We start from the raw sequence: 57671 nt of genomic DNA, 5'->3' as shown, positions 1-57671 counted from the left end.
CACCTTCAGGCAAAGCCCCTACAACGCTGGCTAACTTTGCCGCAGCCAAAGGGCCTGCTACGCCAAGCAAGAGCAGCTCGGCACTGGCATCTCTGGCCTTGGTTTTTGAGCGCATCACAAACATGGCTAAACGCTTTTGGATGGCGGCTTGCAACTCTGCGGCCACTTGCAGGCAGTAATCATCCCCACGACGAAACACTAAGAAGCTCGCCAGCATCCGGCCCTTAGGCGTGGAATAACTAGAGTACTGAGCCGCGTTATCCCCTAAGGCACGCACATCGCTAGAAAGCTGACCTTGCAAAAAGGGCTGTGTTTCTTCGCCGCTAAATGCAATCACACCAAAGGCATCCAGCGGGCTCATCACAGCGCCTTGCTCTAAATCGGCGCTAGCTGCATCGAGTGGTGTATGCGCCAAAAGATCAGTCCAAGCCATGATATGCCCCGCGTATGCTAGAAAAACCGCCATTATATAGAACATTGGTGGCGGCACGGCATGCATCAGGCGGGGCAAGGGCGGAGTTAAGCCAACCGCATAAGAAGTCAATCACCTAGAGCGGGTGCATCTTGTTGCAAAGCTTTGTTATGGCAACGATTTAAGTTGATGCGCATGCCTACTCTGTTGTGGGTCTTGCTGCATCTCCAGAGCTGAGTGCTGGGCGGCTTAGATCACCCCCGATGCGAATATGGTTAGAAATCGCCAAAACGCCACTTTGTAAACGCGCCGAAACACCGCCATCTAAACGTCCTGCCTTAGCAATGTTCACCGCGCCCTGTGCACTAAATTTACCCGCGTCTAGCGCTAAGTTTTTTAGCTGTAAGCTGCTATCTTTAAATATCATTTTACCTTTAAGCGTATCAAAACGTGTTTGCCCACCACGCCCAGACGCTGGGCTGCCTGACCTTAATTGTGTAATTAAATCTAGATTATGCAGTGCACCATCACGCAATAAAAAATCAAAATCCACCATAGGATGCGCAAACAGTTTTAAATAATCTTTAGCGCGATAATTAAACAGCCCTTCTCCATCCATACGCCCAGAAACAAAAGTCGTTGTACTGAATACTTTGCTAAAAGGTTCAGTATGTACTCCCTTTACACTGACCTGCCCCGCCAGCACCCAATCATCCGCCCACGTCAACATGGCCTTACCGCTTAAAACACCGCCATAAGATTCACCACGGATATCATCAATCAACAGACCAGCAGATGATCCTTCGCCACTCATATAAAGCTTTTCAAATACCACGGGATAGCCCAAAGGGATTTCCCAACCTGAGGCTTGCACCGTCAGCCGGATATTTTCCCCACTTGGCTTGATATGCATTTCAAGATGCCCCTGCTTATCGGCTAATCGCAAATCAGCAAACGCCCCATTGTCAGCAAACTTCATCAGCCCATCAATCGGGCCTAATTCATTTTGATCCCACACCACGCTTGATTTTGTGAGCAACACATCGCCCAACGTAATGCGGCCTTGCTCTAAGGTCGCAAATCGTTTTGGTAAGGAAAAAGCAAAGGATGGAGACAAACGCACCCCATCAACTTCAACATTTTTCAAACTTTTTCCGTAATGAAATAAATTAAAAACACTCAAAGGCACACGAATTTGCTCAATAGAGCCTGCCCCGCCATCCATTTTTATACCCTTTAGGCTAAAAAATGGCAGTGGTTGATAAGCAAATTCGATGTTTTCTAGCTGAACTTGCGCCTGTAGTAGTGCAGAAAGGCGTTTTTCTAGCTGTGGTTTATAGCTATTTAATGGAATAAGCAAAGGCAGAGAAACAATTAAAACAAACAAAAAAAGCAAACAAATCAACATCATTCTTATTTTTTTCATATTACCATCTCGAATATATTACACATTGTGTTGACAGAAAGGACTTCGGATTCTACTATACGGGCCTTCATCGATTCCCTGATAGCTCAGTTGGTAGAGCGACGGACTGTTAATCCGCAGGTCCCTGGTTCGAGTCCAGGTCGGGGAGCCAAACTATTTTACGATAGTAAGCTCCGATGAGGTAGAGAAGTTTATTCCCTGATAGCTCAGTTGGTAGAGCGACGGACTGTTAATCCGCAGGTCCCTGGTTCGAGTCCAGGTCGGGGAGCCAAGATTCAAAGTGTTGTAAGACAGCACTTATTACTGAAAAACATTTAGTTAATCAGTAAACCAATACCAAGTTTTATTCCCTGATAGCTCAGTTGGTAGAGCGACGGACTGTTAATCCGCAGGTCCCTGGTTCGAGTCCAGGTCGGGGAGCCAAATTAAAAAACCACAGCCTAGGCTGTGGTTTTTTTTGCTCATTACCTTAGTAACAGCGGCAAACCACACCGCCCTCATGTTACTTTGGCAAATAGCCATCAAAACGCGTACTTTCGCCGCCAAACACAAAATCAGGTTTTACCCCTGCCATGCAAGGCGCAATCCGTGGCCGCTTTACAATCACGCGTTTTTTGGCCAAGGCCCTTGCTGGCGACAACAAATCATTCGCATCAAGATCATCCCCAATCACGGTTTGAAACGCCGCCATTTCTTTTTTAGATTTAGCCCGCTTAGTGGGGTCGGGGAACATCGGGTCTAAAAAAACCACATCAAACTCTGGCGCTTGCTCTGGCGGGTTAAATAAATAAACAGGTAACTCCCTTGCCAGCAGCTTAGCTAATTGCTGATGCCCATCCCCAAAGATCAAACGCATTCTGGCAATGATGGGCGCAGTAGCGGCATCGGCCTTAGCACGGCGTAAGCCATCAGCCAGCAAAGCCACCGCCACAGGCGAGCGCTCAACCAAGGTAACGGTACAGCCTAAAGACGCTAGCACAAAGGCGTCCCGCCCCAATCCTGCCGTCGCATCGAGTACTCTGGGCATATACTCGCCCTTAATCCCCACCGCCTTGGCAACGGGCTGGCCACGGCCACCGCCAAACTGCCGCCGATGCAGCGCAGCACCACCCACAAAATCAACCGCCACCGTGCCTTTTTCACCAAGGGTAACCAGCTCAAGGCGTTCGTTCTGCCAACAAAGATAATGTAATGTGTCTGCCGCTAGCGCATCCCAAAGCGGCAGGCCCAAGGCGCTGAGCTCTTCACAAACGGCAGCTGGGGCATTAAGGGTGAGTAAACCAATCATACCCAGCCCCCAAACATCGTTACGGGGCGGTATGGGTGCTGCGGCTTACGCGTCGCTGGGTCTTGGCGATAAAATAAATTGAGTTGTTGATACACGTCGGGATAACTCTCAAGCAATAAATGGGGCGCAGTAAAGAACACTTCACTGCACACAGCCAGACATTCTGCCGGATTTTCTGCAGCATAGAGATCAATTGTGCTTTCTTCCCCCATTTGCGCCCGCCTACTGAGCTGCAAATAAGCTTGAGAAAACACTTTTTTCCAACGCGCATAGTTCATCCCCTGATGCAGAGGCGGGCAGCCATTGGCGCTACCGGAGCGCATATCCAGCTTATGCGCCATTTCATGAATAACCACATTGCTGCTTGGATGATACGGCGCTTCAATCACGTCTTGCATCGATAGCAATACCGAGCCTTTATGCCGCGCTTGCCCCGATAACACCCGCATTTCCTGATGCACAAGGCCAATCGAATCTGTATATAGATCTCGGCTGATAAAGCGCCCAGGATAGAGCACCACTTCTTGCCAATCATCATAGGCATCAAAGCCTAGATTCATCACCGGCAAGGCGGCTTGCACCGCGATCAGCAAACGCAGCTCATCGTTAATCTCCAGCCCATGCACGGGTGTAATGGTTTTAGTATGCAAAAACCAAGCGGTGTGATTCCTGAGCTGTGCTAGCTCGGCGGCGCTTAAACCGCGCAGCAAGGGCAGCGCCAGCATGCTTTGCCATAGCGAGTCTTTAATCGGCTGGCTGGATAAATACTGCCGCCTGCGGCGCTGGCGCAAAAAATCAAACATGGGCGAATTCCAGCGGAAGATATACCAAGAGATGGGCATGCTTCAGCACAAATCAAGGATTTTGCCGAATGGTTTTAGCCAAGTTTCAGGTAGACTTGCAGCCCCAACCTGATTGATCAAAGCATAATGACGTTTAAAGGGACTTTGCTGTTTGGCCTTGCCGCAGCCTGCTTACTTGCCATCAACGCCAGACCAGCGCCAAGCGAAATGCGCTTCGCCTTAGCCAAGCAGCCTAAAATAGCCGCTAGTACGCCACAAATAGAAGTGCAACGCCTGCGTGCACCTGTAGCTGCTGCACATAGCGCCAGCATCATCGGGCTGAGTAACGGTGAGCGCATCGCATTTTGGTTTGGCGGCTCACGAGAAGGCGCTACCGACGTCAGCATTTGGGCTTCACGCTATCAAAACGGCAAATGGATTAAGCCTTGGATTGTGGCCACGCCTGCACAAAGCTCAAAAGATCAATTACGCTACATTAAAAAAGTGGGCAACCCTGTGCCTGTGCTCGATAGCCAAGGGCGTTTGCAGCTATTTTATGTATCGGTATCGATGGGCGGCTGGGCCACTAGCACGCTCAACCGCATGATATCGATCGACAACGGCCAAAACTGGGGCCCTGCCAGCAAAATCGTAACCAGCCCTTTCTTTAATTTATCCACACTGGTGCGCACCCACGCCGTGCAGCTTGAAGACGGCGGTTTTTTGCTGCCGGTGTATCACGAGCTAGCGCGCAAATTTGGCGAGCTACTGCAGTTTGATAAACAGGGGCAATTGCTACGCAAAATTCGTATGAATGCCGAAGGCGAAAACCTGCAACCCGCCGTGATCGCCCACAGCCCAACCGATGCCTTTGCTCTATTAAGAAACAGCGGCCCAAGCCGCAAACTGATGCTGCAACAAAGCCATGATGGCGGTGCGCATTGGAGCCCAATTCAACAGCTCAATACCCAAAATCCTGACTCCGCCATTGCTGTAGAGCGCATGCCAGATGGCCCGCTTATTATGGCGCATAACCCACGCAGCGACGGGCGCAGCGAGCTGGCGCTGAGTGTTTCGCAAGATGGCAAAAATTGGAAAAAAATCAAAGTGATCGAAAACACCCCAGGCATGGAATTCTCCTACCCTACCCTGCTGGTTAACGACGAAATCATGGATCTAGTCTACACATGGGAGCGCTCTGAAATCCGCCATGTGCGCTTTAACCGCGCTTGGCTAGATGGAGCACAACCATGATCGCCGCAATCAGTGGATTACTACTCTGGGCGCTAAGTGGTGCTGCCTTAATCGCCGCTGGCTGGAAGAAAAACCGCCTACTGATCAGCAGCGGCCTGATCGTTCTGCTTGGCTCGCCTTGGCTGCTTGGCTTATTCAGCGCCCCCAGCCTTGCCATGCTCGGCCTTGCCGCTGGCCTGCTGCTGAAACAAAAATTGCGCCCGCTGCTGGCTGTTTGGCTACTACTAAGCGGCCTAGCGCTCTACGCCTCTGCACTCGGCTTTATCGCCTACGATATTTACGCTCTGGGCTACGCCCCGCAAGCCATCTTAATCTGGTGCGCCATCTCGCTAGGCATCGCATGGCAGCAAGGCCACCGCGCCCTCGCCTACGCTTGGCTCGCCGCCCTAGCCCTTTACCCGCTAGGCATTCTAGAAAGCCGCAATCTATGGGATGCCATGTTAGACCCTATTGCAATGCTAGTTGGAGGCGTCAGCTTGTTGCGGTGGCTATGGGCTAAAAGAGGCTAATTAAAGAGTGAGCGGCTAAAAAAACGAGTGACTCCCCTAAGAAGCCGACTTCAGCCGCATGTTTGGCAACCCACGCATGGACGCAGCATTAGGCTCAGCCAACGACAGCGCACCCTTTTTTGGCTTAACAGAAACTAGCATGAAACTGGAAGGCTTAAATAAGCACTACCGCCTGATCAACAGCTACAGAAAACTACATGCGGCGCGGGAGAAGGCTACGGGGAAATCTGGCCAAGCATAGTTTTTCCTGATTATGTCTCTTGCTCAATCTCATTATAAATATCGTAGGGCGGGTGAAACCCGCGTATTTATTCAATATGGTTCGCGGGTTTCACCCGCCCTACGCATTCAAAAACCAAGCCCAGCACTCAAGAAATTTATCTACAAAGAGTTCATTGAGCAAGAGACATAATCAGGTAGTTTTTTAAACAAATGCCACCCACACCGTGGGTGACAGCATCTAGCTAAGTGGATTGATTGGGCTACGTCCTGCTTACGCCCATTCCGCACTCAATGCTTCTGCCTGTTGCAACACCGTTTGAATCGCATCTTCCTGAAAATCAGGTGGATACCCGTATTTACGCAGGATACGCTTCACCATGATGCGTAATTTGGCGCGGACGCTTTCCCTTTGCGACCAATCCACGCTGATATTTTTTCGCAAATTGGTCGTAAGCTCATGAGCAATGCGTTTGAGGGTTTCATCCGGCAGTTCACGCACCGCCGATTCATTATTGGCTAGCGCATCATAAAACTTCACTTCGTCCTCAGACAAGCCCAAGGCCTCACCGCGCCCAGCAGCCTCCCTGAACTTTTTAGCCATGGCGACCAATTCTTCCATCACTTGAGCGGTTTCAATGCTGCGGTTTTGATAGCGTTTAACCACATCAGTCAGCAGCTCAGAGAACTTCTTCTGCTGAACCACGTTGCTGGCAAATTTGGATTTGATTTCCCCTTCCAGCAAGCGCTCCAGCAATTCTACGGCCAGGTTTTTCTCTGGCAGATTGCGCACTTCAGCCAGGAAGTCGTCATCTAGCAGGCCAATATTCGGTTTTTCCAAACCCACCGCATCAAAGATATCGACTACTTCATCCGAGGCCACCGCCTGCCCGATAATCTGGCGAATAGCCAGTTCTCTATCATCATTGCTGAGTTTTTTTGCGCTGAGATCCCGCTTAATCAGCAGCACTTTCACGGCTTGCAGAAAAGCAACTTCTTCACGGACGGCTTTGGCTTCATCCATAGTGCCGCACAGGCTAAATGCTTTACTCATCGCCAGCGCGTTATCGGCAAAGCGCTTTTTACCGTCTGCTAATCCCAGCACATGATTAGCTGCGCCTGCCAACAGGCGATGAATACCGAGATTGCAGCCCTCTCCCCTTACCCTCTCCCGAGGAGCGAGGGGGATGTTTAGCGCCTGCGGTGCAGGACGTTGATTGAACTGGCTGTAATCAAAGCCATGCAACATGCCTTGCAAAATATTGATTTTCTCTTCGAGTACCGCCCACGCTTCAGCCGTATCTACCGTCGGTTTACCGCGCCCATTGCTGGCGGTGTATTCCTTGAGTGCCGCTTTCAGCTCGTTAGCGATGCCGATGTAATCAACGACCAAGCCGCCTTGCTTATCGTGAAATACCCGATTCACTCGGGCAATGGCTTGCATCAGATTGTGCCCTTTCATGGGCTTATCGATATACAGGGTATGCACGCAGGGCGCATCAAAGCCGGTGAGCCACATATCGCGCACAATCACTAATTGCAACGGGTCTGCTGGGTCTTTGAAGCGTTTTTCCAGCCGCTTTTTGACTTGCTTTGGGTAAATGTGAGGCCGGAGCAAAGCCTTGTCACTCGCCGAGCCGGTCATCACAATTTTGATCACGCCCAACTCTGGGTCATCGTTATGCCAACCCGGGCGCAGCTTGATTAACTCATTATATAAATGCACGCAAATCTCGCGGCTCATCGCCACGACCATGGCTTTGCCCGACTGGCTTTGCTGCCGTGTCTCAAAGTGATTGACCAAATCAGCCGCCACACTGGCAATACGCGGCTCCGCGCCGACAATCCGCTCCAATGCTGCCCATTTAGATTTAAGTTTGCCCTGCTCGCTTTCTTCTTCATCCTCAGCCAGCTCATCGACATCATCGTCAATCTGAGCCATTTCATCGACTTTAAGACTTAACTTGGCCAGCCGCGATTCATAATAAATCGCCACCGTTGCGCCATCTTCTTTGGCCTGCTGCATATCGTAGATGTGGATGTATTCACCAAATACCGAACGCGTATCTCTATCCTCGCTAGACACCGGCGTGCCGGTGAAGGCCACAAAAGTGGCATTGGGCAGCGCATCTCGCAGATGCTGGGCGTAGCCAACTTGATAGCTGCTTTCCAAATATTGTGGGCTGGCCTCTTTTACCCCCTCTCCCTTCGGGAGAGGGCTGGGGTGAGGGCGGCGCTGTTTAAGTTTTGCCTCAAAACCATACTGCGTGCGGTGAGCCTCATCCGCAATCACCACAATATTGTGCCGGTCTGATAATAGGGGGAAAACATCTTCATCCTCCCCCGGCGCAAACTTCTGGATCGTCGCAAATACAATCCCGCCCGAAGGACGATTACTCAATTTGGCGCGTAAGTCTTGCCGAGTACTCACTTGCACCGGCTGCTCACGCAGCAAATCCTGCGCTAAAGAAAACACACCAAACAGCTGGCCATCCAGATCATTTCGATCAGTAATCACCACAATGGTCGGGTTTTCCATCGCAGCTTCCCGCATCACTCGCGCAGCAAAGCAGGTCATGGTAATACTCTTGCCGCTGCCCTGCGTATGCCAAACCACGCCACCTTTGCCTTTTTGTCCACCGATCATATCTGGGCGAGAGGCCGTCACCACGCGTTCAATCGCAGTACGCACCGCGTGAAACTGGTGATAACCAGCAATCTTTTTGACCAGCGTGCCATCGTCTTCAAACAGCACAAAAAAGCGCAAATAATCCAGCAGATAGGCAGGCGAAAGAATGCCGCGAATCAGCGTTTCTAATTCATTAAATTGCCCTAATGGATCAAGGCTAATGCCATCAATGGTGCGCCATTGCATATAGCGCTCAGCATTGGCGGATAAAGATCCCATCCGCGCTTCTGTACCGTCCGAAATCACTAGGATTTCGTTGTACTGAAACACATCCGGAATTTGCGCTTTGTAGGTTTGAATCTGCTCAAACGCTTTGTAAATGTCGGCATTCTCATCGGCGGGATTTTTAAGCTCTAGCAATACCAACGGCAAGCCATTCACAAACAAAATAATATCTGGCCGACGCGTGTGCTTCGCGCCTTTTAGCGTGTACTGATTCACCGCCAAAAATTCATTGTGGTTCACCACGGCAAAATCAATCAGCCGCACAAAATCACCGCGTGTTTCGCCGTCTTTCTGGTATTGCACCGGCACACCATTGACCAGCAGACTGTGAAAATGCCGATTGGCCGTGAGCAGTGCCGGAATGCCTAAATCCAATACTTGCTTCACCGCATCTTCACGTGCAAGCAGCGGGATTTGCGGGTTCAAACGTGAGATAGCAGAACGAAGCCGTTCAATCAGCACCGGCTGTACATAATCGGCGCGCTCAGGCGTACGCCCATCAGGCGCAATATCATAGCCACAAATATGGCGATACCCAGCCTCAACGAGCCAACTCAATGCTTCTTGTTCTAATTGGTCTTCGGTCATTCACGCCTCCCAGCGTTTCCCGATTTGGGCAACAGCCTGTTGCCCAAACAGTTACCCGTTATGCGGATATAAATAGCTAAAATCGACACATTTTATGATTACGGCTTAAGACCCTTGCCCTGCAAAACCGCCATAATCTGCTCATACACTGGAATGCTTGAATCGCTGTGCTTCGCCACCCGCATCGCCATGCGCTCATGGCGTACTCGCTGAAAGCGCGCTTCTAGCTCAAGGCATAGCTCATCACTGGCCCCCGCATACTGCCGCGCCCAAGAGCAGAAAAAAACCGCGTTCGGATAAAAATAATCACCGCCGCGCACGCTGCGCAGCGTGTCATTCATCGCCTCATCAAAGCCAGCCGCTTCATCGGCATCCATCAGTAAACTGCCAATCTCATGCACCTCACCCTCACAAAATCGCGCCACTTCATTGATATGCGTTTGTACGCTGCGATCAACGCCAGCCACAAAGCAATATCTTTTATTACGCTGCAAAATCTGCTCAATCGCCACATCAGCATCAGCCGCATTCAGCCAATTCACATCTTGATTCATGCACAGCAGCAAATTCACCATCCGCTCGTAAAACTGTTTCAGCAGCGTTTCGCCATCGCCTTTCTTGATACCCCAAAACACCATCGCAAAGCGCGTTTCACGCTCCATCACGATAAACACATTCTGCCGCGCCAGCTTAATCGCATGCACCTGCCAAGCCCACGGCCCAGCCGCCTCGGGAACGGGAGCAGCCTCCAGCCACGATTTAACCTTACCCTTTTGGGTGGTTTCTAGCGCCTCAGCGGCGGCTTTTGAGCAATAAAATTGCATTAGATATCCTATTCAAATGAGCACATGCCTGTGCGTATTCATTCCCTAGCAGTCTGCCGACCAATTAGTCGCCCCAAGCTCGTATATGTCAACTGAATCGAAATTTTCTGCATGGACTCTTCACCTAGTTACCAGCGCAGCTGTTTGCGTTAAAGCTCTTGTGCACAGTAGCGTAAGTTAGAGAGCATCCAATGTTGATGCTTGATGCTGAATCATCCTGCACCTGCCCAACACAGATTTGTTAATCGACTAGCGACTCTAAACGGCTCAGCCATCCGTCAAAGCGCGGACATTCCGAACGGATGGCTGCAAGACCTGCTAGCTCAACAATATCGGGGCCGTGCAGCTTTTTGTCATAACCCGCAAACAAACTTTTCATTCGATGTGAGGGGCTGGTTTGTGGACTATCGTTGACCAGCTCAGGCGAGCCGCAACGGCGTACGGCTTCTTGCATATTGACTAAAGTGGCAGCGCTTCCTTGCAGCCAGCTCACCGTTTGTTCTGGTACTGAAAACAGCAAGGCTTCGAACTCATAGCGTTGCACATAGGGAATAAATCGAGCCTGCTGCTCTTGACTGACCAAAGCAAGAATCGCGGCCTCTAGTTCATCTATTGATCGATTATCGCGGCCTTTGAACTGATAAAAGTCGTACATCGAACTCACTACATCAAAACTACCTAACAAGGCAGGTAAAACAGGTCGGATTTTATCGAGACTAACATTGCCACGTAGGTCGACCCCGGTGGCCTGAATTCCAAAAGCTGCTAAATGTGGCCGCAATACCCGACTGACAAACTCGCGTTCGGTCGCGCCTTCGGTGCTGATGCCCAGACGAATCATTCTGGCGTCCCTCCGAATACATTCATTTCCCAGATTTCGCCTAGCTTGTATTGCTCCAACCAGCTTTCTACTTCTTTTGCCTCTAATCGTCTGAATCGGGACTGATTGTCGATTTGATCCACGACCACCATGTCCTGCCACTCAAATTGATTCGCCAAGGTCACCGACTGTGTGGAAGCAATAATCTGCGTTTTCTCACTGGCCGAACGCATCATTGCCGCTAGTAATTGCATCGCAAACGGATGCAAACCCAGCTCTGGCTCATCCAGCAAAATCATCGTCGGCAATTTCGGTTGTAGTAATAGCGTGGTCAGGCAAATAAATCGCAATGTGCCATCTGATAGCATCGTGGCATCAAAATAATCATCGCTCCCCTTATGCTTCCAGCGCAGCCGAATCATATCGTTTGCCTCTGGCTGAAACACGAAATCATGAAAAAACGGCGCGACGCGTTGGATCGTTTTTACAATCCGCAAATATTCAGGTGCTTCCCGAATGCCAAACAAAAACGCAGCCAGATTTTCTCCCTGCGGCATCAGGCGAGCAGTTTGATGGAGGCTATAGCTGGTCTTAACTTTTGCGGTATCGCTGGTGTCATGGAAGTGATACACCTTCCAATCGGATAAATAACCCGCGACATGCTCGGCGGCTCTTGCTGTGCCTGCCGAAGGCAGGCCGGACTCCAGCGCACCAGCGCCAGCCAATGGGTAGGATTTTGTACCCCCTCCGTAGCCAAATTCAGCGGCATAGAATAACGCTGCTTCTTCAGCAAATACCAAGGAGTCATCCGTCGTGGGCAGCAATTTTGCGTGATAGCCATTTGGGCTGAAATGCAGATCAATCTCCAGCGCTTCAGTCGTCTTGCGGCCAAAATACAGCGCCTTATCCGCACCATTGAGCTGCGTACGTAAATGCAATTGCAGATCTTTATCCAACAAGCGGTTCATGAAGCGAAAAAAGCTGATGAAATTGGATTTACCCGCCCCATTTGGACCAATCAGAATATTGAGCGGCGCTAACGCCAGATCAAGCGACTTGATGGAGCGAAAACCTGCCACTTTGATATGCTGCAATCGACCTAATTTAGCCATGATCTTCGGCCTTGTTCCAGTGTGGAATGTTATTTGACATCAGAAAATAGCCACCGTAAGCACTTTGTTTTGGGCAGGAGATGATCTGTGCGGCGTAAGCCACCGAAACGCGGCGGCTTAATATACCCGCCAGCCTATTCAGCCCTAGCCATTGATAATCAATGGCTGCATGAATATACCCATTCAACATCACACCACCTCCGTAAGTGGCACTTCGGCTTCGGATAGGCGCAGCTGGCCGGAGATGAGGCGATTCGTAGGGTGGGTTAGCCGCGCTGCAATGTCTATTTTGATGGAACTGTATTTCGCGGCGTAACCCACCGGAACGCTGCCACTTACTATACATGCCAGCCTATCCAGCCCTAGCCATTGATAATCAATGGCTGCATGAACATACCCATTCATCATTACACCACCTCCGCCAGCGCGGCTTCGGGTAGGCGGAGGGTGCCTGCGATGAGGCGCGGTAATAATGTGTCGCGCAGGGTGGCGAGGGTTTGGGCTTGTTGGTGATTGGCCGCAATTTTCTGTTGCATTGCTTCAACTGCCTGACCAAAGACATCTGCTACCGCAGAATCAGGCACAGCCAACATGTAACGCCCAAGTACATCGTTTTGAACTCGCTGGCGTCCACTTGTGCCGGACATGCTCTGAATTGCAAATTCTCTGAATGCGGGGAATCGCGCAAGTAAATACGCATGATAGGCAGGCAACGGCACTTTGGGCCGCATAACGATAAACTCGGTTGAACCCCAGCCCGTTTCATCCTCTTCCAGAAAATCAACAAAAGCCGTCTTGCCGTTTTCTAGGCATGGCGTGATACGCGCAAGAAGCGTGTCACCATTGATGAATTTTGTGCCCGAGCCAAATTCCCGATTAATCGCACTTTCTGCGGTATGCCCGCTAGTACCCACGCTGGCCATGTCGAGATACTTTGCCAAGGCACCTTTCTTCAAGTTGCGCTTTGGGTTAAGTTCGTAAGCTTCATCAAGCGCCAGCCACTTCCACCCCTCCGGCACCAAGCCTTGTGGGGATTCGGTGAAGGTGGCGGGGAAGAGGGTTTGGAGTTCGGGCGGGAGTATTCCATCTCCTCGGACACCCTCACCCCGGCCCTCTCCCAAAGGGAGAGGGGGTGTTAGTCCTTCTCCCTCTGGGAGAAGGGTTGGGATGAGGGCTGCGGCGTTGGCGTGGGCGGGGTCGAAATCGACAAACCACGACTTAAACAGCGCCTGCGCCATCGCCTCCAGCGTCGCATTGGTCTCGCGCAACAAGCCAATTCGGTCACTAAGCGCCTCCGAAAATGATGAAATTGCGCGAATAGTTTCGCTTCGTGGCATTGGAACAGGAAGCTGGCGAATATCCTTTAAATTGAGTGTCTTTTGAACAGTGGTATTCAAAACTGCATCAATTAAATGCTTACCTGCAGCACTTTCCAAAACGGTTTTTAGATATACACGCAAGCTAGGTTCAGCCAAGCGAATGACTGCAATGGCTCGTGCTGGATTCCAGTCCGCCATGGCTGGAGTGACAACAACGCATTCCCCGGGATTGCCAACCAGTGTAATTAACAACTCGTCACCAATTAATTGAGTGCGCTTATGCTCTTCGTTGGTTTCGGGAGAAATACAATAATTCGGTTTCTGCGGAATAAGTCCGCCTTTAATATCACCAACTTTTATTAATGGAATACCACCCTGTGTATCCGGCCCCGGATACATAACACCAACAGCAATACTTTTATTGTCTTTGAGTAAAGTTTCTAGGGTAACGATTTTCCAGTCGTCAGGAATACTACCGCCAGCTTGAGACCACCTACGGCGTAGCTCTGATTCATACGGCACATGTGCCTTATCCGTTTGGAGCTCAGAACTCATACCCTAGCCCTCCCAGTTTCTGGCGAATCAGCGGGTCGAGTTCTGCGCCTTGCGCGACCAATCCCACACAATCATATGTATATTGATCCAAACCAATCAAATAATAGCCGACAGTCAAATACCCTATTTGTGCCGGCGGCGCTTGCACTCTTGTCACCTTATTCATCATCCGGCTCCATATCGCCCTGCAACTCGGCTTCGATTTCGGCGATGCTGGGCAGGCTGGCTTGTAAATCTTCGGGGAGCGAACGGGTGAGTTGGGTTTCCCATTCGGCGACGCTGATCGGCTGGCTGCTATTGCCCAAGGCGTATTCGACCAGAATTTGGTTTTTCTTTCTGACCAGCAGCAGGCCAAGGGCGGGCTGGTCGTCGGGGTGCGCGAGTAGGCGATTCACGGCGGTCATATACATGCCCAGTTGTGCGCCATCGCCGGGGGTGAATTCGCGCGCTTTCAGCTCGATGACGACATAACGGCGCAGCTTGAGGTGGTAAAACAATAAATCCAGATAAAAATCTTGCTCGCCCAATTCGAGGTGAACTTGCCGCCCGACAAAGGCAAAGCCCTGCCCCAGCTCCAGCAAAAACTTTTGGATATGGTCCATCAGCCCTTGCTCTAGCTCTTTTTCACGGCGCGGAGCGTCGGTACCCAAAAAGTCGAATAGATAAGGGTCTTTAAACACTTGGCTGGCCATGTCGGAATCGAGCGGCGGCAAGGTGGCGGTGAAATTATTTTGCGCTTTGCCCTGCCGTGCGATGGCGCGGGATTCGATTTGCATGGCTAAAATATTGCGCGACCAGCCGTATTCCAGAGTTTGCTGCGCATACCACAGCCGCTCCTCTCGATCACTGAGCTTCTCTAATAGCGCGATATTGTGATACCAGGTTAATTGTGCAAGCACCGCTTGCACAATTTCCTGATCTGTCCAGGTTGAGGCAAAACTGCGCATATATTTTAGATTGCGCGGTGAAAAACCTTTCATATCCGGAAAAGCCAAGCGCAAATCGTGAGCCAGCCGGTCGATAACCCGTGCGCCCCAGCCCTCACCCTGCTGTTTATTGAGGATGTGTTGGCCGATTTCCCAGTACAACAGCACCATGGCCGAATTACTCGCCAAGACCACACGCAAGCGCTCCCTGCCTATACGTTGCTTGAGTTCATTTAAAGTGATGGCATAGCTATCAGGCATTTCAATCGATTCGGCTGGCACAGGAAAACTAACCGTACGGTCGATTTTGCCTCGCTGTTTGCGCTGATCTGGTTGATCAGAACTCATATCCTAAGCCTCCCAGTTTCTGGCGAATGAGCTGGTCGAGTTCCGCGCCTTTGGCCATTTGCTCGCCCAGTTTTTCCGTCAGCGCGGTCATTTTGGTGGCGAAGTCTTCGTCGTTATCTTCCACTTCTTCCGCGCCAACGTAGCGGCCCGGGGTAAGCACGTGGCCGTGTTCGGCGATTTCTGCCAGCTTCACACTGCGGCAGAAGCCGGGGATGTCTTCATAGATACTCTCAGTATCTATCCCACGCCAAGCCTTAACCAAATTGGCAATGCGGGCAATACCCTCGTCGTCGAGCTCGCATTGCACGCGCGAAATCATTTTGGCAATCTTACGCGCGTCGATAAATAGCACTTCGCCTTGGCGGCTGGTTTTGCTCTTGGCCAAAAACCACAAGCAGGCGGGGATTTGCGTGTTGAAGAATAGCTGGCCGGGTAGCGCAATCATCACTTCGACTACATCGGCATCGACCATGGCGCGGCGGATGTCGCCCTCGCTGTTCTGGCTGGACGACATGCTGCCATTGGCCAGCACAATGCCAGCGCGGCCAGTGGATTTAAGGTGGTAGAGCATGTGCTGCAGCCAGGCGTAGTTGGCGTTGCCTTGCGGTGGCGTGCCGTACAACCAGCGCGAATCGCCTTCCAAGCTGCCATGCCACCAGTCGCTGATATTGAACGGCGGGTTGGCGAGGATGTAATCGGCGCGCAGGTCGGGATGCTGGTTTTTGGTGAAGGTGTCGCCCGGTTCACGGCCAAGGTTGAAATCAATGCCGCGAATGGCGAGGTTCATCGCCGCCAAGCGCCAGGTGGTGGGGTTGGATTCCTGCCCGTAAATCGACACATCACCGAGCTTGCCGCCGTGCGCTTCGATGAATTTTTCCGATTGCACAAACATACCGCCCGAGCCGCAGCAGGGGTCGTAGACCTTGCCCTGATGCGGGTCGAGCACAGCGACCAGCGTTTTAACGATGGATTGCGGCGTGTAGAACTGCCCGCCCTTTTTGCCCTCGGCGCTGGCGAATTGGCCGAGGAAGTATTCGTACACTTGGCCAAGTATGTCTCTGGCGCGGCCTTGGTCTTCGCCAAAACCGATGGTGGAAATCAGATCAACTAATTCGCCGAGCTTGCCATCAGGCAAGGGGGCTCGGGCGTAGCGTTTATCCAGAATGCCTTTGAGGCTGGGGTTTTCTTGCTCCAAAATCGCCAGTGCATCGTCGATGCGCTTGCCAATATCGGCTTGTTTCGCATTGGCACGCAAAGCTTCCCAGCGCGCGCCTTCCGGCACCCAAAATACATTCACTTCTTTGTAGTAATCGCGGTCTTCCAGCTCTTCGGCCAGTAATTCATCATCGCTATCGTGCAGAAAATAATCGTCGTTTTCGTCAGCAAAGCGGCGCGTGAGTTCAGCGCGGCGGGCAGAGAAGGAATCAGAAATGAATTTCAGAAAAATCATGCCCAGTGCGATGTGCTTATATTCCGCCGCATCGACGTTAGCACGCAGCTTATCCGCTGCCGACCAGAGGGTTTTTTGGATATCTTGGAGCATGTTTAATTATTCTTTATGTCTAGCGAAAGGTTGCGTCAGATTATAACTGGCAAAGCGCAGTATGAAGCGAGGATCTACTGAGACTTATGCCGAATTCAAAAGCTTAATTAGCCTATCTCCGTTTCCCATTACTGAGAAAAAGAAAAACCCCTCAAAAGAGGGGTTGAAATTTTTACACTCAGGCAATACCGCGAATCAGAAGGGAATATCATCCTCAAAATCATCAAAGCTTTTTGGTGCTGCGGCAGCGGGTGCAGGTGCTGGGCGGCGGGCAGGCGCTGGGGCGGCTTGTTGTGGCTGATAAGCCGGCTGCTGGTTAAAGCCGCCATCGTCATAGCCGGTATCGGCTGGGCCGCTGCTATTGCCGCTGCGGCCACCGAGCATTTGCATTTGGTCGGCGATGATTTCGGTGGTGTAGCGGTCTTGGCCGGTGGTTTTATCTTGCCATTTGCGGGTTTGCAGACGGCCTTCGATGTAAACCGATGAGCCTTTTTTCAGGTACTGCGCCGCGATTTCGGCCAGGCGGTTGTACATGGTGATATTGTGCCATTCGGTTTTTTCTTGCTTTTGACCGGTGGCTTTGTCTTTCCAGCTTTCGGTGGTGGCAATGCTGAAATTACATACCGCACCACCCGATGGCAGGAAGCGATTTTCTGGGTCTTTGCCTAGGTTGCCGATCAAAATTACTTTATTTAGTGAAGCCATTTGTTTATCTCTTTTTTAATCTTTTACGGGGCAGACGGGGTGGTTAAACCTGCCGTCTCTTCAATAAGTTGCCGCGCCGCAGCTTCGTCCCAGCCTGTTTGCAGAACTTTCAGCAAGGCCACGCGTTCGTCAATTAACACAACGGCTTCTTTTACACCGTCAATAGCGGCAAGTTTAACAGACAGAGCCTGTGCGCTGCCTTCCCAATTATCGCCAATATGGAACATTTGTGTTTTAACCGGCAGCGGCGGCTGCATGCCTGCGGCAAAAAACAGCCAGATCACCATCAGTGCAGCACACAGCAAAAAGATAGCAGTGACGCTGCCATGCTGCTGATACAGCCAGCCCGCAATTGCCGAGCCTAAAAACATGCTCAAGGATTGGCAAGTATTGTAAACACCCATCGCCGTACCCTTGGCATCGCTTGGGGCAATTTTAGAAATAAGGCTAGGCTGGGTGGCTTCTAAAATATTAAACGCAATAAAGTACACCGACAACCACACCACAATCATGGTCAGATTAGGCATATACAGCGCCATGCCCAGCTGGGCGAGCAGCATCAGGCTGATGGCAAAAATAAACACTTCTTTTAAGTGTTGTTTTTTTTCACCATAAATCACTGCGGGTACCATCAGCACAAAGCTAACCAGCACCACCGGTAAATACACCCACCAATGATGCTCTAACTCTAGCCCGCCTAATTTAGTCAGCAGCAGCGGCATCACGGTAAACATAGCCATTTGTGCGGCATGCAGGGCAAACACGCCGTAGTTCATACGTAATAGCTGCGGGTGGCGCAATACGGCAGGCAGGCGGGTGGCGCTGATTTCGGCGTCAGAATGAAAACGCGAAATGGTTGGGTTAGGAATAATCTGCTTCACGCCAATCATGGCGGCAATGGTTAAACCGGCGGTCAGCAAAAAGATGCCTGGTAAGCCTATCCATGCCGCCAAGGTGGGCGCAGCCACCAAAGAAATCGCAAAGGTGCTGGCAATACTACCGCCAATCATCGCCATGGCCTTGGTGCGGTTTTCTTCGCGAGTTAAATCGGCCAGCAGTGCGGTAATCGCCGCAGAAATAGCCCCCGCCCCTTGCACGGCGCGGCCCACAATCAGCCATGCCACATGATCAGCCATAGCACACATGATGCTGCCCACGGCAAAGAGGGCAAGGCCGATATAGATGACTTTTTTGCGGCCAACCCGATCCGACCACATGCCAAAAGGCAGTTGCAATAAGGCTTGCGTGAGGCCATAAGCGCCAAACGCCAAACCAACCATCGTATGATTATCGCCACCGGGTAGTTTGCCAGCGTAAACCGCAAACACCGGCAAGATCAGAAACATTCCCAGCATACGCAAGGCATAAAGCCCGGCTAAGCCAAGCGAGGCACGTAGTTCTAGAGGAGTCATGGGCTTCAAATATCAATGTCGGGGGCAAAAAAACTGTTTTTATCCACGAAAAACACGAAAATTACGAACAGGCCACAGATCATCCACTTATTCAGTGGATTCACGCCGTTTTTAGTGCTTTTCGTGTTTTTCGTGGAACAACAAGGTTTGCAATAAGCATTAAAGATACAAATGTAATGGTCAAGTAAATGCTTCCAACGCACTTTTGACAGGAAAGTCCGGTATATTATCCGATTCCTCTTTACTGCAGATACCGGCCTTTATGTCGTACCGTCGTATCGAATCATCCGAAGCCCCGCAAATTCGCATTCGCGGCGCTCGCACGCACAATTTAAAAAACGTTAATCTCGACCTGCCACGCGGCAGTTTAGTTGTGATTACGGGGCTTTCCGGCTCGGGCAAATCGTCTTTGGCGTTTGATACGCTCTACGCCGAAGGCCAGCGTCGCTATGTAGAATCGCTATCCGCTTATGCGCGGCAATTTTTACAATTGATGGAAAAACCCGATGTGGATTTGATTGAGGGCCTTAGCCCAGCGATCTCCATCGAGCAAAAAGCCACCAGTCATAATCCGCGCTCCACTGTTGGTACAGTCACCGAGATCCACGATTATCTGCGGCTGTTATTTGCCCGCGTTGGCACGCCCTACTGCCCCGAGCATAAGCAGCCACTGCAATCGCAAACCGTTAGCCAGATGGTCGATCACGTCTTAGCCCTGCCGGAAGAAACCAAGCTGATGATTCTGGCACCAGTAGTGGTCGGTAAAAAAGGTGAAAATGTTGATCTATTTGACGAGCTGCGTGCGCAAGGCTTTGTGCGAGTTCGCGTGGACGGCGAAATCTGCGAGCTAGAAGAAACGCCTAAGCTAGATAAAAACAAAAAGCACACCATCGAAGTGGTGGTCGATCGGCTTAAAGTGCGCGAAGACATCAAGCAGCGCTTGGCCGAATCGTTTGAAACCGCGCTGCGCCACGCCGAAGGCCGCGCGATTGCTTTGGAAATGGATAGCGGCAAAGAGCACTGGTTCTCCGCCAAGTTTGCCTGCCCGATTTGTAGCTACAGCCTGCCCGAGCTAGAGCCGCGCTTATTCTCGTTTAATAATCCAATGGGCGCTTGCCCAAAGTGCGAAGGCCTTGGCCAGATTACTTTCTTTGATCCTAAGCGTGTGGTGGCTCACCCTGATTTAAGCCTAGCGGCAGGGGCGATTAAGGGCTGGGATAAACGTAATCAATTTTACTTCCAGATGCTAACCAGCATTGCTGAGCACTATGGCTTTGATGTCAGTGAAGCGTGGACGGAGCTGACTGCCGAAGTGCAGCAAGCGGTATTACACGGCTCAGGTACTGAGGAAATTGCTTTCACCTATATGAACGAGCGCGGCAATAAAGTATCGCGCTCGCATGCCTTTGAAGGGATTATTCCCAATCTGGAACGCCGTTATGTTGAAACCGACTCGATGGCGGTGCGTGAAGAATTAGCCAAGTATCAAAACAACCAGCCCTGTCCGCATTGCGAAGGCGCAAGGCTGCGGATTGAAGCGCGTAATGTGCGCGTTGGCGAATGTAATCTGCACGAAGTCAGCAAAATGGCCTTGAAAGAAACCGCAGGCTATTTTGCGGCCCTTACGCTCACAGGCGCTAAGGGGCAAATTGCTGAAAAAATTGTGAAAGAAATTCGCGAACGCTTGGGCTTTTTGGTCAACGTTGGCTTGGATTACCTCAGCCTGGATCGCAGCGCCGATACACTATCCGGTGGTGAAGCACAGCGGATTCGCCTTGCCAGCCAGATTGGCTCTGGCCTGACCGGCGTGATGTATGTACTGGACGAGCCATCCATTGGCCTGCATCAGCGCGATAACGACCGCCTGCTGGGCACGCTGCGCCATCTGCGCGACTTGGACAACACCGTGATTGTGGTTGAACACGATGAAGACGCGATCCGCATGGCCGATTATCTAGTGGATATGGGCCCAGGTGCCGGTGTGCATGGTGGTGAAGTGGTAGCGGCGGGCACGCCTGAAGACATCATGAACGAGCCACGCTCGATCACTGGGCAGTTTTTATCGGGTGCTCGCAAAATTGCGATCCCAGAAGTTCGCCGCCAGCCCGATCCAGAAAAATGGCTATCGCTGAAAGGTGCAACGGGTAATAACCTGAAACAAGTTGAGCTGAAACTACCAGTAGGCTTGTTTGTGTGCATTACCGGTGTATCAGGCTCGGGTAAATCTACCCTGATTAATGACACGCTTTACACCATCGCCGCGAAAGAACTCAACGGCGCATCTGGGGAGCCTGCACCGTTTGAAAGCATCACGGGCTTAGAGCACTTTGATAAAGTGATTAACGTCGATCAATCGCCAATTGGCCGCACCCCGCGTTCTAACCCTGCTACCTATACCGGCATGTTTACGCCGATTCGTGAGCTATTTTCCGGTGTACCCACCAGCCGTGAACGCGGCTACGGGCCAGGACGCTTTAGCTTTAACGTGAAAGGCGGCCGCTGTGAAGCGTGCCAAGGCGATGGCGTACTGAAGGTGGAAATGCACTTTCTGCCAGACGTGTACGTGCCTTGCGATGTGTGCCACGGCAAGCGTTACAACCGCGAAACGCTGGAAGTACAGTACAAGGGCAAAAACATCACCGAAGTATTGGGAATGACGGTAGAGCAGGCGCTGGAGTTCTTTGCCGCCGTACCTACGGTGGCGCGTAAGCTGAAAACGCTGACTGATGTAGGCTTGGATTACATCCGCTTAGGCCAAAGCGCCACTACGCTGTCTGGTGGTGAAGCACAGCGGGTGAAGCTAGCACTGGAGCTATCCAAACGCGATACCGGCCGCACCCTGTATATCTTGGATGAGCCAACCACCGGCTTGCATTTCCACGATATCGACCAACTACTGACCGTGCTGCATCGCCTGCGTGAGCACGGCAATACCGTGGTGGTGATCGAGCATAATCTGGATGTGGTGAAAACCGCAGACTGGGTGATTGATCTAGGGCCCGAAGGCGGCGCAGGCGGTGGACGTATCCTGATGAGCGGCTCCCCAGAAGAGCTAGCGGCTTGCACCGAAAGCCATACTGGGCAGTATTTGGCCAAAACTTTAAATATGTGGAAATAAGCGCTAGCTGGCGCATGGTTTTGCCTCCCAACAAAACCATGCGCTGTCTAAACCCGCAGCTTTAAAAACGCCATTGCAGCCAAAAGCGCGTCGTTAACTGGGTTATGCCTAGGCAGGTCTGGGATATCTAAGCTGAGCAAGATATGGCTAAGGCTTAGATCCACCTCAGGGCGATGCGCGCTCACCATTCGGTCATAAAATAACCCAGAAATATCTATCGCCTGATTCGGCAGCGCCACGCCCAGCTTTAAGCTGCGATTAATCACCGCCAGATCAAACTCTAGGTAATAGCCCACGATAGGCCTTGGGCCGATAAAATGCAGTAGCTGCGCCAAGGCATCTGCAAGTGCTAAGCCATCTTGCACATCTTGGTGGCGTAAACCGTGTACGGGAATGCTGGCGGGGTTGATTTGCCCAGCGGGCTTAACTAGAACCGTCCATGTTTCTGAAAGCAAAATGCGCTGATCCTTAATCAGAATCGCCGCAATGCTGATAATCTCGGCCAGCTTAGGGTCTAAGCAGCTCATTTCACAATCTAAGCTAACGTACTCTCCAGCCGGTGGCTGATCCCATAAAAATGCAAATTGCGGATCACGTAAGCCAGCCAGCGCGCGCGATCGCCGCCACTTCTGCACCCCGTCTTGCAGCCATTTCATAGCATGCCTAGCTTAAAGTGATGGCTCATTAATTGCCGAAATTGCTTTACCACCCCAAGCGTATCTTTAAGCAGCTCGCGCTCTAGGGTAGTGAGCTGTGCTGGATCAAGCAGATTATCGATCGGCTTACCCATTGCCTGCCTAGCCAGCCCTAATTTAAGCTGCAAGCCCTGTAAAAATGCCAAAGATTCGCTGATATCTCGGCCAAAGCTTTCATTTAAATGCCCAAGCGCCATCAGGCTTTGAATCCGCCGATAGCTATTGGTTTCTTTAATTTGATATTGCAAAGCCAAGCTGCGCACGCCATGCACTAGCGGAAAAATACCGCCTTTTTTTAAATCTAGGCAGTTTTTATCTGCGCCCGCGTGGGCAATTAACCGAGAAAACAAATTAATTGGCGTGGCAAATTGCTCAATAGGAAACGCGAAGCGGGATAAAAAGGCCGCGTTATCGGCCACGCCATCCGTTAAATAATCGCCTAACTCATCAAATAAAGCGCTTTGCCCGCAAACAGGCCGAGCATCCAGCCAGATCGCCATATTCATCACGTTTTCACTACTGGCAGAGCGGCTCCATTCATCCATTTGGCGCTTATAAGCGCTGACGCTTTGCCGCCACGCAGGATTAGAAATCATCACCCCGCCAGGGCATGGCGGATAACCCAGCTCAATTAAATGAGCCGTAAACTCATCGCAAACCCGTTGCAAATCTGGGTGCTGATAGCCATCGGCAATAATCAGCGCATTGTCTTGATCGGTATTTAAAATCTGCTCGCCCCGCCCTTCCGAGCCTAAAACCAGCAGGCACACATGCGGCAGCATCTCCGGCGGAGCCAGCAGGCTAAAAAGCTTACTAAATAAGCGATGGCGAATTTCGGCCAGCAGCTCGGCCAGTAAAGTGATCTTCATACCGCTGCGGTTTAGGGAAATAATCAGCTGCTGCGTGCTTTTAACCGCAGCCAGTAATGCACTAGGATGCTGGGCGCGGCCAATTTGGGCGGTAATGCTGCGCGGGTTATTGGCCAGCGCCGACATCAGATCAATCTGCTCTAGCACGCCGCAAATCTGCTCGTCTTGCTGCACAATCAGCCTTTGCACTGAATGACGCATCATCAGCAGCATGGCGTGATGCAGATCGTCTTCGGCCTTTACACAAATCAGCTGGCGGCTGATATGGCGATAAATGGCTTCATGCTGCGCATCCAGCCCATCGGCCACCACATTGCGTAAATCACTTTGAGTAAAAATCCCCACGCCCGCAGCTTCTTGCACCAGCACCGCACGGCTGTGCGTGCTTTTCATTAGCTTTGCGGCATCCAGCACGCTGGCGCTTTCTGCCAACCAACAGGGCGGGTGTAACACGGCATCGCCCACCCGTGGCTGCAGCTCTTGCACTGGGCGATCTAGCGCCGCCAGCTTGCGGGCCACATCGGCATAAAAAAACGCCGCAAACTGGCGATTAGCATCGCTGATTTGCATCACCACATCGCGTTTAATATGCCAGAGCAGCGTGTCCTCTACCGCCCGCAAAGTGCCGCAAGCCTTGGCACTGAGCAGTGATTTGCTATCCAGCACATCAAAAGCGCCGTAAAAAACCGCCTCATCCCCTGTGCCCTCTTCACTGACCAACCCTTTCATCACCACCAGCAGCGCATCCACCTGCTGCCCTAGCTGCTGAATAAAATGACCCGCCGCAAAATAACTAATATCCAGCGCAGCTGACAAGCGATCGCGCTCAGCAGCCGTTAAGCTACTAAAAGGTGAGCGATTAAAATCAAAGGATGCCGTCATAAACCCTCCTATTTGCTTATTCTAGCAGTCAGCAAATACCTAGGTGGTCTAGCAAGAATATATCTGACTTAAAACAGTTTTTGCCCGAGCTTGTATCAGATAAACAAAGAATATTGCACAGAAAAACACCGACCTTGGCAAGGTCCAGACGAAAAAAAACCCTTGATCAACAAGGGCGACATGCATTGAATCTAAATTATTTCCCACCAACCTAGGCGATTAATGGGGTACCTGGCGGAGAGCAAGGGATTCGAACCCTCGATACAGGTTTTGCCCGTATGCTCCCTTAGCAGGGGAGTGCCTTCGACCACTCGGCCAACTCTCCGTCAAGAGCGCGGATCATAGCTTTTACTTACAAACAAGTCAAACAAATAAGCCAAAAAATTGTCAAAAAAACCACAGAAAATTACATATAGCCTACAGATCCGCAGGCATCTCTGGCACAGCAGCGCCATTCCCTGCCAGCATGCCATAAGCCATCCACAGCATCAGCAAGCCGTATACAATGCGCGGGAACCACTCAGCCACTTTGCTTTGAAAATCAGCGATATGCTCGCTTTCTATATTTACATGCCGCAGCAGCATTTCTGGCAAAGTGCCGCTAGCTTCCCCTGTTTGCACAAAGCCAATCACCCGCTCCTCACCCAAAAAAATCTGCTGGTCTAGAGCTTTGGCTAGGCTATCCCCGCGCTGCATTTTAGGCAAAATACGGCTGTATTCGCTGCGGATCAGCTGATTATGAATCGCCCGATTCGCCTTGGGCAGGGCATCAAACATCGGCAGCCCCGCTTCCAGCATCAGCGCCATGCTCTCAAAAAAATCCCGCGCATTACGCCGCACATGCATGGCCCCAAACAGCGGCATTTTGATCAGCATTGTTTCAAGCTGCAGCCGTAAACGCGACGGCTGCGCGACTTCCAGCCAATCTGAAACCCCTCTGAACAAACCATAGAGGCTGATAAAAAACAGCATCGGCCGCAGGCAGCGCCACAAATAAGCAGCCGGGCTAAGCGCGCCCAAAACCAAATCAGGCAGCGGCTGCACCAGCAAAGCCAGCACAAATACAACGATGGGCAGCATCATTTTGGAGCGCATCTGCTTGCTTAATCTGGCTTTCAGCGCATAGCGCTCAGCTAGGCGAAAGTAAGTATGCGCAGGGCTGCCCGCGCTGATCGCCGCGTGCAGCAAATCCGCTTCCAGATCGCTAAACAAGCCCGCCATCCGCCCTGCCGCCGCCACATCCTTACCCCGCCCCAACCACTTACGCGCCTCGTCGACCCGAGGCTGGGCTGCTTTTGCCAGCCGCAACGATAAAAAAGCCTGCGCCACCGGCAAGCCTGCTTTTTCCATCGTTGCCAGATGGGTAAACAAATCGGCACGGATGGCATCGTTTAATGGGGGGAGTTTGGGTTTAGGCATGGGGTTTAGTTTAAATAAAAAGTCCAAATTTATTTAAATTAATGAATAATTTAACATTTAAAAGTCAACTCAAACCTATTGCAAGCTTGAGGAATACAAGAAACGTCATAACCACAATAATCACTTATAACTACAAGATCAATATTATTTGCATCAGCAACAATTTTCGCAGTATACAATCCCATACCCATTCCTTCATGGTGAATTTGAGAGGCCCACTTCCCTCGAAAACCTTTGTTAAATAAATTATTTTTCTCATCATTACTAATCAGTGGCCCATAAGATAAAAATATGACTTTCAATGAGTTAATATTTTCTTCAAATTTTACTTCAATATCTTTACTGCTAGAATATTTAATTGCATTTTGAAGCAAACTCAATGGAATTATTTTAAACGACTCAAAAACATCATAATTCCTTCTACTCTCGCCTAATATTTTAATCTTCCTATTACTAGCAGAGGCTTCAGCATGACCCAAAATTATTGCTATCTTATGCACAAGCCTATAAACATCAGTTGGCCTTTTTTTTCCATATGCCGCAGACTCTGTGTTAAAATAAATGGAGATACTATCAAAAGAATCAACAAGCATTTTCGAAGATTTAAATATTGCTTTTTTATCGCTACTTGCCTTAGAAAAATCATCCTCAAAGCTTGCTGTTGAATTAGTGCTAATCATTCTATGTGCAATCGAATAAACTTGCCCTGACCATTTACTAATCTCATGCAATGGCCGCATTGAATCACTAAATGCAACTTCTTTTTGTTTATTAAAATCCCTCAAAAGATGAGAAAAATCAACAGCCCAAGCATCAATATCTTTACTTGTAAACTTTCTCCCCTTTGTATAAGGCCTAAACCACTTAGACACTAGGTCAATATCTTCATAAACCCCCGCAATAACAACATCAAACCCGCCTATTTTCTTCTTTAAAAATGAAAATCCATGTTCACATTGACATGAAGTATTACTCCCCAAGAAACATTTATCAGTACAACAACTAGGCATATCAAATTTTTGACCAACATATTTTTTATCTTTATAAAAAACAGGCCACGGTCTATAAACAGCATTACTATTAAGCAACATTTCAATCATGACAAATCATCTTTAATTTTTCCAACAAAAAAAATTAAACTATCTTTTTCAAAATTAGCAGGAATACAATTAATCCTCCTTAAGAAAACTTCATCAGACATCTTCCCCTCCAAATAACCAACAATAATAGAAGTAACCTTATTGGCCATTTTAGTAGGGACACTCCTTTGATTAAGAATTTCATCAACCTTTTTAGAGTTAACCTCCGAAGAAACTTCATTTTTATATGATTTAATCAAATCATCACACTTAATTGAATCAATTGGCTTTTTCGCAACATCATTAGCCAACTTAAAATACTCAGTCACAGTTGGGTCAAATGTTGTTTTAGAAACAGCCACTACATATGGAGAGTTATTCATCCCCTTAATTCGCTTAATTAACTCTAAAGCCCCCTTATCCCTATCCTCTATAACCACACCAATCATATCTAAGAAAACAATATCGTAGCTGCTGAATTTTTCATACTCAGACAATGATATTTCTTCAAAGACTATGACATCATAATTACACCGTTTTAAATATTCAACAGGAAAATCATGAGGCTCGTCATCAACAATTGCAATTTTTATAACTCTATTACTAGGGCGAATGGACAAGCTATTAACTTTATCAACATAATCTTTGACATTATTAAATTCACATCCCAAAATATATATTTTCATCCTCCCCCAATACTTATATATAGCAAATAAAGGAAGAAGACCAATTAAGTTAGACATCCATCCTAAACTATCACCGAACAGCTTCAATTGATCTATCATCACAACACCAAAAAACATGCAACATTAAAATAAAAATTGATTAATACCACTCTTATAAATAAATTATCAACATGAGCGTGCGCTACTAATTCTTTGAGCTTGATCACACTAAATTATCTTTAATGTGTATGAACATACATAAGAAATAAATAACCCAAACCAAAATCCATGTTAGTTACATAAGAGACATAATCACCACAAAAACCATATGCATATTTTTACACACTACGAAAAAACTTACAAAATTATTTCAAAAAACAAACAGTAAATTAATATTTTGTAAAAAATATATAAAATATAATTTCTCAGATACTTAATTTTGTTTGCTACGATCCTACCTACCCTCCCCCCGAGACCCCATCCGTGCTGCATCTATTCCAATCCAACCGTATCGACGTTCTGCTGGCGGCGCTGGCGCATCAGTTAGAGACTTCTCCTTTGGCGTCCCCCTTTGAGCAGGAAAAGATTGTGGTGCAGTCTAAGGGGATGGGGCGGTGGTTGAATTTTCGCTTGGCAGAAAAACAAGGGATGACAGCGCAGATGGGGTATCCGCTGTTGGCGTCTTTTTTCTGGGATTTAATGCAGCGCACGCTGGGTGGGCAGTTGCCGAAAAGATCACCGTTTTCGCGGGAGATTATGGGTTGGCGGGTATTGGCTTGGCTGGATTCAGAGCCTAATGCACCGGTATTGCTTAATTATTTGCGTGAAGGCGGGGATTTTCGCCGCTTTGAGCTGGCCACGCGGATTGCCGATGTGTTCGATCAGTATCTGGTTTACCGCGCCGATTGGCTGCTGGCTTGGGAAAAAAACCAGAACTTGGGGCTGGGGGATGATGAGGCTTGGCAGGCGGCGCTGTGGCGTTATTTATCTAAAGATGAGCTGGATATTCGTGTGGATGGCGGGCATCGTGGCGCTTTGCTGGCGGCCACCCATGCGCGGCTGCTCGACCCGCGCCCTTTAGATTTACCCAGCCGCGTTTCGCTGTTTGGGATTTCTAGCCTGCCGCCGGTGTATATGGAGATTTTGCGGGCGCTATCCAAGCGCTGCGAGGTGTTTATCCATGCGCTCAACCCTTGCAGCGTTCCTTGGGGCGAGATTCGGGATCAGGCCGAAATAGCACGGCTGTCTGATGGTTATGATCCGGATGATTTATATCTGGAGGTTGGCAATCCGCTGCTGGCGGTGTGGGGCAAGCAGGGACGGGAGTTTTTTAACCAGCTGATTGCCGAGCCAGAAATGATGGAGTATTTCACGGCCTTTCCAGGCAACCATGAAACACTGCTGCAAACGCTAAAAAGCGATGTGCTAGAGCTGGTGGCCCGCAGCCCCGAAACCGCACAACGGGTGGCGCTGGATGATAAATCGCTGCAAATCCACGTTTGCCATTCGGCCATGCGCGAAGTAGAAGTGCTGCACGATCAACTACTGGCCTTGTTTGAACGGAATACCAGCTTAAGCCCCGCCGATATTGTGGTTTTAATGCCCGATATCGAACATTACATTCCTTATATTGAGGCGGTGTTTGGTCGAACAGATCAGCGGAAAACAGCAACAGATCAACACAAAAACCCAAACCCGCACGTGCCCTTTGCCATTGCCGACCGCAGCCTGCGCGATTCCGCCCCACTCGCCCAAGCGCTATTAGAGCTGCTCACCCTGCCGCAATGCCGGTTTGCCAGCGATTGGATGATGGCTCTGCTGGATATTCCCGCCATTGCCCGCCGTTTTGATATCCCCGCCAGCGAGCTGCCCACCATTCATCGCTGGATCAATGAGCTGGGCATTCATTGGGGCAGAGATGGCGAGCATAAGGCCGAGCTAGGCCTACCTAATACTTTTGAGCACACTTGGCGCTTTGGCCTAGATAGATTGCTGCTTAGTATTGCCCTGCCCGCTGGCGTAGCTCACCATGCGGCTCCGCTGTTTGCCGGAACCCTGCCAGGCAATGGCGTGGCGGGCAATCAGGCTCAGCTGGCTGCTGGATTGGCGGCCTTTGCTGAAACGCTGTTTGCCCAAGCTGCGGCGCTATCTGGCGAGCACACCCCAGCAGAGTGGCATATCAAGCTGATCGCTCTGATTGATGCGCTGTTTGCGCCAGACGATGATGAAGTGGTGTTGATGGCCGAGCTGCGCGAGCAGGTGATGGAATTCGCGCTGCAAAGCCAAGAGGCGGGCTACGCTGCACCGGTGGATTTATCCGTGCCGCGCAGCTGGCTGAATGGTGCGCTATCCGGCAAGATTCCGAGTGGTGGATTTTTAACCGGCGCGGTGACGTTTTGCGCCATGGTGCCGATGCGCTGCCTGCCCTTTAGAGTGATTGCCCTGCTGGGCTTTAATGATGGCGCTTTCCCACGTGAATCCCGCCCGCCTGGTTTTGATTTGATGGCACACAATCCGCAATACGGCGATCGATCCCGCCGTGCCGATGATCGCTATCTGTTTTTAGAAACCCTGCTTTCGGCCAGCGATGTGCTGTATCTCAGTTATGTAGGCCGTGGGATTCAAGATAATGGCGTGATTCCGCCATCGGTGGTGGTCTCTGATTTAATCGACGCGGTGAGCAAAAGCTTTGTGCTGGCAGACGCCGCCCCCATGCCAGCCTTGGGCAATGAGGCACTAAAATGGCGGCGCTTAGAGCGGGAACGCCTGCTTAGCCATCTGATTATCGAGCATCCGCTCCAGCCCTTTAGCCCGCGCTATTTCAAAGACCAGCGGCTGGCAGCGTATTCACCGCTGTGGTTTGCCGCCGCAACGCAACTGGGCCAAGCACAAAACGCGCCCATATCGGTACTGAGCGAGGCCTTGCCGCCGCCAGAGCTTGCGCCGATTGCCTTTGCCGATTTTCTGTCTTTTTGGCGCAACCCCACCCGCTATTTGCTCAGGAATCGCCTCGGCATTCGCCTCGCCACCGAGGCGGTAGAGTTTGAAAGTAATGAGCCATTTAGCCTGTCTTTCTCCGCCAAAAGCGAGCTAAACAGCGTGATTTGGCAATCCTTAGAGCAAGGCTGGAGCACAGACGCCATTGCCACTGGCCGCGCCGCAGGCCTGCTACCCCACGGCGGCTTTGGTGATATCAGCGCCGCCAAGCAATCTGCCACCATGATTAAGCTGTATAACACCGCCGAACCACTGATCAGCGATGTGCCCCTCGCGCCGTATTCTTTCCGCTTTGAGCTAGCTGGGCATATTTTAACTGGCGCTTTGCACCAACTCCGCTCCAATGGCCAAGTGATGATCTGGACCGATCACAACTCCCCCATCGAGCTGATCGCCTGCTGGCTAAAACACCTTGCGCTGTGCCTAGCCAGCCCTGATGGCGTGGCACAGGAAACCCGCATCGTCAGCCAAAAAGGTCATTGGCGCTTTGGGGCGGTAGAAAACCCCAGTGCAGAGCTAGAAAAATGGCTGCAATACTACTGGCAAGGCCAAGCAGAGCGCCTACCCTTTGCCACCCGCAGCAGCGCCAAATATGCTGAAGCGCTTAGTCAGGATGACGGCTCTACTGACAAAGCCAAGAAAGCCGCCTTTGAATCTTGGCACGGTAACAGCCTGCGCGGTTTTAGCGGGGAAGAAAGCGAGCCATGGTATGAAATGGCTTGGCGCGGGCAAAGCCTGCTGAACGATGAGAAATTTACTGAGATAGCAGCAGAGCTGCTGCTGCCAATGTATCAGGCAAGAGGCGAGGTTTAATAAACGTAATAAATAAGGGCAGACCACATTTAATTGTGGTCTGCCCTCAATGATTCAAAGCAAAATGGTGCAATGCCCTTTCGCTGGGCGACATAAACGTCGCATGCAGCGCTTTTGGCACCCTACAAAACCATGGACTTACGCTCTAGCATGGCTTAAAAGCGCTCTTCCATACGCAAATAGCGCCACTGGCCTACAGGCAAATCAGAGAGCGATACGCGGCCAATGCGCAGGCGGCGGATGGCGATTACTTTTAAACCCACTAATTCACACATGCGGCGAATTTGGCGCGGGCGGTTTTCGCGCAATACAAAACGCAATGCGTCTTCGCTCTGCCAACTCACCTTAGTGGGCTTAAGGCGCTCTTCATCTAGGCTTAGGCCATTATTTAGCTGCTTCATGCCTTCATCGGATAAAAAGCCTTCAACTTGCACCACGTATTCGCGCTCTACATCTACATCTGACAGCAGCTTTTTAGCGATACGGCCATCTTGCGTCAGCACTAATAAGCCCGACGAATCAACATCTAGGCGGCCAGCAGGGGCCAGATTATGCATATGTTTTTTTAGAAACACGATGCCCGATTTATCGGCAATAAAGCGTGTTTCAGCTTTGATCAATGTCCAAGCTGGGCGCTCACCTGGCTCGGCGGGGCCAGAGACATAGCCAACGGGCTTATGCATCAGGATGGTGGCACGTTCGGCTTGAAATAAAGTAGCTTGGCGCTCTAGGGTAATTTTTTGTTCTGGAACAACGCGGCTGCCCAGCGTGTCCACCACCACGCCATCGACTTTTACCCAGCCTTGTTCAATAAATTCGTCGGCCTCGCGGCGTGAACACATGCCAAGTTCAGTCATGCGTTTGGATAAGCGGATGGATTCAGTCATGGTCGTGAAACTTTTCTTAAGAGCAATCTGCTATTGTACCCTTTAAGACAAAAAAAAACGCCACCGATTCGGTGGCGTAAATACATACAGAGGAGAGAGATGAAACAACATCGAAATCAATTCAATGCAAAAATTCCGTTTCAGCAGTAGTCATTCTAAATCCTGATGCCCACTGCGTCGTTGCAGGATTAACATCTTACGCCGCGAATATTACCCAGCAAAGACAAGCAAAAACTGCCGCTGCACAGAATAAAGCCCAAATTTGAATATCTTCTGCAGTAATGGCGACTTATGCTTAAGCTATATAAGCCCCAAGGAGCTCGCCATGAACTACGACAGCTTACTCGTTCCAAAAATACACGATATCAACACTTTCCAAGATTTTCGGGAAAGCCTAGCGGATTTAGCCCCGCGCATTGAGCAAATCATTGCCGAGCTTAAGCGTGACCCCGGAAAGATGATGTTGATCTCTGATTTATTCCGCGCGTTTCATAATATAAAAGGCGATGCTGGATTATGCCGAGTCGAGTTTGTGATTCCCTTAGTGCATGGAATAGAAACACTACTGGCTAGAATGCGCGCAGGCGAAATTCAACTCACGGAGGTGCTTTCTGAAGTGCTACTGCTTACCTTAGATAGGCTAGAGCAAGCCGTAGAATCACTCAGTAATAATGCTTCCGCCAGCAGTTTGCACTTGCCCACGCTAGCCCGTGGCTTAGATGGCTTATCCACCTTGCAAGCCGAGGAGCTTGATCCCGCTTGCGCTAGGTTGATTGAAGCAGTAACAGGCTTTAAACATGCAGCAGTCATTGTCATGCCTGATCGCTCACGTAATGAAGTGGAGCGCTCTAATGAAGATCGTAGCCAAGATTTGCGCTTTTTCCGCAATATGGCGCTGCAATTAGAAATGCGCTCACCCTTGTTCCGTGGCCGCACCGCACGTAATTTGCAATTAGCGTTAAATACAAATAAAGCCGCGGGCGGCGTTGTTTCTAGCACCCAGCTAGAGGCGGCTGTTTATATGCACGATATTGGCATGATGTTTTTGCCTGAATCGCTATGGCTAAAAGTAGGCAGAATGACCGATGCCGAGCGAGCCCAGCTCATTGATCACCCTGCTTGGGCCGCCGGTTTATTGAGCCGCATGGATGGCTGGCACGACGCATCAACCATGTGTTTGCAGCACCACGAAAACATCAACGGCACCGGTTACCCCAATAAACTCAGTGGCAACGATATTGTGCCAGGCGCAAAAATCATCGCCTTAGTGGATGCTTTTGAGGCCGTTATGCTAAAACACAGCCATCGTGGGCAAAACAAATCCGTATTACGCGCCATTGCCGAGGTTAACGCATCCGATCTGCAATTTGATTCAGATTGGATCGAGCCATTTAACCGAGTGATACGCACCATGATGGAAAACGGCGGTTTGTAAGAATCAACAGTGCATTCAAGAGCGCCCCCAAGAGATAATGCCCCTTGATACCGAGTTAATTTGGGTTTCGCTATCGGGGCACTGCCAATCTAGGGGCAAATTCGCTGACGATAAACTCGACAAAGGCGGTTACTTTGGCGGGAAGCCAATCGCGTGCTGGGTAGACGGCATACACAGGTAAGCCCACTGCTAGCTGGTAATCGGGCAGCAGCGCTAGCAATTGCCCACTGGCAAGCGGCGCGGCTAATAAGGCGCGGTCAATCAATAATAAACCTAGCCCATGGGTGGCCGCATCGACCAAAGCACAGGCATCATTCATCGCCAAAGGCCCCTTTACCCGCACTTTCTCCTCCCCTAATGGCCCAGAAAAAGTCCATAGATTCATAGCGCGCGAGCCATTTTGGTAAAATAGACAAGCATGCTGTGCCAAATCGCTTGGTGTTTGCGGCGTGCCCTTCTGTGCCAGATAGGCTGGGCTAGCAACCAACTGCAATTGCAATTCACCCAGCTTACGTGCAACCAAGGTTGAATCTGGCAAATGGCCCACCCGAATAGCGATATCGACTTGCTCAGTGGTTAAATCCACAAAACGATCTTCCAATTGCAAGAGCAAATCAACTTCTGGATAACGCTGGGAAAATAAAGAAAGTAAGGGTACTAAATGCACCCTAGCTAGCGACGACGAGCAACTCACTTTTAGCCGCCCACGCACATTCTGCCGATAATCATCGGTAATCGCATCGATATTACCCAACGCCGCAGCCACCGTTTGCGCCTCTTGCCAAACCCGCTCGCCTAACTCGGTTAGCGCTAGCTTGCGCGTTGTTCTTTGTAATAATTTTGCGCCAAGCTGAGCTTCAAACCGCGCCAGCTGCTTACTTACGGACGAACGATTCAAGCCCAGCTCTTGTGCGGCCCCCGTCAAACTGCCATGACGTACCACGCAGGAAAACAAGGCCAAACCTGGCAGAGTATCTAGAGAAAGAGTCATCCGTGCTTCCTTTGGTGTTGCGAGCTGATTGATTCCGTTAAGGCAACAATGTAATGCTTTTGTCAGTACTAATCAATCCAGCGATTCATGGATAAACTAGCCTCATTCACTTACCCACTGGAAGAATAAAAATGACAGCAAGCATGCAAGCCATTCGCCAACACAGCTACGGTCAACGCGATGTATTACAGCTAGAAAATGTGCCAACACCGCAGATTAACGCTGATGATGTGCTGATTCGTGTCCACGCAGCGGGCGTCAATCCAGTGGATTGGAAAATCCGTGAAGGCTATTTGCAATCCATCATGTCTCATGAAATGCCGCTCACTTTGGGCTGGGATGTAGCTGGTGAAATTGTTGCCCTAGGCGAGCAAATCACAGGCTGGAAAATCGGCGATGCCGTATATTCCCGCCCAGATATTGCCCGCAATGGCGCGTATGCCGAGTTTGTTGCCGTTAGGGCCAGTGAAATTGCAAAAAAACCACAAAGTCTAGACTGGCAACAAGCAGCAGCCGTGCCTTTAGCCGCGCTGACGGCATGGCAAGCGCTATTTGAAATAGCAAAATTGCAAGCGGGCGAAAAAGTATTAATCCATGCCGGAGCAGGCGGTGTGGGCCTATTTGCGATTCAGCTCGCCAAGTGGCGTGGTGCCGAGGTGTATACCACCACCTCCGGTAAAAACGCCGAATTGGTCAGCGCCCACGGTGCCGACCATGTCATTGATTACACCCAAGCCAACTTCGTAGATTTACGCGATCTAGACGTGGTGTTTGACACCATGGGCGGCGATATTCTGGCCCAAAGCTGGCAAACACTAAAAGTGGGCGGTAGGCTTGTCTCCATTTGCGACGAACCCGATGCCGCTACCGCGCAAAAACACCAAGTGAACGCCCAATTTTGCTTTGTGCAGCCTAATGCAACTCAATTAAGCGAAATTGCGACATTGCTTGATGCTGGGCACATCAAAGTGGTCATCGACAGCGTGTTCCCATTAGCTCAAGCCGCTCTTGCCCATGAGCGCAGCGAAAGCGGCCGCGCCCGTGGCAAGATTGTGCTGCAAGTTGCTTAAAACATGTAAAAGTATGGCATAGCCCATGCGATAGATAGGCGCTAAAAAGCCCAGCCTTTATCAAAGACTGGGCTTTTTTATGCCGTTTCGATCAATGGCTATGACAGCATAGTAAAGGCCGCCATACCGACCAATGCCCCTGTCGTGCCAAGGATGGTTTCCATTACAGTCCAGGTTTTTAATGTTTGCAGCTCATTGGCCCCTGTAAATTTACCAAATAACCAGAAGCCTGAATCATTCACATGGCTTAATACAATCGAGCCACCGGCGATACAAATAGATAATGCCGCTAGCTGTGCGCCTGAATAGCCCGCTAATTCGATCACGGGTAAAACCAAGCCTACGGTGGTTAAGCATGCCACGGTAGCCGAGCCTTGAATCACCCGCACCATTGCCGCCAAGGCAAAACATGCCACCGCGATTGGCAAGCCTGCACCAATCAAGGCATTACCCAAGGCAGGGCCTACACCAGAATCAACTAACACTTGTTTAAACACACCACCGGCACCGGTGACCAACAAGATAATTCCCGCAGGCTGCAAGGCCGCACTGCAGACCTCCATCACCTTATCTTTGCTCATACCACGGCGCAAAGCGAGGCCATAGATAGCGAGTAAACATGCGGCCAAAATAGCAATAAAAGGATGGCCAATCAACTGCAACCATTGATAAGCGCTGCCGCTTGGATCAACAAAACGCGCCACAATGGTTTTCATGCCAACTAACACTAGTGGAAACAACACCAGCGCTAAGCTAAAACCAAACGACGGCATTTGCCCCTTACCCAAACTAGGCTCACTCACATCTGCTGGCAGCGGCAGGTGTACATGTTTGCTAATAAAGTTACCGTAAATTGGCCCAGCGAGCAGCATGCCAGGGATGGCCGCAGCCAAGCCTAAAACAATCATCCAGCCAAAATCAGCCTTCATTTGCGAAGCCAACAGCATGGCGGTTGGGCCTGGCAAAAGGAAAGCGGCGGCGGCGGCCACACCGGCAAATAGCGGAATCGCCAGCTTGACCACATTACCCCCCGTGCGACGGGCCACGGCAAACACCACCCCAATCAACAGCACCACCGCCACATCAAAAAATAGCGGCAGCGTGCAAATCAAGCCAGCAATCCCTAGAGCATAATTGGCGCGGCTCTGGCCAAATAGATCCAGTAACTTCACCGCGATCTGATCCAGCGCTCCCGTTTCATGCAAGATTTTGCCAAACATAGCCCCCAACGCCACCACCACGGCTAAGAAGCCCAGCGTGCCACCCATACCTTTTTGCATGGTGTCGGCAATTTTATCCAGCGGCATGCCCGAGCCTATCCCCGCAGCAATCGACACCAACATCAGCGCAACAAAAGCGTGTAAACGCGCCTTCATCACTAAAAACAGCAGCATTAAAACCGAGCCAACCGAGGTCACAACCAGTGTTAATGTATCCATTCTCTCTTACTCCTGAGCAGGGCGAATATGCTGCACGGCAGCGGCTACGACGTTTTCTAAGCTTTGGGCTATATCGATATGCGCCACATCCGGCTCATCCGCACCCGGCACTTCTAGTGTGGCAAATTGCGAAACCAGCATTTTTGGCTTTTGAAAATGACCGACACGCGCTTTTAAGCGCGATTCAATCAACTCAAAACTGCCGCTCAAATAAATAAAAGAGAGGTTTGGATTACCTTCACGCAAAATATCGCGGTAGGCTTTTTTTAGCGAAGAACACACAATCACCGAGGTAACTTGCGTGCGCTGCATGGCATAGGCTGCCGTGCTGAGTGCTTTTAACCAAGGCGCACGATCATCGTCATTTAATGGCTCACCTGAAGCCATCTTGTCGATATTGGCACGCGGGTGCAGAAAATCACCATCCAGAAAGCCACAGTCCAGCACGCGCGAAACTGCGCTCCCAACTGCAGACTTACCGCTGCCTGAAACGCCCATTACAACAAAAACTTGGTGTGGTGTAGCTTGATCGATCTGACTCATTGAATCGACTCCTGACTCGTTTTTATGTTTAATGTTACTGGTAACATTTTGTGACGACAGTATGTATCGCAATAAAAAAACTGCCAAGCAATAAATTTGTTGCAAATCAAAAAGGCTTAAAAAATAGAAACTTAGAGTGATGCTAAGACCACCAAGCCGTTGGCAAGCACTTTTCTGATTATGTCTCTTGCTCAATTTCATTATAAATATCGTAGGGCGGGTGAAACCCGCGTATTTCTTCAGCATGGCTCGCGGGTTTCACCCGCCCTACACATTCAAAAACCAAGCCTAACACTCAAGAAATTCATCTACACAGAGTCCATTGAGCAAGAGACATAATCAGGAACCCCTTTACTGACTTTGCTTAGGGTGATGTCCAAACAAGCCATAAATAGGTTTAGCCGCTAAGTAAACCTGGCAAAATGGCTCTAGCATTGGCCGAAGTAGCCGCAGCCAGCTCTGCAAGGCTAATACCGCGCAGCTCGGCCAGCACTTCCGCCATTTTGACTAGCTCAGCGGGCTGATTGCGTTGGTGATCTAGCCATGCAGGTGGAATATCAGGGGCATCGGTTTCCATCACCAGCGCTTCTAAAGGCAAATCACGGGCCAATTTGCGAATACGCTGCGAGCCAGAGTAAGTCATCGCCCCGCCAAAGCCGAGCTTAAACCCTAGCGAGATAAACACATCCGCCTGCTGTACGCTGCCATTAAAAGCATGGGCGATGCCGCCTTTGACTCGCCATTTACGCAGATATTTAAGCACTTGATCTTGGGCGCGACGTAAATGCAGCAGCACTGGCAAATCAAAATCACGGGCGAGTTTTAATTGCGCTTCAAAAATCTCTACCTGCCGATTGCTATCTAAGCTGGGCAGATAAAAATCGAGGCCAATTTCCCCCACCGCAACGGGCTGATGCTGCTGTAAATAATGCTGCAAGGTAAGTAAATGAGCGTCTTGGTGCACCGCCGTATAAATAGGATGCAGGCCAAAGGCTGGAAAACAACCATAACGATCACGCATGGTTAGCGCGTCCGCAAACGTGGCCTCGCTCACCGCTGGCACCACAATCTGGCCCACGCCCACGCGCCTAGCTGCCGCGACCACTTCATCACGGTCTGCGGCAAACTCAGGGGCATCTAGATGGCAATGGGTATCTATCCACATGGGAGTTTCCTTTTTGTACGACGGGCAATGCGATGCGTATGCAGACGCGTGGATGGGGCCAACGATACATCTGCACACCCACCCTACATTGTTATACCCCATGAGCCATGCGATACATCACCACCAGACGGGTTCGGCTTCTAGCTCTACGCCAAATTGCGCGCGCACATCGGCTTGTACGGCTTGGGTGAGCAGGGCTACGTCGTGCTGGGTTGCACCGCCATGGTTTACTAATACTAAAGCTTGTTTTTGATACATGCCCACTGGCCCGAGTTGACGGCCTTTCCAACCGGCCCGCTCGATCAGCCAGCCTGCGGCCAGCTTGTAATGCGCTGGGCCAGCAGGATAAGACACCAGCTCAGGATGCGCGGCCAATACGCTGGCGCGCAGCGTATTACTCACGATAGGGTTTTTAAAGAAGCTGCCCGCATTGCCGATCACGGCAGGATCAGGTAATTTGCGCTGGCGTACATTAATCACCGCCTGCGCTACCGCTTGGGCCGTGCGCTGCCCTAGCAGGTGTAGCTCTTGCTCAATATCACCGTAATTGGTTTTAAGGTTGGTGGTTTTTGGCAATCTAAATACCACTTCGGCAATCAGCCATTGATCCGCCTCAGCCTGCTTAAAGCAGCTATCCCGATAAGAAAATTGGCATTCTGCGGCGCTAAAAACCCGCGCCTGCCCGTCGCTAAGGCGATAGGCAGTTAGCTCAAACAGCGTGTCTTTGACTTCTACCCCATAAGCCCCAATATTTTGCACCGGTGCTGCACCTACTGTACCGGGAATCAGCGATAGGTTTTCTAGCCCTGCCCAGCCTTGCGCCAGTGTCCACTGCACAAACTCATGCCAATTTTCACCTGCGGTGGCGGCGATATACCAAGCGTCATCGTCTTCTTTTAATAAGCGCCGACCTTTTAACTCCACCGCAATCACTAGGGCATTAATTTCATCAGCCAATACCAAATTACTGCCACCACCCAAGATGCGCCAAGGCAAGGCTTTAAGCGCTGGATCAAGGCAAAGCTCGGCTAATTGTGCAGGATCTGTCAGCCGCAAAAAATGGCGGGCAATAGCAGGCAAACCCAGTGTATTGGCGTGTTGAAGGCTAAAATTAGACTGAATGGGTAACATGGTGGAGGCGTTTGATCAGGCAAAGGGGGGATTATCCCCTAGCTGGGCAAAAAAAACCCCCATGCCGAGGCATGAGGGTTAAAACTAGTAGCTTGCTAATCAACTAACTAGAATCTAAATCATCTTACTGGCGAACCTTGCTCATTGCACCCATCAAAGTACCAGCGCTATCGTCGCCATCCAAGGACCAGCTAAATGCGCCGCCCAAACCATTGGCTTTCACGTAATCAAGCTTGGTTTGGATCACATCCGTTGTATCGTAAGACCAGAATGTGCTGCCATCGTATTTCCAAGATTGCTTGGTGATTGGATGCACAAATACCGAGCCTGGCGCATCTTTAAGCACGCGGTAGTCTTCAATCCCTGCCTCGTACTTGCCCTTAGCTGGGCCAGTTGCCGATTGGTACAGGCCATTATTGATATTAGGAACGCCTGTCCAGCCACGGCCGTAGAAAGGAATACCTAATACAATTTTGCTAGCCGGAGCACCTGCAGCAATCAGGTTTTTGACGGCGCTATCAATATTATATTGCGCAGCTAAGCCTGGTTTTCCGGTCTTAGGATCAAGATAACGTGGGCTGGCTGGATCATTGTAAAGATGCGACTGGAAGTCTGTTGGGCCCTTAGCATCCCAACCGCCGTTAAAGTCGTAAGACATCAAGTTGATCCAATCGAGGTACTTGGTGTATTCACCAGGCTCGGTCATCGCAATCTTTTCTGCCCCTGCACCAATCGCTACAGTCAGGCCATACTTCTTACCTGTAGTTGCTGTCAGTGCTTCCAGCTGAGCGCGGAATTCTTTCAGCAACAGCGTGTTGTTTTGCTTATCGTTTGGAGAAACCGTGTTGGTGCCAATCCCTTGCACGCCTGGGTATTCCCAATCGATATCGATCCCATCAAACACGCCTGCAGCGCTGCCCTTACCACCGGCATTGGAGCCGCCATCGTAAGGAATATTGCCCTTGATGTAGACATCGATACAACTAGAAACCAGCTGCTTACGCAGTGCATCGGTAGAAGCCGCGTTAGAGAACCACTTAGACCAAGTCCAGCCGCCTAGGGAGATAAATACTTTTAGATTTGGGTTTTTGGCTTTCAGTTTTTTCAACTGATTAAAGTTACCTTTTAAGCCGCCCTTACCATCTTCACCCCAAACATCGCCCACGCCATCGACTGAATCGCTAGCGCCAAAGCCTTTTTGGAAATCAGCCCAGCCATCGCCGCCGTCCTGAGCGCCATTTTCTGCCTTAGTCACGATGCCACATTCGTAGCCGCCGTTTTTAGGGTAGAGATTACCGAAGGCATAGTTCAGGAAAGTCATCTTAGCCGCAGAGCCGCTAGTCTGAACATGTTTCACTAAATAACCACGATCATAAATGCCCCACTGAGCAAAGTATGAACCTACTTGCTTAGAGCCTGATGGCGGCGGAGTTGGTGTTGGTGTTGGAACTGGTGTTGGAACCGGTGTTGGTACCGGTGTTGGTACTGGTGTTGGTACTGGCGTTGGAGCCGGTGTTGGGCCAGTGCAAGCACCTAAATCTAGCCAAGGCTTACCTGCACCCACATTGGTCGTTGGGTCATCACCCTGAGTCCACCACTGTGCTTTGTAGTTACGGCCTTTATAGGTAACCGATTGGCCACCTGAATAAGCCGTGCTTGCTGTCCATGTTACATAGCAAGCCGATGGGGTTGGTGCTGGTGTTGGGCCTGGCGTTGGAACCGGTGTCGGCACGGGAGTTGGGGCTGGAGTTGGCACAGGCGTTGGGGCCGGTGTCGGTGTTCCGCCACTTTGTAGCGCCCAAGGGCCCCACTGTTCTGCGCCTGGTACATTGCCCTTGGTCCACCACTGAGCTTTGTAATCTTTACCGGCATAACTTACTACTTCGCCACCGTTATAGGTGGTTGCGGCATCCCATGCGGGTGCTGCAAAGGCTTGCATAACAATAAAGGCAGCAGGAATTGCTGCTAAACGACTGTAATTAGACATAAGGGAGTCTCCATCCTCTTAAATCGATTGGCGTTATTCACGCATCTCAACTGGTATTGCTGCTCTCCTACAGGTTGTCAATTCTATGAAAGCTTTACCTGTATTTGGGCTTCACCACGCCATTATTATTTGTAATTGGTCGTGACGGGATTCATTACTCACCATTCTATTTTTCTTGTCAAGCACTCAAGATCATCCAAAAGAATAAACCAATGGCATAAGTAGCAGTACTTATCTGGACAACTACAAAAGACCAAGCCACTACGCATGTTGCATCGCAATATTAACGATATAAAATATTAATATGCCTAGCAAATACAGGGATTATAAAAATAATGCACTGCAGCATTCAAAAAAACTTATGTAGCTAAGCAATCATAAAAAATGTAGTTTCCTTATAAAAATTACATAAATATTTCGCTGAACTGCTGCACGTTTAGCAACAAACGTATACATTAAACTACTGATATTTAAGACATTCTTTCCTGAAACATACAAAATTATTTCAAAAAATAAATATAAATCAAAGCCACAACCAGCTCATGCCAACGACAAGCAGCAGCACATTAGCCAAGGGATATTGGTATTAGCTACTTAAATAGATTGATGTTACAGAGAATAAAAAAAACCCTAGGCATGCGTACTAAGCTCGCTGCTTGTCTAATTACTACTGAGCGGGTTAGCCAACAATTGGCTCGCTGCGGGGTTTATAGCCGCTGATGTGTGTGGCCATCGCAAATCAAGCCAAAGTAAAAACTAAGGGCGGTTGCCCAGATTCCAGCGTGCGCAATACCACTTGGTTTGATCATTAGGTAGGCCCACCAAGACGCTGCCAAATTTGGAAAGATAACGCGGATAACTGCCTGCCAGCGGAACAAAGGCAAAACCCATAGCAGCTTCAATCTTTTTGCGCACGGTTTCAATTTGATCGGGGATCAGTGCCCCCACCATCAAGGCACCCGATGTAGGTAGGCTCACAAATACTTCACTCACCGTATTGCCGCCTAATTGCGCATTTTGCGCCTCAAACCACTCTGCCTCGCCCCATACCCGCAGCGGGTCGCCCATATACTGACGAAAATAGCTGCGCCACCAGTCATTAGACCATTCGCTACGGCAAGATAAAGCCGCCTCCATTTTTTCACCAAAATGCGTAGGCAGCTTACCCGCAGCGAATACAGGGCTAGCAAGGCAAAAGAGGATGAGCAATTGCAGCAGGCGCATAGACTAACTCAAAAAATATAGGGGCAGAGCATACTTTTCTAGGATGGATAAAACCAAATTCTAGCAACTTAACCGCAGTATGTTGAGCATCAAACCGGCATCAGTTTAGATCTCTCTATTGCAATTGCAACATCGTAGGGCGGGTGCAACCCGCGTTTTTTCAACATCGCTCGCGGGTTTCACCCGCCCTACAATTAATTTGATGCACAAAGGGCACAGCATGCTGTGCCCCTACAGAGATCAAATCAAGCCCATAACACGTAGGACACCCGCCCCTACGATGCTTTAAAATTAACCGCTATTACGCAAGCCTGCCGCAATACCATTAATGGTTAAATGCACCGCGTGCTGCACTTCTTCACTGGCCTCGCCACTACGCAAGCGCTTTAATAGCTCGACTTGCAAGTGATTAAGCGGATCAAGATAAGGCAAGCGATTATCCAAACTACGCGCCAGCTTTGGGTTATCTGCCAGTAATTCGCCATGCTTAGAAATAGCTTGCACTGCATCTACGCTGCGCTGCCATTCTGCCTTGATCCGGCCAAAAATACGCTGTGCCAGCTCTTTATCCTGTACTAATTCTGCATAGCGTGCGGCAATGGCAATATCGGATTTTGCCAACACCATATCCATATTCGAGATAGTGGAGTTGAAAAATGGCCAATCACGATATAACTGTTGCAACAGCGCCAAGCCCTCATCCCCCGCTTCTTTTAGATAATCGCTAATTGCCGTACCAAAACCATACCAGCCCGGCAGCATTAAGCGGCACTGACTCCAAGAAAACACCCAAGGAATCGCCCGTAAATCGCCAATACTATTGGTGCTTTTACGCGCAGCGGGCCGTGAGCCGATATTAAGATTAGGAATCTCATTAATCGGCGTGGCTTCGCGGAAGTAGGTAATAAAATCAGGCGTGGCGTAAACCAAATCACGATAAGCCTGATAAGCAATCAAGCTGAGTTTTTCCATCAGCTGACGGCGTTCCAGCATATCATTTAATGGTGGTGACTCTTCTGGAAAGCTGGCTTCTAGGGTTGCCGAAATCAAGATTTCTAAATTACGACGGCCTACTTCGCGGTCGGCATACTTTGCTGTAATCACTTCACCCTGTTCGGTAATCCTAATCTGGCCATTTACCGAGCCTGCAGGCTGGGCCAAGATCGCATCAAAAGCAGGGCCACCACCACGGCCAACCGTACCGCCACGGCCATGGAACAGGCGCATCTTAAAGTTAGCCGCTTTAAAGACTTCAACTAAAGTCAGCTCAGCCTTATAGAGTTCCCAATTAGAAGTAAGATAACCACCGTCTTTATTTGAATCCGAATAGCCCAGCATCACTTCTTGCACATTATCCCGACAGGATAAAAGCTTGCGCCACTGCGGAATATTAAATAGCTCGGTCATGATTTTGCCAGCGCTGCGCAAATCAGGAATAGTTTCAAACAAAGGAATAATATTAATTTTAGAAACTAGCTTAGGCGCTAATTGCACCAAGCCTACTTCCTTCATCAGCACCGCCACTTCCAACATATCCGAAACCGAATCGCAGTTAGAGATAATGTAATTGGGCAGTACCGATGCGCCATAGCGTGCTTGCATTTCAGCTGCGGCACGATAAATATCCAGCTCTTTTTGCACATCTTCGCTGTATTCAACGTACGCAGAGGCTAAAGGCCGTGCACTTGATAGCTCGCGCAGCAGTACCACACGGCGCGATGCCTCATCCAAACGCATATATTCTTCTAAGCCTGCGTGGGCAAATAGCTCAGACATCACTTTTTCATGCGTACCAGAAAACTGGCGCATATCCAGTGGGGCTAAATAAAAGCCAAACACCGATACCGCACGCTGTAAGCGGCGTAAGCGCCCGCCCGCCAAGAGTGCCGCACCATGCGCTTTAAGCGAAGTGGCAATCGTGGCTAAGTCACTCAGTAATTCTTCAGCATTTTGATACTCGGCCGCATTCGCCACATCGTGCAGCTGATGATGGAAAGTACCGATTTTTACTGCCGTAGCAAAGATTCTGGCCCGCACGGCCGACACCGCCAAGCGATAAGGCTCTTCTGATTTACGATCTTTCTCATCTGTGGCCAAATTGGCTAGCTTTTGCAGCTCTGCATCTACCGCCACAATGCGGGTCGACATAGGCAATTCATTTTCTAGCTTCATGCACTGCTGGTAGTAATGATCTAGCGCAATCCCCGCCTGACGGGATACCGCATAGCGCAGCACGTCTCCAGTTACAAAAGGATTACCGTCTCTATCACCACCAATCCAGCTACCCACTTGAACAAAATTAGGCAGCGCAACAGGCAGCTGGCAGAGTGCCGCCAGCTTGTCTTCTAAATCTAAATAAAGGCGCGGTAGTTCGTGTAAGAAGGTATTGCGGAAATAAGCCGCACCGTTTTCAATCTCATCTTGCACGGTCAGTTTAAAAGTACGAATTTCCCGTGTTTGCCACATCGCCAACAACACCCGCTCTAAAGCGGCTTGATTATCCGCGAGCTCTTCTGGGGTCATCGCAAAGCGATCGCGCTCGGCCAGCAGCTCGGCCACGGCACGATGCGAATCCAGCACGGTTTTGCGCTTAACTTCAGTAGGGTGAGCGGTGAGCACAGGAGCGATTAAGCTTTCACCCAGCATGCTAATAATGTCGGTAGCCTTAACGCCTCTTGCAGTAAGGCTATTAATCGCTGCCGCAATACTACCGCGTTGGGGTGCAGAACCTGCGATCTTGTGTGCGCGACGGCGGCGGTTATGGTGTAAGTCCTCTGCTATATTAGATAGATGAGAGAAATAACCAAAACCACGCACCAAGGCCACGGTAGAAGCGGGGTCTAAATCAGCCAGCGATTTGGCCAAGGTAATACCCGCCTCTGGATTGCTCTCTTGCACATAAGACAGAGCGAGCGCACGGATGGACTCAATCTGCTCAGCAGTAGCAACACCCGCTTGCTCCCTTATGGTTGCAGCGAGAAGTTCGGCGAGTAATTCAAGATCCCGTTTGAGGGGAAGGTCTTTATCGGCAATCGTTTCGAGTACGGGCATAGCAATCCAGTTCATTGATTGAATCGGGCAAACACGATTCATTCTAACAAGAAGCTGTGGTTTTCACGGATAGATATTTATAAATAAATATGTAATACAAATGCACAGACTACATTTCAAATAGATGTTTGATCTATAAGGATATATGTAAAAAGGGTAAATAAAAAATGTAAGCAAAGTGTGGTTTTTATGAAGATTGTTAACAAATATCCATTCAATACCCACTTAAATAATCCATAAAAACCAAAGTGTAAACATTTACACCCATTGCAATTATTTGCCAATAGTCAGCATTTTACCCAACAATGCAAACAAAAAAGTAAGCACATAAAATAAAAAAGAAAGATATGAGAAAGTTTAAATTAAACTTAAAACAAACATGCACCACTCACCAAGGTCTAAAACAATGACGTCTTACCCCTTCCACCTTATTAATATGTTTGCAGAACGCCGCTTAGGTGGAAACCCAGTGGTGGTCTTTACCACCGCCGAAATGCCTGATGAACAAACTAGGCAAACGCTTGCTTATCAAATGGCCGTGGCTGAAACCGCCTTTATCAGCGATGACGATACCCTAGTCCACGTTCACTCCCCCCAATACGCGCTGCCCTTCTCTTGCCAAGCCTTACTTTCCACCGCTGAAGCTACCCACCCCAATGAAATAGGCCTAGCCGCGCAAGTATTTAAAACGCATTTAGGAGAAGCATGGCTACTACGCCAAGCAGATCGCTGGTGGAGCCAAATGAGCACGCCGCATACAAGGCAATCCATCCACAGCGTAATAGAAATCGCCGAAGCGCTGGCGCTTAATCCCAAAGATATTGTTGGCAGGCCATTATTTGTGGATTGCGGCTTAGAGCAGCTGATTGTGCAAGTTAAATCGCAACAATCCGTCTTACAAGCCAATCCACAGCCACAAGGCTTAGCCAAGCTAGCCGAATCCAGCAAAAACCTACCCCAAGCCGCCGTATGGTGCCGAGACGACAACCTGATCACGCTGCGCTTTTTCTCCTGTGATGCATTCACCGTTTATGAGGATTTTGGCTCCGGCACCGGCGCCGCCAATATCGCAGGCTGGCTACTCGCCTCCGGCCAAAGCGCCCCCTTCTCGCTACGCATAGAGCAAGGCCACACCATCCACAGACTAGTATCCCGCCTCAGCGTGATCTTGGTAGAAGTAGACGAAAACCGCGTCATCCGCGTAGGCGGCAACGCACACCGTGTGGGTGGCGGGGTGATTGAGCTGTGATGTGGGGGTAGCAGCCCCTGCTGGGAATGCCGAGCCAAGCAAGATGCTGATGCCTTAGTTACATGATTTTTAAAAAGAAACCAGCATAAAATTGCACGGTCATTACGCCAAAATATGCGGTTAGAAAAGCATTGGTATTTCAGCGGTAAAATAGGGAAAAGCAGCCAGCTGCTTGATACGCATCAATATTGCAGCGCAGCATAAGGAGGATGTTGGCGGGCTGACTTATCTCTCTTGGAAAAACCATGTCCTTTCATGAAACAGACCATCTAGCCCGCACCCAACACATCATCCCGCAGCAACCCATCTGGATTCAACTTTGGCTGGAATACTTAGATGGTGACGAGGCATAGCATTAAAGCAGCAATATCGCTGTGGCGATCTGCCGAGCCTAGCTGGTGAATACGGGTTTGTATCGGGTGTGCAAATCATTTCTCTTACATACCACGCTCAACGCCAGCGCAGCAAAACCAAAGCCCTAAATCCTTCCAACTGGTGATTTTTCCTTGAAAGCGCCAGCAATACGTATTGCTGACGCAGAAAGCCCGGCCTTCACCAATGAAAATAAATCTAGCTTCGTTCAACCAAATCGATAAGACGCAAATAACGAGGATCTGAAGTCAGGTCAGGTTTAACTTCTACAATGTGTGCAAGCACCCCCCGTAACTCGTACGGCAGTCGGGGAAGAGCCTGCGGTATCACTCTATTTAACAAATCAAGTGTCGTTTCAGGAAATAGGATGGCAATCGACTTTTGATTACCGCCTTCATCGATCAGCTGGTAGAGCAGAAGATCATCGGTATCAACAGCTACCAAGAACTTTTTTACCGCCTCGTACACAGCAGGAAAATGATCGCCTGCGTCATCCAAGAGACCAAACCACGCAATCACCGATGTGGAGGTCAAGAATCGACGTTCTCTCGGCCAACCCTCATTAATTAAGGGGATCACGTGTTGTTCCCAACCATTCTCGTTTCTCCACCCAACGTAACCTAACCACGAAATAAAGCTGTTCCGAGTGCTATCAGACATCGCTCGAAGGACCGAGCGCATTTCGCCTCCTGAAAGACCGCTTGGCTCATCAGAGTGAAATACCCGCATGTCGCCTAACCATTCAGCAGCCACCCTCGAGAGATCGCGCCCCCACGAAACCCTTTCGATCCACGGACATAGACGAAGCAGGAGAGGCTTGATAGCTTCTATCAGCAGAGGCTCAGGCAACTTACCGCTTTGAAGAAACCCATTCCATGCTGGTTCCGCAGCTGGATGTTCAAAATCCAACATTGGAATGAGATGTTCCTTGGTCCAAGCAGGATCAACATACATGAGCCGGTTCAACTGACGGCTTGCTATCGCTACCGCATGATCTGAGCCTTCACCCGGCGCCAAAAATAGGCGTTCAATACGAGACTTGATGCGGTCTGGGACTCGTGCCCCCTCCTCCTGTGTCTCTCCGAGCACAACGTGGAAAAGGGCCACCATGCACATGCCGACTGGGCCGTTCAAAGCATGGTCAACGGTGCGCCGCGACCTTTGAATGATATTTCCAGTATATTTAGTTTCGCCAAGAGCGCTCTGTGCGACATTTTCACCACCACTGAAGATACCATCAACGATGTGATCGTAGACAGCCCAGCCAAGGTCATCATTAAACTGAAGGATCGTAACCAAGTTCTGTTCGAGCCACCTCCCCAAGGTATTGCACAGTTCGGCGATAACCGAATAAGGAAGCCGCGCAACTCGGTGCAAGAATGCACGTCTTAACCTAGGCGAAATATCCACTGGAAGGTCATTGATCATGGACGACCATAAGGCCTCTGGATAGTTGCCTGCCTTGCCTGCAACAGTCAGCGCAGATAACGCCTTTCGCGGGTAATCTTTCACCAAACCAGTGAAAGGACATTTCTCCGTGAAGCTGCCAAAATCCCGAGCGTGCTCTTCCGTTGCTCTAGAAACTATTTCGTTGGCAGGAAGGCCCAAGATTACCTCTGGGTTTTCATCTGCACGAACCAAACCTACTCTTGAGCCCAACTTGGTCACTACCGATGTCGCCCAACCGTCGTTCCACCCAGAAATGCCCTTGATCATTTCAGTAAGCCGTTCACTACGATCAAACAAAAATTCACACCCCTGTAATTTAAGATACTGGGCATACCTTGCTGCGAACTCATCGCGCAACCTTGGAAACTCTTCTTCAGACCAGTTAGAGCGTTGATCAGGGCCAGTCAAAATGCGGTCAGTAAGTTTATTTCGGCCCTCTAAAGAGAACTGACCCCATCGATCCACCAGTAGGAAAAGAAGCTCTCGAACTACCCCCCTATCCCAGAATATCTCCTGATCAAGGGACAAAACCTGTTCGGCAACATGGTCGGCATCGAAGACATCTACTTTGCTGAACGCATACAGCTTGAGCTTCCGGAAGAAGAACTGATCTGTCACGGGCCAAATCGTTGCATGTGCCTGCGCCAGTTTTGGCATCGTGGCGGCCAGGCGGTCAAAAAGTTGGACGAACCAAGGCAGAGCCTCAGCTGTTTTCTCAATGTATTCTCTTCCGTCCACCTCGCGCCCCGGATATAAGGTCGGTGTACGGAAGTAAACAGTCACAATATCCCCAAGTAAGCCTGAGGCGACCATTAGTTGGTCCTCTAGAATGCCCAATATCTGAGGTAACAGATCGTCAGGGATATGTAAATCCTCCCTATGCCGCTCAAGGAATACAACATCCCACTGCCCTAGGCTGTTGAAAAGAACTTTATCCCAAGACAAGCACGGTGGTCTGGACTGCTCCAAGCCAAACGGTGACTTAATTTCCAATCTCGGAGTCGAAACCCTCCGGAATTCTCGTAAAACGCCAGCAGTCCATCCCTCTACCTTGATGCGTTTCTTCAAAGCAGACCAGTCGTTTATCCTCTGGCGATTGCAAGGGTTTCGATGGTGTTCAAGAATGAGATTCCAAATATGTCTAGCTCGCTCATGGAGTACCTCCGAATTCGCAACTTGCCGCTCGATCTCCTCCAGCAGCTTCGGATGTAGTCTGTTCTGCCGAATCGCCCACCAGGCCAGTACTGGGCTATCGATAGACTTGCTAATCCAGGAGATGAGATACCAGAGCCTTTTGGGTACTTTCTCGAAGCACTCCGCAACCCGATGAAAATCATTCGGGCTATCATCTTCGTCACCCCAGACAAGGAGATTATGATTGCCGATACCATGCTTACGTCCACCCTCAATAATACCGCCCAAATCATCATCCAGCCCATATGCGACCTTAGGATCGAAGGTTTCTGCATCATCACCATAGCCGCGGCTCTGCATAGCTGACCGGATGTTTGCATCCATTACGCACACCCATTCTGGATGAGGAATCGGATCAGCCTCCGAGAATAATTTCGCCCCCTGCACGGTGCGAAGGACATGGGCTACTTGCCCACGTTCATAAGGGGCCAGATCCTTCGGGTCCTGCTGGCTTTTAGCGATTATGGATGCACGCCACTTGCGCAGATCATCGGCCCGGTCTGCCCAAGCTTCCATGCTATTCCACAACAACGAATGATCGGAATAGGCTATGGCTGTGACACCACGGTCACGCCACTTGGCTTCGATATCTTCCGGAAGCCCCCAGTCAAAGGCATAGAGTCTAGACCGATCATACTTGCCGTCATGATTAAGACCCTGAAGAAGATATTTAACAGGAGGATCTTCTGCCTGATAGCCAACTAAAACGACGGTATATCGTTCGAGAAGATGCCTAATGAAATTGGTAGCCCATCCTTCCGAAAGGTAGGCACGTCCAAAGTCCGCGCTACTCAGTACATAGGGATGGCTTTCAGAGACAACATCAACCAGTCGCCCGTGTAGGTACGTGATCCCTTCAATATTCGCTCCAAAGTTAAGATCAGGGAAAACAGGCGGCACATGCCGCTTTAGATGCTCTCCGTTCTCTCCTAGCTCGAACAATCGATCAAAGTTCGTCGTAACAATCTGCGGCACACCACTCTGACTCGAAGAGATCCGCTTAATCAAGGCATGCTTACACCCAAAATTATTGCCTTCTTGGCGAATACTTAACCTCTCCGTGACCAGAGCATTAACCTCATCTTTGCCGTACTCAAGGTGAAGCAAGTTGAAAATCTGGTCGAGAGGGACATTCGCTGCAGATTGATCGGCATTCGCTGTAGCGTCCTTGTTATCCCATGGCTGAAATGCGACCATGATCTCCGAATCAGCGGGCGGATCAAAAAAATTAATTACACCCTTTGTCAAATCGATAAAAGTTGGCATCCCTGATGGCAATGAAACCCCAGCGCCGCACAAAAAAACGACACGGCCTGCATCACTTTTTTCTAAGAGACTATCAGGTATAGAAGGACCGTCGGAATGGAATCTCATAAGCTCAACTTAGCAATGCTGTTCATGTATCAAGACCCAATTGATGGGCAGCCCTATCTAGCAATAGTTCTACAAATACTTAATCACTAATATTCCGGAGCTAGATATCTCTACGCAATTAACCCCTCAGGCCAAATAAAGTAAGCACCAAATCTAGGACTAAACTTGGCTTCGCCACCGGCTACTTTCCCTTGATCCGTTATTTTTTGTTTGCCATCTACAATTTCTACAAAGCCCTTCTCAAGCAATTTATCAATTAATTCCTGAGTATTTTTAAGCCCAAGTTTTGCTGCCAGTTTAGAGCTAGTGAGTTTTGTTGTTTCTTCTACCGCAATTGCTACCGTCACCAATTCTGGCTGCGGCATAAGCGCCTGCTCTTCAGGCTGTTGAACGATGGAAACTTCAGCAGGCTCTTTGATGCCAAACTTTGCTTTGTAATCAGGCTTTAATGGGCGGTGCTGGCTTGCAAATAATTCGGCTATTTCCATTACTGTTTCTGGGCTAACTATTTTGGCTAGGCTACTAAAAATAGTCCCAATACTTGCATTATCACCATTTGTCTTAGTTACCCATTCCAGAATTTTCTCAGCCTTAATAATATTTTTGGTATCTAATTTTTTAGGACGGGTAATGCGTTGTTTATTGCTAACCATTACCACGCTGGTAAAGCTTGGCATTAAGGTAAGGCCAAGGCGTTTAGGTAGAGGCAGTGTTTTGCTGAGCGCTTTTAATACTTCGATATGCTTTTCATTTTGCGCTAGCGGGCTGGGGATGCCGATTGGCTTTTTGTTATACCAAGCCGTAAATTCGCCCAGCTCATTAATTTGTAAATCTGCACTAAAATTTTTGGTTTCAATAACAAATACATCCAGCAAACGATTGATCAAAAGATGATCAATTTGTGCTACTCGGCCATTGTGTTCAATGCGCAGGTCATGAATCACAGCCCATCTTTTTGCATCTTTTAAATAGAAATTAATTTCATATTCGCTATTCTGCTCACCCAGCATGCCTTGCTTGAGCATATAAATTTCTTTGTTAATTAATTCGCGCTGATTTGCGCTGAGGTTTGCTTGGGCAAGCAGAGCATTAAGCTCGTCAAGCTGTGCTTGTTTTGAATCGGGGGATTTTAGGATCATTGCAGCCAAACATAGGTCAAGACAGATATGTAAGCATAACGCAATTTTTAACAACATACAGCATACGAAATAGCTAAGTAAAAAAAATACATTTCGTAAGCAATTAACCAGCACATCTAAGCTCTGGTTATTTTATCTATTCAAATCATTTAACAAGCGGTAATACTCGTCAATGTGATCAGTACCCCGTATCGACACAGCTTTAGCTGCGGCTTCCCTCTTTTTAAAAAGTAGATTGAGAGGAATTTGGCTTTGTTTAGCGCCTTTTTATAAAGATATACAGTAGCAAATCCCCCCTAGCCCCCCTTTTTCAAAGAGGGGAACAAGTACATCAAACTTATGTAGACACTTATGGGTCGATTGATGGCTAGCACTGCTTATTAAACAGTGCCAGCTCAATTTAATTGCAGGCAATCAACTCCGGCAGGTGTGCCAAGGCACGGCGGGGCTGCCGGTCCAGGATTGGCCTTCGGGGATGGTTTCGCCTTTTACCACCAGCGTGAGTGGGCCAAGGCGGCGCAGTGATTGAGCTTTGATGCAAGGGGGGGGGGCGCAGCAAAACTGAGGGCTACTAAACATGGGCACAATGCCTTCCACATTTGGTGCCAACCTTTAAACCCCAAGTAAGTGGCACACCTTACAATAACTGATTTTGTTCATAGTTACATCGTACAACTATCGAAATCATGGGGTGGAAAATATACAGCTTCGTGTAATATATAAATATTCCTGTAAGCACTTGGTTTAACATGACATTCGATCTACTTGCCTCGTTCGCCGCTGCCTTTAATCAGGACAATCGTCTTATTACACTTCAGCTGGGTGATGGTGCCGCGTGGGGCGAGCAGCTTCTGCCGCAGCGGGTAATGGGTAGCGAGGGGATCAACCAAGCTTATCGCTACCAGATAGATTGCCTATCGCCTGATGGCGCTTTAGAACTCAAATCGCTACTAGGCTTGCCGATAGTTTTGTCTATCCAAAATGCCAATGGCGATGCGATTGAGCGTTGTGGGGTGGTTAGTCAGGTGAGGCTTTTAGGCTCTGATGGGGGCTTCGCCAAATACTCGCTCAGCATAGAACCGCCATTTGCTCTGCTTAGATATCGCCGTACTTCTCGCGTGTTTCAAGACATCAGCGTGCCTGATATCGTTAAACAAGTTTTAGCCGAGCACCAAGATCAAAACCCCGTGTTTGCCGCTGTGCAAGCTCTAGAGTTCAAGCTATCGGGCGATCATTTACCACGCTCCTACTGCCTACAGTACCGAGAATCAGACTTTGATTTCTTAGTGCGATTAATGTTTGAGGAAGGACTTTCATTCCGCTTTGAACATTTGCCAGGCGATTCGCCACAAGTACAGCTAACTGTATTTGATGACGCTTACGCCTTGCCAGAAGCGGCAGAGCGACGGGTGCGCTTCCATAGAGCAGCTGCTACGGAAGAATCAGATGCGCTTACAGCATGGCAAACTCAGCGCCAGATTGGCAGCAGCTCTGTTTCTTTAGCCAGTTTCGATTACAAAGCAAGCAGTACCATAAATAGTGCCGAGGATAGCGCCGTAGATCAGGGGCATGGTGGGCAGCAGATTCAGGCTAGCCTTGAAGATTACGACCCACAGGGCTTGTATTACGCCTCAGATTCAGAAGGCTTAAGCCGCTATGCTCAGCTGCGCCAGCAAGCCTCAGACGCTAAAAAGAAATCCTTTACAGGGTCTGGCACGCTGCGCTCTTTACAAGCTGGGCAGTGGTTCCAGCTAGAAGATCACCCCGCGCATGAATGGGACAGTGCAGAGCAAAGGGAATTTGCGATTACGGGGCTTACGTTCACCGCAAACAACAACCTGCCAGCAGATTTAAGCCAGCAGCTACTGATGGTTGCCCCCAGTTTACTAGCAGTTTCAGAAGTAAAGGGGGCAGGTGCGCCCCCTCCTTATCAAGTCGATTTTACCGCCCAAAGGCGCGGCCAGCCGCTCACTGCTGCGTTTGCTCATGAAGCGCTGAGCAGACCCCAAAGCCCAGGCTTACAAACCGCCACCGTAGTTGGCCCTGCCGGATCAGAAGTGCATACCGACGAGCTGGGCCGCATAAAAGTACAATTTCACTGGCAGCGTGCCGCCGAACACCCCGAGTTTGGCGCAAATATGGACGACAAATCATCCTGCTGGATCCGCGTCGCCACGCCATCGGCAGGCGCGGGCTTTGGCCATCAGTTTATCCCTAGGGTGGGTCAGGAGGTGACTGTCAGCTTTTTAGGAGGTGACATTGACCGCCCTGTTGTCACTGGCGTGGTCTACAACGGTAGCCATCCAGTGCCCGCGTTCAGCGGCGCAGGCGCTCTGCCTGCCAATAAAACACTATCGGGCATCAAAACCAAAGAGCATGAGGGTGGCCAATACGGCGAGCTGCTATTTGACGATACTAAGGGCGAAGTACGCACTAAATTATCTAGCGAGCACGGTAAAACCCAGCTCAACCTTGGCTACTTAATCCACCCGCGTACCGATGGCAAAGGCGAAGCACGCGGCGAAGGCTTTGAGCTGCGCAGCGATAATCAAGGCGCAATTAGAGCCAACGGCCTACTCATCAGCACCGAAGCCAAAAGCGGCGCAAGCGGCAAGCAGCTCGACCACAGCCCCGCGCAAAGCCAGCTAGAAGCCGCCCTCGCCTTAGCCCAAAGCCTAGGCGAAACAGCAACGCACCAACTCGCCGACAGCATAGAAACCGGCGAAGATGATCAAACCATCAAGCCAGACAATAGCGCAGGCGACAAGAAGACCACCGGCCATCTGCACCACCACGTACACGCCAGCAAAAGCTTTGCAGCGGGTAGCAACACCGATAAAGATGGCAAGAGTAAATCCAAAGACCAAGCGGGCCAACAAAAAATCATCCTACTACACGGGGAAGACGGGGTGGCCATTACCAGCCCGCAAAGCCAAACACTGGCCGCAGGCACCAACCTAGATTTAGTCGCCCAAAGAGACAGCAACCAAACCTCCGGCCGCCGCTGGATTCATAATGTGGGATCACACATCAGCCTATTTGTGGCGGGCGTAAAAGACAAAGTCGCTCTAAAACTGATCGCCGCCAAAGGCAAGATCCAGCTGCAAGCGCAAAGCGACGATATTGAAATCACCGGCGATAAAGATTTAAAAATCACCGCCTGCAAAGAAAGCCTGCATATTGTCGCTAAAGATGAAATCCTACTCACGGCAGGTGGCGGCTATATCCGGCTAAAAGGCGGCAATATTGATATCCATTGCCCTGGATCGGTCACGGTGAAAGGCGCAAATCATGATGTGAGTGGGCCAGCGCAAATGAATCCGCCTTTGCCGCAGTTCCCTAATTCAATTTGCAAATCCTGCATGCTAAAAGCAAAAGATGCGGGTAGCCCTTTTGCGAGCAAAACATGATGATTGATCTTTATCCGCAACAAACGGCCCAAGTTTTAATGCAGTGGCTAGAGCCAAACTTAAATACCGAAACTCAGCTGTATGCATTACTTGATCACAGCTTTGACCCAAAACTGCTGCGCAAAATGAAGGAGCAGATTAGCTATGCGGCTTTGTATCAGGATCAAGGAGGGGACGTGGAAGTCTCGCCCTTGCTCTGCATGCTGGATACGCAAAGCGAATTGCAGGCACAGATTGAGCTGTTACTACAGATCACGGCTGGGCAGCCCATGCTGAGTTTTTGGCTTAGCCCGTTGGATAGAGAGGCCATTTTTAGCCATTTTGCCAATTATTTTGATGTGACTCTGTTGCCAGAAAATATAAGCATGGTCTTGCGTTATGCCGATACACGCATTTTACCCAATCTGCTGGCTACCTTTAACCCAGAGCAAAGCGCCCTATTTTTACGCCCCTTTGTACAAATGGCTTATTTTGATCGCGCAGCTAAACCTGTATTTGTAAATGGCAGTCAGCAGCAGCAGATTGCGGATAGCCCCCTGATCTTAACTGAGCAACAATTTAATCAAATGATGGATCACTCCCTGCCTGATCAAGTATTGCAGCAGATCTATCGCGATAAATTGCAGACGCTACTGCCTGCACAAGCGTCGCAGGCCTATCTCAAGGTAAGCTATGAGTGTGTGGCGGCAAGGGCAGAAGGCTTAGCTGAGTTTGCCGAAGTGGCATCTTATTGCACGGCACGTTTACAAGAGAGCGGGCCTTTATCTTAAAAAACAGGGCATATCCATGATCTGAGTACGCTGTAATAGGAAATAACTGTGTTTAAAAAGTATCTATGCATCTTGTTCATCCCATTATTGTTTGCCTGCCAAAAAGAGCCCTCATCTGATGACGCCGCCGTAGCGGCAGTGCCTGCTGATAGCGTAACGGTGTCGGTGGATCAGGTGAATTACAACGCCGATTTGGACTAGGTGGCTGTGGCAATGCGATAGTCGTCCGTGACGGCGATGCCGCCGCAGTAGTCTACTCCCGAGAAAAACCGTCCGTTTGTTATTACCCTACTTGTTC

The 57671-nt window shown here is 49.8% G+C and carries 43 protein-coding genes, 4 tRNA genes and 1 pseudogene (1 of these 48 running past the window's edge); 14 read left to right on the top strand and 34 right to left on the bottom strand.

Annotated features, from left to right (window positions below; translation table 11 throughout):
- A protein-coding gene (locus tag R6242_RS09240; RefSeq protein WP_318426174.1) for a folate-binding protein crosses the window boundary here: on the bottom strand, nt 1-433 show its start. It extends 551 nt beyond the left edge of the window; only the first 433 of its 984 coding nucleotides appear in the window; it begins with the start codon at nt 431-433; the stop codon falls past the left edge of the window.
- Between the two features lie 178 nt (nt 434-611).
- Nucleotides 612-1838: an AsmA family protein gene (locus tag R6242_RS09235; protein ID WP_318426173.1), complete on the bottom strand. Its 1227-nt coding sequence runs from the start codon at nt 1836-1838 to the stop codon at nt 612-614.
- Nucleotides 1839-1913: 75 nt separating this feature from the next.
- Here R6242_RS09235 and R6242_RS09230 point away from each other — a divergent pair.
- The 3 genes from R6242_RS09230 to R6242_RS09220 all read left to right on the top strand — a co-directional run bounded on the left by R6242_RS09230 (nt 1914) and on the right by R6242_RS09220 (nt 2261).
- Nucleotides 1914-1989 (top strand) — tRNA-Asn (locus R6242_RS09230).
- Between the two features lie 44 nt (nt 1990-2033).
- A tRNA-Asn gene (locus tag R6242_RS09225) sits at nt 2034-2109 on the top strand.
- 76 nt (nt 2110-2185) lie between these two features.
- Nucleotides 2186-2261 (top strand) — tRNA-Asn (locus R6242_RS09220).
- A gap of 79 nt (nt 2262-2340) precedes the next feature.
- Here the strand turns inward: R6242_RS09220 and R6242_RS09215 are convergent.
- Both R6242_RS09215 and R6242_RS09210 read right to left on the bottom strand, forming a co-directional pair.
- On the bottom strand, nt 2341-3126 hold the full coding sequence (locus R6242_RS09215; protein WP_318426172.1) for a class I SAM-dependent methyltransferase: 786 nt from the start codon (nt 3124-3126) through the stop codon (nt 2341-2343).
- A complete protein-coding gene (locus R6242_RS09210) occupies nt 3123-3929 on the bottom strand; it encodes a zinc-dependent peptidase (protein WP_318426171.1) in 807 nt (268 codons plus the stop codon). The genes R6242_RS09215 and R6242_RS09210 overlap by 4 nt, the downstream gene beginning before the upstream one ends.
- Nucleotides 3930-4055: 126 nt before the next feature.
- Between R6242_RS09210 and R6242_RS09205 the strand changes: the two genes are divergently transcribed.
- The 3 genes and pseudogenes from R6242_RS09205 to R6242_RS09195 form a co-directional block, all read left to right on the top strand.
- Entirely contained in the window at nt 4056-5162 is a 1107-nt protein-coding gene (locus R6242_RS09205; protein WP_318426170.1) for a sialidase family protein, read from the top strand.
- Nucleotides 5159-5671: a hypothetical protein gene (locus tag R6242_RS09200; protein ID WP_318426169.1), complete on the top strand. Its 513-nt coding sequence runs from the start codon at nt 5159-5161 to the stop codon at nt 5669-5671. Before R6242_RS09205 ends, R6242_RS09200 begins: the two co-directional genes overlap by 4 nt.
- 55 nt (nt 5672-5726) lie before the next feature.
- Nucleotides 5727-5912 (top strand): annotated as a pseudogene (locus R6242_RS09195) (hypothetical protein); the annotation flags it as partial.
- A 252-nt stretch (nt 5913-6164) separates the two neighbouring features.
- Here R6242_RS09195 and R6242_RS09190 read toward each other — a convergent pair.
- From R6242_RS09190 to R6242_RS09135, 12 genes are all read right to left on the bottom strand, one after another.
- Nucleotides 6165-9392, bottom strand: a complete 3228-nt coding sequence (locus R6242_RS09190; RefSeq protein WP_318426168.1) for a type I restriction endonuclease subunit R — start codon at nt 9390-9392, stop codon at nt 6165-6167.
- Nucleotides 9393-9490: 98 nt separating this feature from the next.
- Nucleotides 9491-10216: a DUF6933 domain-containing protein gene (locus tag R6242_RS09185; RefSeq protein ID WP_318426167.1), complete on the bottom strand. Its 726-nt coding sequence runs from the start codon at nt 10214-10216 to the stop codon at nt 9491-9493.
- Nucleotides 10217-10457: 241 nt separating this feature from the next.
- Entirely contained in the window at nt 10458-11057 is a 600-nt protein-coding gene (locus R6242_RS09180; RefSeq protein WP_318426166.1) for a DUF4276 family protein, read from the bottom strand.
- Nucleotides 11054-12148, bottom strand: coding sequence for an AAA family ATPase (locus tag R6242_RS09175; protein ID WP_318426165.1), 1095 nt, complete (start codon nt 12146-12148; stop codon nt 11054-11056). Before R6242_RS09175 ends, R6242_RS09180 begins: the two co-directional genes overlap by 4 nt.
- A complete protein-coding gene (locus R6242_RS09170) occupies nt 12141-12338 on the bottom strand; it encodes a hypothetical protein (RefSeq protein ID WP_318426164.1) in 198 nt (65 codons plus the stop codon). The genes R6242_RS09175 and R6242_RS09170 overlap by 8 nt, the downstream gene beginning before the upstream one ends.
- Nucleotides 12338-12556 (bottom strand): hypothetical protein, encoded by a 219-nt coding sequence (locus R6242_RS09165; RefSeq protein WP_318426163.1) that lies wholly within the window; start codon nt 12554-12556, stop codon nt 12338-12340. The genes R6242_RS09170 and R6242_RS09165 overlap by 1 nt, the downstream gene beginning before the upstream one ends.
- Entirely contained in the window at nt 12556-14022 is a 1467-nt protein-coding gene (locus R6242_RS09160) for a hypothetical protein (protein ID WP_318426162.1), read from the bottom strand. The genes R6242_RS09165 and R6242_RS09160 overlap by 1 nt, the downstream gene beginning before the upstream one ends.
- Nucleotides 14012-14191, bottom strand: a complete 180-nt coding sequence (locus R6242_RS09155; RefSeq protein ID WP_318426161.1) for a hypothetical protein — start codon at nt 14189-14191, stop codon at nt 14012-14014. The genes R6242_RS09160 and R6242_RS09155 overlap by 11 nt, the downstream gene beginning before the upstream one ends.
- Nucleotides 14181-15296: a PDDEXK nuclease domain-containing protein gene (locus R6242_RS09150; protein ID WP_318426160.1), complete on the bottom strand. Its 1116-nt coding sequence runs from the start codon at nt 15294-15296 to the stop codon at nt 14181-14183. The genes R6242_RS09155 and R6242_RS09150 overlap by 11 nt, the downstream gene beginning before the upstream one ends.
- On the bottom strand, nt 15286-16839 hold the full coding sequence (locus tag R6242_RS09145) for a class I SAM-dependent DNA methyltransferase (RefSeq protein WP_318426159.1): 1554 nt from the start codon (nt 16837-16839) through the stop codon (nt 15286-15288). The genes R6242_RS09150 and R6242_RS09145 overlap by 11 nt, the downstream gene beginning before the upstream one ends.
- Nucleotides 16840-17034: 195 nt before the next feature.
- Nucleotides 17035-17544: a single-stranded DNA-binding protein gene (ssb, locus tag R6242_RS09140; protein WP_293930979.1), complete on the bottom strand. Its 510-nt coding sequence runs from the start codon at nt 17542-17544 to the stop codon at nt 17035-17037.
- 23 nt (nt 17545-17567) lie between these two features.
- Nucleotides 17568-18956, bottom strand: a complete 1389-nt coding sequence (locus R6242_RS09135) for an MFS transporter (RefSeq protein ID WP_318426158.1) — start codon at nt 18954-18956, stop codon at nt 17568-17570.
- Nucleotides 18957-19218: 262 nt separating this feature from the next.
- On the opposite strand from R6242_RS09135, the gene uvrA reads away from it, so the two are divergent.
- Nucleotides 19219-22074, top strand: a complete 2856-nt coding sequence (uvrA, locus tag R6242_RS09130; protein ID WP_318426157.1) for an excinuclease ABC subunit UvrA — start codon at nt 19219-19221, stop codon at nt 22072-22074.
- A 47-nt stretch (nt 22075-22121) separates the two neighbouring features.
- On the opposite strand, the gene R6242_RS09125 is transcribed toward uvrA, so the two are convergent.
- The 6 genes from R6242_RS09125 to R6242_RS09100 form a co-directional block, all read right to left on the bottom strand.
- Nucleotides 22122-22730, bottom strand: a complete 609-nt coding sequence (locus R6242_RS09125; protein ID WP_318426156.1) for a 3'-5' exonuclease — start codon at nt 22728-22730, stop codon at nt 22122-22124.
- Complete coding sequence (locus tag R6242_RS09120; RefSeq protein ID WP_318426155.1) at nt 22727-24520, bottom strand: putative nucleotidyltransferase substrate binding domain-containing protein; 1794 nt, start codon at nt 24518-24520, stop codon at nt 22727-22729. The genes R6242_RS09125 and R6242_RS09120 overlap by 4 nt, the downstream gene beginning before the upstream one ends.
- 232 nt (nt 24521-24752) lie before the next feature.
- A tRNA-Ser gene (locus R6242_RS09115) sits at nt 24753-24845 on the bottom strand.
- 92 nt (nt 24846-24937) lie between these two features.
- Nucleotides 24938-25939 carry a type II secretion system F family protein gene (locus R6242_RS09110; RefSeq protein ID WP_318426154.1) on the bottom strand — a complete coding sequence of 334 codons (1002 nt, stop codon included), beginning with the start codon at nt 25937-25939 and terminating at the stop codon, nt 24938-24940.
- A gap of 50 nt (nt 25940-25989) precedes the next feature.
- A complete protein-coding gene (locus tag R6242_RS09105) occupies nt 25990-27039 on the bottom strand; it encodes an ATP-binding protein (RefSeq protein WP_318426153.1) in 1050 nt (349 codons plus the stop codon).
- Nucleotides 27036-27803, bottom strand: coding sequence for a response regulator (locus R6242_RS09100; protein ID WP_318426152.1), 768 nt, complete (start codon nt 27801-27803; stop codon nt 27036-27038). The genes R6242_RS09105 and R6242_RS09100 overlap by 4 nt, the downstream gene beginning before the upstream one ends.
- Before the next feature lie 363 nt (nt 27804-28166).
- Here R6242_RS09100 and recC point away from each other — a divergent pair, with 363 nt between their 5' ends.
- A complete protein-coding gene (gene recC / locus R6242_RS09095) occupies nt 28167-31493 on the top strand; it encodes an exodeoxyribonuclease V subunit gamma (protein ID WP_318426151.1) in 3327 nt (1108 codons plus the stop codon).
- A 155-nt stretch (nt 31494-31648) separates the two neighbouring features.
- Here recC and R6242_RS09090 read toward each other — a convergent pair whose 3' ends face one another.
- Entirely contained in the window at nt 31649-32380 is a 732-nt protein-coding gene (locus tag R6242_RS09090) for a pseudouridine synthase (protein WP_293930962.1), read from the bottom strand.
- 325 nt (nt 32381-32705) lie between these two features.
- Between R6242_RS09090 and R6242_RS09085 the strand changes: the two genes are divergently transcribed.
- Nucleotides 32706-33815, top strand: a complete 1110-nt coding sequence (locus R6242_RS09085) for an HD-GYP domain-containing protein (RefSeq protein WP_293930960.1) — start codon at nt 32706-32708, stop codon at nt 33813-33815.
- Nucleotides 33816-33885: 70 nt separating this feature from the next.
- Here R6242_RS09085 and R6242_RS09080 read toward each other — a convergent pair whose 3' ends face one another.
- Nucleotides 33886-34806, bottom strand: coding sequence for a LysR family transcriptional regulator (locus R6242_RS09080; RefSeq protein WP_318426150.1), 921 nt, complete (start codon nt 34804-34806; stop codon nt 33886-33888).
- A gap of 131 nt (nt 34807-34937) precedes the next feature.
- On the opposite strand from R6242_RS09080, the gene R6242_RS09075 reads away from it, so the two are divergent.
- The gene (locus R6242_RS09075; protein ID WP_318426149.1) at nt 34938-35876 is read left to right on the top strand and encodes an NADP-dependent oxidoreductase; all 939 of its coding nucleotides are present in this window, start codon (nt 34938-34940) and stop codon (nt 35874-35876) included.
- Nucleotides 35877-35974: 98 nt separating this feature from the next.
- Here R6242_RS09075 and gntU read toward each other — a convergent pair whose 3' ends face one another.
- The 7 genes from gntU to ppc all read right to left on the bottom strand — a co-directional run bounded on the left by gntU (nt 35975) and on the right by ppc (nt 46416).
- The gene (gene gntU, locus R6242_RS09070; RefSeq protein WP_318426148.1) at nt 35975-37315 is read right to left on the bottom strand and encodes a gluconate transporter; all 1341 of its coding nucleotides are present in this window, start codon (nt 37313-37315) and stop codon (nt 35975-35977) included.
- Nucleotides 37316-37321: 6 nt separating this feature from the next.
- Nucleotides 37322-37858, bottom strand: coding sequence for a gluconokinase (gene gntK, locus R6242_RS09065; RefSeq protein ID WP_318426147.1), 537 nt, complete (start codon nt 37856-37858; stop codon nt 37322-37324).
- A 397-nt stretch (nt 37859-38255) separates the two neighbouring features.
- Nucleotides 38256-39023 (bottom strand): TatD family hydrolase, encoded by a 768-nt coding sequence (locus tag R6242_RS09060; RefSeq protein ID WP_318426146.1) that lies wholly within the window; start codon nt 39021-39023, stop codon nt 38256-38258.
- 117 nt (nt 39024-39140) lie between these two features.
- Nucleotides 39141-40154: a UDP-N-acetylmuramate dehydrogenase gene (gene murB / locus R6242_RS09055; RefSeq protein WP_318426145.1), complete on the bottom strand. Its 1014-nt coding sequence runs from the start codon at nt 40152-40154 to the stop codon at nt 39141-39143.
- Nucleotides 40155-40278: 124 nt separating this feature from the next.
- Nucleotides 40279-42141 carry a glycosyl hydrolase family 18 protein gene (locus R6242_RS09050; RefSeq protein WP_318426144.1) on the bottom strand — a complete coding sequence of 621 codons (1863 nt, stop codon included), beginning with the start codon at nt 42139-42141 and terminating at the stop codon, nt 40279-40281.
- Nucleotides 42142-42897: 756 nt separating this feature from the next.
- On the bottom strand, nt 42898-43365 hold the full coding sequence (locus tag R6242_RS09045; RefSeq protein ID WP_318426143.1) for a hypothetical protein: 468 nt from the start codon (nt 43363-43365) through the stop codon (nt 42898-42900).
- Nucleotides 43366-43656: 291 nt separating this feature from the next.
- A complete protein-coding gene (ppc, locus tag R6242_RS09040) occupies nt 43657-46416 on the bottom strand; it encodes a phosphoenolpyruvate carboxylase (RefSeq protein ID WP_318426142.1) in 2760 nt (919 codons plus the stop codon).
- A gap of 406 nt (nt 46417-46822) precedes the next feature.
- On the opposite strand from ppc, the gene R6242_RS09035 reads away from it, so the two are divergent.
- Nucleotides 46823-47665, top strand: coding sequence for a PhzF family phenazine biosynthesis protein (locus tag R6242_RS09035; protein ID WP_318426141.1), 843 nt, complete (start codon nt 46823-46825; stop codon nt 47663-47665).
- A gap of 570 nt (nt 47666-48235) precedes the next feature.
- Here the strand turns inward: R6242_RS09035 and R6242_RS09030 are convergent.
- The 3 genes from R6242_RS09030 to R6242_RS09020 form a co-directional block, all read right to left on the bottom strand.
- Nucleotides 48236-52054: an SIR2 family protein gene (locus R6242_RS09030; protein ID WP_318426140.1), complete on the bottom strand. Its 3819-nt coding sequence runs from the start codon at nt 52052-52054 to the stop codon at nt 48236-48238.
- A gap of 110 nt (nt 52055-52164) precedes the next feature.
- Complete coding sequence (locus tag R6242_RS09025) at nt 52165-53193, bottom strand: nuclease-related domain-containing protein (RefSeq protein ID WP_318426139.1); 1029 nt, start codon at nt 53191-53193, stop codon at nt 52165-52167.
- A 414-nt stretch (nt 53194-53607) separates the two neighbouring features.
- Nucleotides 53608-53772: a hypothetical protein gene (locus R6242_RS09020; RefSeq protein ID WP_318426138.1), complete on the bottom strand. Its 165-nt coding sequence runs from the start codon at nt 53770-53772 to the stop codon at nt 53608-53610.
- Nucleotides 53773-53942: 170 nt separating this feature from the next.
- Here R6242_RS09020 and R6242_RS09015 point away from each other — a divergent pair, with 170 nt between their 5' ends.
- Genes R6242_RS09015 through R6242_RS09005 form a run of 3 tightly spaced genes read left to right on the top strand, consistent with a single transcriptional unit; the run spans nt 53943 to nt 57574 of the window.
- A complete protein-coding gene (locus tag R6242_RS09015; RefSeq protein ID WP_318426137.1) occupies nt 53943-56603 on the top strand; it encodes a type VI secretion system Vgr family protein in 2661 nt (886 codons plus the stop codon).
- On the top strand, nt 56600-57373 hold the full coding sequence (locus R6242_RS09010; RefSeq protein WP_318426136.1) for a DUF4123 domain-containing protein: 774 nt from the start codon (nt 56600-56602) through the stop codon (nt 57371-57373). The genes R6242_RS09015 and R6242_RS09010 overlap by 4 nt, the downstream gene beginning before the upstream one ends.
- Before the next feature lie 48 nt (nt 57374-57421).
- On the top strand, nt 57422-57574 hold the full coding sequence (locus R6242_RS09005; protein WP_318426135.1) for a hypothetical protein: 153 nt from the start codon (nt 57422-57424) through the stop codon (nt 57572-57574).
- The last annotated feature ends 97 nt before the right edge of the window (nt 57575-57671 follow it).

This window comes from Iodobacter sp. CM08, from assembly GCF_033446605.1.
In the GTDB taxonomy this organism is placed as follows: Bacteria; Pseudomonadota; Gammaproteobacteria; order Burkholderiales; family Chitinibacteraceae; genus Iodobacter.
The sequence above is the reverse complement of the archived record's forward strand: the minus strand, read 5'-3'. Positions and strand labels throughout refer to the sequence as shown.

Bases quoted from the DNA above. Each gene is read 5' to 3' on its own strand.
- R6242_RS09215 (WP_318426172.1), bottom strand. From the start codon at position 3,126: ATGATTGGTTTACTCACCCTTAATGCCCCAGCTGCCGTTTGTGAAGAG.
- R6242_RS09020 (WP_318426138.1), bottom strand. From the start codon at position 53,772: ATGTTTAGTAGCCCTCAGTTTTGCTGCGCCCCCCCCCCTTGCATCAAA.
- gntU (WP_318426148.1), bottom strand. From the start codon at position 37,315: ATGGATACATTAACACTGGTTGTGACCTCGGTTGGCTCGGTTTTAATG.
- R6242_RS09050 (WP_318426144.1), bottom strand. From the start codon at position 42,141: ATGTCTAATTACAGTCGTTTAGCAGCAATTCCTGCTGCCTTTATTGTT.
- R6242_RS09110 (WP_318426154.1), bottom strand. From the start codon at position 25,939: ATGCCTAAACCCAAACTCCCCCCATTAAACGATGCCATCCGTGCCGAT.
- R6242_RS09200 (WP_318426169.1), top strand. From the start codon at position 5,159: ATGATCGCCGCAATCAGTGGATTACTACTCTGGGCGCTAAGTGGTGCT.
- R6242_RS09075 (WP_318426149.1), top strand. From the start codon at position 34,938: ATGACAGCAAGCATGCAAGCCATTCGCCAACACAGCTACGGTCAACGC.
- R6242_RS09180 (WP_318426166.1), bottom strand. From the start codon at position 11,057: ATGATTCGTCTGGGCATCAGCACCGAAGGCGCGACCGAACGCGAGTTT.
- R6242_RS09125 (WP_318426156.1), bottom strand. From the start codon at position 22,730: ATGAAATGGCTGCAAGACGGGGTGCAGAAGTGGCGGCGATCGCGCGCG.
- R6242_RS09010 (WP_318426136.1), top strand. From the start codon at position 56,600: ATGATGATTGATCTTTATCCGCAACAAACGGCCCAAGTTTTAATGCAG.
- R6242_RS09145 (WP_318426159.1), bottom strand. From the start codon at position 16,839: ATGCTCCAAGATATCCAAAAAACCCTCTGGTCGGCAGCGGATAAGCTG.
- R6242_RS09100 (WP_318426152.1), bottom strand. From the start codon at position 27,803: ATGATAGATCAATTGAAGCTGTTCGGTGATAGTTTAGGATGGATGTCT.
- R6242_RS09015 (WP_318426137.1), top strand. From the start codon at position 53,943: ATGACATTCGATCTACTTGCCTCGTTCGCCGCTGCCTTTAATCAGGAC.
- R6242_RS09035 (WP_318426141.1), top strand. From the start codon at position 46,823: ATGACGTCTTACCCCTTCCACCTTATTAATATGTTTGCAGAACGCCGC.
- R6242_RS09105 (WP_318426153.1), bottom strand. From the start codon at position 27,039: ATGATTGAAATGTTGCTTAATAGTAATGCTGTTTATAGACCGTGGCCT.
- R6242_RS09175 (WP_318426165.1), bottom strand. From the start codon at position 12,148: ATGGCTAAATTAGGTCGATTGCAGCATATCAAAGTGGCAGGTTTTCGC.
- R6242_RS09210 (WP_318426171.1), bottom strand. From the start codon at position 3,929: ATGTTTGATTTTTTGCGCCAGCGCCGCAGGCGGCAGTATTTATCCAGC.
- R6242_RS09045 (WP_318426143.1), bottom strand. From the start codon at position 43,365: ATGCGCCTGCTGCAATTGCTCATCCTCTTTTGCCTTGCTAGCCCTGTA.
- R6242_RS09160 (WP_318426162.1), bottom strand. From the start codon at position 14,022: ATGAGTTCTGAGCTCCAAACGGATAAGGCACATGTGCCGTATGAATCA.
- R6242_RS09090 (WP_293930962.1), bottom strand. From the start codon at position 32,380: ATGACTGAATCCATCCGCTTATCCAAACGCATGACTGAACTTGGCATG.
- R6242_RS09165 (WP_318426163.1), bottom strand. From the start codon at position 12,556: ATGATGAATGGGTATGTTCATGCAGCCATTGATTATCAATGGCTAGGG.
- R6242_RS09190 (WP_318426168.1), bottom strand. From the start codon at position 9,392: ATGACCGAAGACCAATTAGAACAAGAAGCATTGAGTTGGCTCGTTGAG.
- R6242_RS09135 (WP_318426158.1), bottom strand. From the start codon at position 18,956: ATGACTCCTCTAGAACTACGTGCCTCGCTTGGCTTAGCCGGGCTTTAT.
- R6242_RS09205 (WP_318426170.1), top strand. From the start codon at position 4,056: ATGACGTTTAAAGGGACTTTGCTGTTTGGCCTTGCCGCAGCCTGCTTA.
- uvrA (WP_318426157.1), top strand. From the start codon at position 19,219: ATGTCGTACCGTCGTATCGAATCATCCGAAGCCCCGCAAATTCGCATT.
- ssb (WP_293930979.1), bottom strand. From the start codon at position 17,544: ATGGCTTCACTAAATAAAGTAATTTTGATCGGCAACCTAGGCAAAGAC.
- R6242_RS09150 (WP_318426160.1), bottom strand. From the start codon at position 15,296: ATGAGTTCTGATCAACCAGATCAGCGCAAACAGCGAGGCAAAATCGAC.
- R6242_RS09120 (WP_318426155.1), bottom strand. From the start codon at position 24,520: ATGACGGCATCCTTTGATTTTAATCGCTCACCTTTTAGTAGCTTAACG.
- R6242_RS09085 (WP_293930960.1), top strand. From the start codon at position 32,706: ATGAACTACGACAGCTTACTCGTTCCAAAAATACACGATATCAACACT.
- R6242_RS09185 (WP_318426167.1), bottom strand. From the start codon at position 10,216: ATGCAATTTTATTGCTCAAAAGCCGCCGCTGAGGCGCTAGAAACCACC.
- R6242_RS09060 (WP_318426146.1), bottom strand. From the start codon at position 39,023: ATGTGGATAGATACCCATTGCCATCTAGATGCCCCTGAGTTTGCCGCA.
- R6242_RS09170 (WP_318426164.1), bottom strand. From the start codon at position 12,338: ATGTTGAATGGGTATATTCATGCAGCCATTGATTATCAATGGCTAGGG.
- R6242_RS09155 (WP_318426161.1), bottom strand. From the start codon at position 14,191: ATGATGAATAAGGTGACAAGAGTGCAAGCGCCGCCGGCACAAATAGGG.
- murB (WP_318426145.1), bottom strand. From the start codon at position 40,154: ATGTTACCCATTCAGTCTAATTTTAGCCTTCAACACGCCAATACACTG.
- R6242_RS09235 (WP_318426173.1), bottom strand. From the start codon at position 1,838: ATGAAAAAAATAAGAATGATGTTGATTTGTTTGCTTTTTTTGTTTGTT.
- gntK (WP_318426147.1), bottom strand. From the start codon at position 37,858: ATGAGTCAGATCGATCAAGCTACACCACACCAAGTTTTTGTTGTAATG.
- ppc (WP_318426142.1), bottom strand. From the start codon at position 46,416: ATGCCCGTACTCGAAACGATTGCCGATAAAGACCTTCCCCTCAAACGG.
- R6242_RS09025 (WP_318426139.1), bottom strand. From the start codon at position 53,193: ATGATCCTAAAATCCCCCGATTCAAAACAAGCACAGCTTGACGAGCTT.
- R6242_RS09030 (WP_318426140.1), bottom strand. From the start codon at position 52,054: ATGAGATTCCATTCCGACGGTCCTTCTATACCTGATAGTCTCTTAGAA.
- R6242_RS09080 (WP_318426150.1), bottom strand. From the start codon at position 34,806: ATGACTCTTTCTCTAGATACTCTGCCAGGTTTGGCCTTGTTTTCCTGC.